The sequence below is a fragment of the Pseudomonas sp. FP2294 genome, from assembly GCF_030687625.1.
In the GTDB taxonomy this organism is placed as follows: domain Bacteria; phylum Pseudomonadota; class Gammaproteobacteria; order Pseudomonadales; family Pseudomonadaceae; genus Aquipseudomonas; species Aquipseudomonas shahriarae.
Genome location: NZ_CP117441.1, coordinates 1318167 through 1375837, shown reverse-complemented (window position 1 = coordinate 1375837; position 57671 = coordinate 1318167). Strand labels below are relative to the sequence as shown.

Below are 57671 nucleotides of genomic sequence, written 5' to 3'. Positions count from 1 at the left end.
CCACCGGCCAGTTGGGCGGCCTGCCAGCCCTGCCCGGCACCCAGTTGAACGCCACCATCATCGGCAAGACCCGTCTGCAAAGCGCCGAGCAGTTTGAAAAGATCCTGCTGCGCGTGAACAGCGATGGCTCCCAGGTGCGCCTGGGCGATGTCGCCCGTGTCGAGTTGGGTGGCCAGAACTACAGCATCAGTGCCCAGTTCAACGGCAAGCCGGCTTCCGGCATGGCGATCAAACTGGCCTCGGGCGCCAACGCCCTGGACACCGCCAAGGCCATCCGTGCCACGGTCGCGTCCCTGGAGCCGTTCTTCCCGCCAGGCATGAAAGCCGTGGTTCCGTATGACACCACCCCAGTGGTGACCGAGTCGATTTCCGGGGTAGTCGATACCCTGGTCGAGGCGATCATCCTGGTGTTCCTGGTGATGTACCTGTTCCTGCAAAACTTCCGCGCCACCATCATCACCACCATGACAGTACCGGTGGTATTGCTGGGTACGTTCGGCATCCTCGCGGCCTTCGGCTTCACTATCAACACCTTGACCATGTTCGGCATGATCCTGGCCATCGGCTTGCTGGTGGACGATGCGATCGTGGTAGTGGAAAACGTCGAGCGGGTGATGGCCGAGGAGCATCTGTCGCCTAAAGAGGCAACGGTCAAGTCCATGGACCAGATCCAGGGCGCCCTGGTAGGTATTGCCCTGGTACTCTCGGCGGTACTGCTGCCGATGGCGTTCTTTGGCGGCTCGACGGGGGTCATCTATAAACAGTTCTCCATCACCATTGTGTCGGCGATGGCACTTTCGGTACTGGTTGCACTGATCTTCACCCCGGCCCTGTGCGCCACCATGCTCAAGCCGGTCGACCCCGAGAAACACGGCCAACCCAAGCGTGGTTTCTTCGGCTGGTTCAACCGCACCTTCGACCGTGGCGTACTGAGCTACGAGCGCGGGGTGGGCAACATGATCAAGCACAAGGCGCCTTCGTTCCTGGTGTACCTGATCATCTTCGCCGGCATGATCTGGCTGTTCACCCGTATCCCAAGCGCGTTCCTGCCCGAGGAAGACCAGGGCGTGATCTTCGCCCAGGTACAGACGCCGGTTGGTTCTTCGGCCGAACGCACCCAGACCGTTATCGACGACATGCGTGCTTTCCTGTTGAACGACAAGGAAGGCGAGCCCGGTGAAGGCAAGGCCGTGCAATCGGTATTTACCGTAAACGGCTTCAACTTTGCCGGTCGTGGCCAAAGCTCGGGCCTGGCATTCGTCATGCTCAAGCCATGGGACCAGCGCGACGCATCCATGTCGGTGTTCGAAGTGGCCAAGCGTGCCCAGGGCTACTTCTTCCAGACCTTCAAGGACGCCATGGTGTTTGCCATCGTGCCCCCATCGGTACTGGAGTTGGGTAACGCCACCGGTTTCGACGTGTTCCTGCAGGACCAGGGCGGTGTGGGTCACGAAGCGTTGATGAACGCACGTAACCAGTTCCTCGGCATGGCCGCGCAGAGCAAGATCCTGGCCGGCGTACGTCCCAACGGCGTCAACGATGAGCCGCAGTACGAGCTGACCATCGACGACGAGAAAGCCAGTGCCCAGGGCATCAGCCTGTCGAGCATCAACCAGACCCTGGCGATTGCCTTGGGTGGCAGCTACGTCAATGACTTCATCGACCGCGGTCGAGTGAAGAAGGTCTACATCCAGGGTGAGGCCGCTGGCCGGATGACCCCTGAAGACCTGAACAAATGGTTCGTGCGAGCCAACGACGGAAAAATGGTGCCACTATCAGCAATTGCCTCTGGCAACTGGATCTTCGGTTCGCCGAAACTGTCGCGGTACAACGGTGTAGCGGCGATGGAAGTCCTCGGTACCCCGGCGCCTGGCTACAGCACCGGTGATGCGATGGCGGAAGTCGAACGCATCGCCAAGCAATTGCCGGCAGGTGTGGGCTATGCCTGGACCGGCCTGTCCTATGAAGAACGCTTGTCCGGCTCCCAGGCACCTGCGCTGTATGCCCTGTCGTTGCTGGTGGTGTTCCTTTGCCTGGCAGCGTTGTACGAAAGCTGGTCGATCCCGATTGCGGTAGTGCTGGTAGTACCGCTGGGCGTGATCGGTGCACTGATGGCCACCAGCCTGCGAGGACTGTCCAACGACGTGTTCTTCCAGGTGGGGTTGTTGGTCACCGTGGGCCTGGCCTCGAAGAACGCCATCCTGATCGTCGAGTTCGCCAAGGAGCTGCATGAACAGGGCAAGGGCATCGTCGAGGCGGCCATCGAGGCGTCCCGCATGCGTTTGCGTCCGATCATCATGACGTCCATGGCGTTCATCCTCGGCGTACTGCCGCTGGCGATCTCCTCGGGTGCAGGTTCGGGCAGCCAACACGCAATCGGTACCGGCGTAATTGGCGGTATGATCACCGCCACTGTTCTGGCTATCTTCTGGGTGCCACTGTTCTTCGTGACCGTGTCCGCCATTGGCAGCCGGAAAAAAACTGACAAGTCCGATACACCGAATACTCCTAAAGAGGCTGGCTAATGCGCAAGTCGCTACTCTCCCTGGCAGTCACGGCATTTGTGCTCAGTGGCTGCTCGCTGATCCCTGATTATCAGCAGCCTGAAGCGCCGGTGGCCGCCCAGTTCCCGCAGGGGCCGGCGTACTCGTCGGCCCAGGCACCGAGCCAGGCCGCGGCCGAGCAAGGCTGGAAGCAGTTTTTCCACGACCCTGCCCTGCAGCAACTGATTCAGGTCGCGTTGGTCAACAACCGTGACCTGCGCGTCGCCGCGCTGAACATCGACGCCTTTGCCGCGCAGTACCGCATCCAGCGTGCCGACCTGTTCCCGGCCGTCGGCGCCAATGGCAGCGGCAGCCGCCAGCGCGTTCCGGCACGGGCCTCGCAAACCGGCGAATCGAACATCACCAGCTCCTACTCGGCGACCCTCGGGATCAACGCCTACGAACTGGACCTGTTCGGCCGGGTGCGCAGCCTGAGCGAAGAAGCGTTGCAGAAGTACTTCGCCACTGAAGAAGCACGCCGCAGCACGCAGATCAGCCTGGTGGCCAGCGTGGCCAATGCCTACCTGACCTGGCAGGCCGACAAGGAACTGCTGAAGCTGACCCAGGACACCCTGGCCGCCTACGAGCAGAGCTTCAAGCTCACCTCGCGCAGCAACGAAGTCGGCGTGGCCTCGGCCCTGGACTTGAGCCAGGCGCGGACCTCGGTTGAAAGCGCCCGCGTGCAACTGGCCCGCTACACCCGCCAGGTGGCCCAGGATGAAAACAACCTGACCCTGCTGCTGGGCACCGGTCTGCCGGCGAATCTCGTCACTCAGCCGCTGTCCGACGACCTGTTGAGCGAAGTACCGGCCGGCCTGCCTTCAGACCTGCTGCAACGTCGCCCCGACATCCTCCAGGCCGAGCACAACCTCAAGGCTGCCAACGCCAATATCGGCGCGGCACGGGCTGCGTTCTTCCCGAGCATCAGCCTGACGGCCAATGCCGGGACCTTGAGCCCGGACCTCGGCGGCCTGTTCAAGGGCGGCTCGGGTACCTGGTCGTTCGCACCGCAGATCAACATCCCGATCTTCAACGCCGGTAGCCTGCGCGCAAGCCTGGACTACTCGAAGATCCAGAAAGAGATCAACGTCGCGACCTACGAGAAGTCGATCCAGACCGCGTTCCAGGAAGTCTCCGACGGCCTGGCGGCACGTGCGACCTACAACCAACAGTTGCAGGCCCAGCGTGACTTCGTCTCGGCCAACCAGGACTACTACCGTCTGGCCGAGCGTCGCTACCGCATCGGGGTTGATAGCAACCTGACCTTCCTCGACGCCCAGCGCCAGCTATTCGCTGCCCAGCAAACGCTGATCACCGACCGCCTGGCCCAACTGACCAGCGAAGTGACCTTGTACAAGGCCCTCGGTGGCGGTTGGAACGAACAGACGGCGCAGAATGAGCCGGTGAAAGAAGAAGCGCCGAAGCTCAAGTTGTTCTGATCGGCGTAGCAACACAGGAAGCCCACCTTTTGGTGGGCTTTTTCATGGGCGTACAGTTCCGTTCGATCACCGCCCAGAACCCGCCCTCCCCCAATTGAACCGCCCCGGCAACGCCCCGCACCATGGCCCGCACCTGAAAACCACCAATAACAACAGGTCCCACGCCATGAGCACCTTGCACCCTCGCCGGCTATTGCTGGCTACCGCTGTCGCCAGCCTTGCCCTCCCAGTCGTCGCCGAGGAACACGGCTTTCTGGAAGATGCCAGCGCCAACCTCAACCTGCGCAATTTCTTCTTCAACCGCAATTTCACCAACCCGACCAAGGCCCAGGGCGGCGCGCAGGAGTGGACGCAGAGTTTCATCCTCGACGCCAAGTCCGGTTTCACCCAGGGCACCGTGGGGTTCGGGGTGGATGTGCTGGGCATGTACGCGCAAAAGCTCGATGGCGGCGGCGGCTCCGGTGGCACCCAATTGCTGCCCCTGGATCACGATGGCAAACCGGCCGACAACTTCGGCCGCCTGGGGGTGGCGTTCAAGGCACGGATTTCCCAGACCGAATTGAAAGTCGGCGAGTGGATGCCGGTGCTGCCGATCCTGCGTTCGGACGATGGCCGCTCCCTGCCGCAAACCCTGCGCGGCGGGCAGATCACGTCCAAAGAGATCGCCGGCCTGACCCTGTATGGCGGCCAGTTCCGCGCCAACAGCCCGCGGGACGACAGCAGCATGACGGACATGTCGATGTTCGGTAAAACCGCGTTCACCTCCGATCGCTTCAACTTCCAGGGCGCCGAATATGCGTTCAACGACAAGCGCACCCAGGTCGGCGTGTGGAATGCCCAGCTCAAGGACATCTACCGCCAGCAATACCTCAACCTGACCCACAGCCAGCCCGTGGGCGACTGGACCCTGGGCGCCAACCTCGGCTTCTTCTATGGCCAGGACGACGGCAGCGCCCGTGCCGGCAACCTGGACAACCGGACCTGGTCCGGCCTGTTCTCGGCCAGGTACGGCGGCCACACCTTCTATGTCGGCCTGCAAAAACTCAATGGCAACAGCGCCTGGATGCGGGTCAATGGCACCAGCGGCGGCACCCTGGCCAACGACAGCTTCAATGCCAGCTATGACAACGCCGAAGAACGCTCCTGGCAGCTGCGCCACGACTACAACTTCGCCGCACTCGGCGTGCCGGGCCTGACCCTGATGAACCGCTACATCAGCGGCAGCAACGTGCACACCGCCACCGTCAGCGATGGCAAGGAATGGGGGCGGGAAAGCGAAGTGGGCTACACCGTGCAAAGCGGCAGCCTGAAAAGCCTGACCCTGCGCTGGCGCAATTCCAGCATCCGTCGCGACTACAACAACAATGAGTTTGATGAGAATCGGTTGATTGTCAGTTATCCCCTTAGCCTGCTGTAGGCTGCCTCGCACTGACTAGGGGTACCAGCACTGGATATCTGCGGTGGCCCCCCCTGGAGCAGGCCGGCGACAAACCTGCGCGAGATACGCCCAACGGCAAACTTCAGGCCGTCGGCCTGCCGACCGCTGCCGCCCCCCCTTCAGTGTCAGCGCTGAAGGGGCCACTTGCCGCGAGTAGCGCCCCGGCCCACCAGCGTTTAGCCTCAATGAAGAGATGGCCGGCCGTTGTAGTTCGTCAGCCAGATGATCACCCCGGTTATTCTTGCTGTATGGTGCCCGCCTGTTGCGGCCTCTCCTTAGGCGCAATCTGTGTCAGAGCCCGGCCCATACCATGAAATCCTTCGCCATCACCGCCGCCGTGTTCGCTTTGGCACTGAGCCTCAGCGCCTGCATCGGCGCGCCCGTGGCATTGACACCCCAGACCGAACAGCGCCTGCACGCCCAGGCCCCGATCCGTTTCCTGCTGACGTTCGATGACGGCCCCAGCGCCTCGGGCTACGCCAACCCTAGCCGTTTGGTCATCGAGAGCCTGGCCAACAACCCGGTGCAACCGGGGATCAAGGCGATCTTCTTTTTGCAGACCGAGGCCTGGCGCTCTGGCGGCAGCCCGCGCGGGCGCAAGACCATGGAGCGCGAGCACGCCGCCGGCCATATCCTGGCGTTTCACACCGCCACGCGCTGGCATAGCAATCATCGGCTGTTGAACGACGAAGAGCTGACGCAGACCTTGAGCCTGGGCGCCGCGACTATCGCCTCGATCACCGGCGCTGCGCCGAACCTGATACGCCCGCCCTTCTGGAATTACGACAAACGCACCTTCGCTGCCTACCAGCGCCACGGCATGCAGATTCTGCTGACCGACCTGAGCGCCAATGACGGCAAGATCTGGGGCTTCAATGCCAGCCCACGGCGTCGGGCCAACCTGCTGCGGCAGCTGTCGCTGGTGCGCGAACGCATTGCCCTGGGCGAACTGCCGACTGTAGAAGGGGTGATCCCGGTGGTGGTGACCTTTCACGACATCAATCGCTACACCGCCCGGCATCTGCAGGAGTACCTGCAGATCCTGATGGACAGCGCCCAGGCCAATGGCCTGAAGACCGCTGCCGAACCGTTCTACACCGACCGCTCGGCACTGGAGCGCGGGGCCCTGGCGCGCACGGTGAAGGATGCCAGCCAAGCCGTGCACTTACCGGGGATGTGGGACTGGGTGTGGGACGCCGCCCCCCAATGATCCAACCCGACCACAGAGCCGTGTTTCGTTAACCGACACCCCAGACGATTTAGCGACGTGTGCAGCGGGCGCGAGGAAATTTCATTACGCCAGGACACAAAGCATCGGCCGGTATGGCGGAACCCTTTTATTCCAATCATCAACCTACAGAGAGCCCCCTATCTCGAATAGAAAGGTTCTCTGATGAACACAATTGCGCCACTGAACCACAGTCTGCTCCTCCCTTCCCTTGAGCCTTCCACACACTCGGCACCCGCCCCCGCCAAGAGGGAGCGCCGTCAAGCGCCCTCCTTGGCGCAGGACACTGGAGAAAGCCCTGCTCCGCCTGCTAGACGCGTTCGCCCATCGCAAGAACAGGAAGCGATACTGGTCGATGACGGTAATCTGATTGCCCGGCATTCAATCCGCACCCGGCAATATGACCTGGATAAACCCACCCTGCTGGACGATAAGCTGACGCTTGAAACAGGTAATACCTCAGACACTATTCATGTCAGTAACCGCACCGACGGACGACTCAATGTAGAGGTCAATGGCAAGTCATACATCTTTGACGCAAGAGACGCGAAAGATGAAGTCCCCACAAAACTCGTGATTAAAAGTAACGGCGGCGACGACAAGATAAAGGTCGATGCCGATGTCATGCTTTACGTAACGATTGAAGCGGGGGATGGCAATGATCACGTAAGGGCGGGAGGTGGTCCAAGCCGCCTGCTGGGAGGCAGCGGCAACGACTTTCTCCAGTTGGGCAGCGGTGCAGGCTATGCCGAAGGCAATGAGGGTAGCGACATGATGATAGGCGGCTCCGGTAACGCCATTCTGTACGGCAATAACGGCAACGACTGGATGTATGCGGGGCCTGGGGCAGCCAGCAAAAAAAGCCACATGGACGGCGGCAGCGGCTCAGACACAATGTATGCCGGCAACGGCCACACGATTATGAATGGCGGTCGGGGTGACGATGTGATGCTGGGTCGCGATCGAACCACCTTTTACAGCGGCAAAGGTAACGACACGATCCGCTCCAACAATCGGGACGACCTTATCTACGCAAAACCCAGCGACAGGTTCCTGAACTCTGCGCACGCGAAGTTAAGGGCAGTCACACCCAGTGAAGCCGGTAAAAGAGGGTTTAACGTCCAAGGCACAGCAGAGTTCAAACAACGCGTCGAAGATGACCTGGAGCTTTTACGCAGCTCGCCGGCAGGCCAGAAAATGCTTGCCGAGATGGACGCCGCCGCTGACAGAAATGGAGTACCGGTAACCCTTCAGGATGGCGGAAAAAGAGACAGGACAGATTACGCGTTCAACCAGCAAGAGCCGAATCAGTTGGATCCTGAGGCCCCCGTAAAAGGCTATGTTCACAACGGGGTACAGGGCGCGTCAATCACCGATGGCGTCGTCCGCTACTCCCCTTCCAGTACGTTTGACGCCCCTGTATCAGGCGGTTTTCCGATAACAAATCTCTACCATGAAATGGTGCATGCCTATAACGGCGCCACGGGTTCCTTCCTCCCCGGAACGACCGAGGAACCGGTCGCGGGTGAACCTCCCGAAGACACACCCAATATTGAACGACAGGCTGTCGGTCTGCCGACGGGTGCCGAGCCATTCGACTTTGACCATGATCCGCTCACCCCGCCGACCGCCACCAATCCCGCCCCCTTCACGGAAAACTCTTTACGCAAAGAAATGGGACTTAATCTGCGCGATCGCTATACCTGACACTCCTTGTTTTAAAGCAGGCCAATGATACATAACCGTGCGCGACCGCGAAGTTCTACGCGTTCATGTGTGGTCCGAAAAAAACGGTATTGAAGTTCGGCGGAATCCTGTTCAGGCGGCCAACCACTCATCTCCAAACCCCCTATCGCGAGACGATGCAATGTCCATCTCAGCCCCTGCACAGTATCCAAACGTATTCTCCTCATCCGCACTCAGTCCAACACCGGCTGCTAACGCCCTGCAAAACCCCATTTCCATTGAAGTTCCCCTGCTACAAAACTCAAATGCGACTTTCACACCGAAATCAAAACTAACACCAGACCAACACTACGTAGAAAAATATCCAACCTATACAAACTCTGCTCCTTTATATAAGGACGACCATATCAAAATCACCCACAAAACCACTTGGGAGACGGTCAACGACAATGAACGCACAAACAGAAGCAACGTCATCAAAATCGAAACAGGTGAAAAGCCCGACGTTATAAAAGTCAATCAATCTTCGAACAATGAAGTCCAGCTGCAAGTCAACGACAGGCATTACACATTAAAAATCAACAATCACGAAAGTTACCCTGAAGAACTGCACATCAAGTCAAAAGGCGGCGATGATCACATTCGGGTTGATCCGCGCGTGACGATCCCCATTACGATCGAGGGCGGTAAAGGTCGAGACCGGATTGAAGCCCTTGGCAGTGGTGATACCCGTGTCTACGGAGGAGCGGGGAACGACAACATCACGCTGGGCAGCGGCAACGGCTACGCCGAAGGGAATGACGGCAATGACACAATGAAAGGCGGATCAGGAATAGCCGTCATGTATGGGAATAACGGCAACGACACTATGTCCTCCGGGACTGGCAGCGAAGGCACATTCAGCTATATGGATGGCGGCAACGGCAACGACACGATGGTCAGCGAAAGCCCGATGAATGTCATGCATGGCGGCCCCGGTGATGATTTGATGACAGGAAATGCACAGACCGTGTTCTATACAGGGCGTGGTCGGGATCGTGTCAACTCATACAATGCAAACGATACTATCTATGCCAAGAAATATGACCTCGTCACCAGTATCCCCGGCACCCGATATAAAAAAGTCAACATCAGCAATGCGGGTCATAAAGCGTTCAAGATCGAGGGCTCAAGCAAATTCAAACAACAAACCCAGGATGATCTTGAATTCTTCAGAAACTCACCAACGGCACAAAAAATGCTGAGTGAACTGGACCGGGCCGCCGAGCGCAACGGTTCCCCCGTAACAATCCGAGAGACTACCGTTCGCCCCAACTACACATTCACCAACAACTTCACCAGAGAACACGACAAACAATTAAAAGAATATGACGAGCTCGCAGAATCGCCCCAATTGGGATTCATACACGGCAACACCAAAGGCTCAGTCGCCACGGGGGCAAAGATACACAACAATCCCGGCCTGATCTTCCGCGAGCCTCCGGTCATCAGCCTCTACCATGAAATGGCCCACGCCTATAACGGCGCCAATGGCACCTTTTTACCCGGCAAAACCGCAGATGAACCGAATCCGGAGCGCCAAGCCGTCGGGGTAGAGACAAATGCCCCCGCCTTTGATTTTGACAACGACCCGTCGACGCCCCCGACGACTACCAACCCCAACCCCTTTAATGAAAACGCACTGCGTGAAGAAACGGGTACTGCGCGGCGGGATGCTTACTTTCCGCCTGACGAGGGGTGAGCGGCTCCAGGCGGGGGTAAATCGCCGTCAATCCCGCGACTCAACCCCCAACTCATCCCACACCGACTCGGCCAGGTGAAACGTCGCATTGGCCGCCGGGATCCCGCAGTAGATCGCGCTCTGCATCAGTACTTCCTTGATCTCGGCACGGGTCACGCCATTGCTGGCGGCGGCGCGCAGGTGCAGTTTGAGCTCTTCGTTGCGGTTCATACCGATCAGCATGGCAATGGTGATCAGGCTGCGGGTGTGCCGGGGCAAGCCCGGGCGGGTCCAGATATCGCCCCAGGCATGGCGGGTGATCATTTCCTGGAACTCGCTGTTGAACTCGGTCAAGGCATTGAGGCTGCGATCGACATGGGCATCGCCCAGCACTTCACGCCGCACCTTGAGCCCATCGGCGTAACGTTGTTTCTCGTCCACAAAACCTCCTAAAACCAACCATTAATGACTGTGCCACAACAAGCGCTACTCGCCTGGACCATCAGCCCGCCAACAAGAACGCCAGTACCCGCTCGCTGAACGCAGCCCCGGCCTGTACGTTGGACAAGTGCGCCGCATAAAACTCGGCATACTCGGCGCCCGCGACACGCTCTTGAATAAAGTGCCCGCCAGCCGGCGGTGTGACGGCATCCTCAGTACCGGCAATCACCAGCGTCGGCACCTTGATAGACGCCAGTTGCTCACGCAGATCCGCATCGCGCACCGCGCCACAGTTGGCGGCATAGCCTTGGGGCGATGTGGCCGCGAGCATGTCGGTAATGCGCTTGGCCTGAGCGGGATGAGCCTGGGCAAAATCGGCAGTAAACCAACGCGCAACCGACGCATCACGCAAGCCGACCATTGCCGCCTGGCCCTCGCGCAGGACCATTTCGATCCGCGGGTTCCAGATGTCCGCAGTGCCGATCTTGGCTGCCGTGTTGCACAGCACCAGCTTGAGCAAGCGCTCACCGGCGTTGATGCCCAGCCACTGGCCAATCAACCCGCCCATGGACAAACCGCAGAAATGCGCACGCTGGATATCCAGCGCATCCAGCAACGCCAGCACGTCACGCCCCAGTTGCTCAATGCTGTAGGGGCCCTCGGTGACCAGGGATTTGCCGTGGCCACGGGTGTCCAGGCGCAGCACCCGAAAATGCTCGGTGAAGGCCGGCATCTGGGTATCCCACATATGCAGGTCGGTGCCCAGTGAATTGGACAACACCAGTACCGGCGCGCCTTCAGGGCCTTCCAGTTGGTAATTCAGTTCGCCATCGGCGAGTCGTACAAATCCCACAGCAGCCTCCTCAGGCAGAAAAAGCAAAGTGCTCAGCCACGGCGCGGCTGACCCAGGTCTGTGCCTGGCCCAGGTAATGCGCCGGGTCCAGCAGGCGATCCAATTCCACCGCCGACAGCTCGGCGGTGACTTGCGGCTCATCGGCCAATACCGCGCGCAAATGGCGCTGCTCGGCGACCGCGCGTTTGCAACACTGTTCCAGCAGGTGATGGGCGGTTTCACGGCCCAGGCGCTGGGCCAATGTGCTACTGACGGCCTCGGCCAGCACCAGGCCCTGGGTCAGGTCGAGGTTGTGGCCCATGCGTTGTGCATCGACTTCCAGGCCTTCACTCACCAGCAATGCCTGATGCAAGGCACCGGACACCAGGCGGCAGATTTCGGGCAGGGTTTCCCATTCGGCATGCCACAGGCCCAGGCTGCGCTCGTGCTCCTGGGGCATGGCGCTGAACATCGTCGCCACCAAGCCCGGCACCCGCGTAGCAGCGCTGATCAACACCGCCGCGCCAACCGGGTTGCGCTTGTGCGGCATGGTCGAGGAGCCGCCCTTGCCTGGGGCTGACGGCTCGAACACTTCCGCCGCTTCGGTCTGCATCAGCAGGCTGATATCCCGCCCGAGCTTGCCCAGGCTGCCGGCGATCAGGCCCAGCACGCTGGCGAACTCCACCAGACGGTCACGCTGGGTGTGCCAGGGTTGTTCGGGCAGCGTCAGTTGCAACTCCGCTGCCAGGGCTTGCGCCACCGGCATGGCGTGTTCACCCAGTGCCGCCAAGGTGCCGGACGCGCCGCCGAACTGCAGGACCAGCAGGCGCGGCTGCAGCTCCACCAACCGTTGGCGATTGCGCGTCACCGCCCCCAGCCAACCGGCGATTTTCATCCCCAGGGTGACCGGCGTTGCGTGCTGCAACCAGGTACGCCCGGCCAATGGCACGTCGGCATAGCGCTGCGCCTGGGCCGCGAGAACCGCACCCAGCCGGGCCAGGTCCGTGTCGATCAGTTCCAGCGCCCGCCGCAGTTGCAGCACCAGGCCGGTGTCCATCACATCCTGGCTGGTGGCGCCCAGATGCACATAGCGCTCGGCGCCGGCGTCCTCGCTGGCAATCAGTTTGCCCAGGGCCTTGACCAGCGGGATCGCCGAATTGCCCGCCGTGGCAATCGCCGCGCCGAGGGCATCCACGTCGTACAACGAGGCCAGGCATGCCTGGGCAATCGGCGCGACGGCGGCCTGGGGAATCAACCCGACCCGCGCCTGCGCCCGGGCCAGTGCGGCTTCGACATCCAGCATGCCCTGCAAGCGTCCCTGGTCACAGAACACTTCGGCCATGCTGTCGGCGGTGAAGTAAGCATCGAACAGTTGGTTGCTCGTGCGCAGTGTCATAAGTCATCCCTTACAGGTCGTGGTGCAAGTACTCAGCCTGTTTCGGCAGGCGCAGGCTGAACAGGAACGCAATCGCCATCATGCCGGTCACGTACCAGTAGAAGGTGTTTTCCAGGCCAATGGATTTCAGGCCCAGGGCCACGTATTCCGCCGAACCACCGAAGATCGCGTTGGCCACCGCATAGGCCAGGCCCACACCGAGGGCGCGCACTTGTGGCGGGAACATTTCGGCTTTTACCAGGCCACTGATGGAGGTGTAGAAACTCACAATCGCCAGCGCCAGGGTAATCAATACAAAGGCCAGGAACGGATTGGTCACGGTTTTCAGGGTCAGCAGGATCGGGACTGTGCACAAGGTCCCGAGCGCGCCAAACCAGAGCATCGAGTTACGGCGGCCGATCTTGTCCGAGAGCATGCCGAACAGCGGCTGCATGCACATATAGAGGAACAGCGCGCCGGTCATGATGTAGCTGGCGGTCTTGGCGTGCATGCCGGCGGTGTTCACCAGGTACTTCTGCATGTAAGTGGTAAAGGTGTAGAAGATCAGCGAGCCGCCGGCGGTGTAGCCGAGCACGGTGATAAACGCGGCCTTGTGATCGCGGAACAACGCGGCAATACTGCCGGCGTCCTTGTTTTCCCGCATTTCCTTGCTGGTGGTTTCTTTCAGGGAGCGGCGCAGCAACAGCGAAATCACCGCCGCCACGGCCCCGATCACAAACGGAATGCGCCAGCCCCAGGCCCGCAGCTCGTCCTCGGTGAGCAGTTGTTGCAGGATCACCACCACCGACACCGCCAGCAGTTGCCCGCCAATCAGGGTCACGTACTGGAACGAGGCGAAGAAGCCGCGCTGGCCCTTGAGCGCGACTTCACTCATGTAGGTCGCCGTGGTGCCGTACTCGCCACCCACCGACAGGCCCTGGAACAGCCGCGCCATCAGCAGCAGGGCCGGAGCCCAGGCGCCGATGTCTTTGTAGGTCGGTAGAAAGGCGATGACCAAGGAACCGGCGCACATCATCAGCACCGAAATCATCATCGAATTCTTGCGCCCGTGCTTGTCGGCGACCCGGCCAAACAGCCACCCGCCGATGGGGCGCATCAAGAAGCCTGCGGCGAACACGCCAGCGGTGTTGAGCAGCTGCACCGTGGGGTCGTCGGAGGGGAAAAACGCCGGAGCGAAATAGATCGCGCAGAAGGCATAGACGTAGAAGTCGAACCATTCGACCAGGTTGCCGGAAGAGGCCCCGACAATCGCAAAAATCCGTTTGCTGCGTTCTTCTCCGGTGTAGTGACTGGTACACGTTGTCATGTTGTTTTCACTCGTAGGGAACGGGTTAGAGTCTAGACACACTTTGCAACAACCTCGTTCCGCAAGCAGACCTTTGAATGGCAGGCAGGCCCGCTCCCACAGGTGATCGCATTCCACTGTGAGAGCGGGCTTGCCCGCGACAGCACCCTGACAGGCAACTCAATAATCGAAAAACACCGTCTCTTCATCGGTGCCCTGAAGCACCACATTCCACTGATACACCCCCGACGCATCCGCCTTGGCAACCAACGTGCCGCGCCGCTCTGCCGGCACACACGCCAGCAACGGGTCATCGCCATTGGCCGCTTCGCCGTCGAAATAAATCCGCGTCAGCAAGTGCTTCACCAAACCACGGGCAAACACCAGCACCACCAAATGCGGCGCCTGGGTCGTGCCCTTCAGGCCCGGCACGCTACCGGGCTTGATGGTGCTGAAACGGAAACGCCCTTGCGCATCCACCGGCACCCGGCCAAAGCCTGCGAAATTGGGGTCCAGGGCTTTGTCCTGGTCGTCCTCGGGGTGGTCATATTTACCGGCGGCGTTGGCCTGCCAGACTTCCAGCATGGCATCGTTGACCACCTCGCCGTTGCCATCCACCACCTGCCCGGTGATGGCCACACGCTCGCCAAGGGTGCCCGCATTCGCCAGGTCTTCGCAGTTCAACCAGGTCAGGCCGATGTGGTAGTACGGCCCGACGGTGTGGGACGTGGTTGCGTTGAGGGTCATGTCATTTCTCCATCGGCGTGGCGTCGCGGCCGCGCAGGACGATGTCCCAGCGATAGCCGAGGGCATAGTGCGGCACGGTCTTTTCCAGGTCGAAACGGGCGATCAGGCGTTCCTTGGCCGAGGTGTCCGGCACGCAGTTGTAGATCGGGTCATAGGCCAGCAGCGGGTCGCCGGGGAAGTACATCTGGGTCACCAGACGCGTCAGCACACTGGGGCCGAACAGCGAGAAGTGGATATGCGCCGGGCGCCAGGCGTTGTGGTGATTGCCCCACGGATAGGCGCCGGGCTTGATGGTCTGGAACTGGTACCAGCCATCGGCATCGGTGACGGTGCGACCGGTGCCGGTGAAGTTCGGGTCCAGGGGCGCGTCGTGCTGGTCGCGCTTGTGGTTGTAGCGACCGGCGGCGTTGGCCTGCCAGATCTCCACCAGGATGCCCGGCACAGGCAGGCCGTTTTCATCCAGGACCCGGCCGTGAATGATGATGCGCTCGCCTTGGGGCTCGCCCTCGTGCTGGGCGGTCAGGTCGTTGTCGTGCTCGGCAATGCGTTCGGCGCCGATGGTCGGGCCGGTGATTTCCGATAGCGAATGGGGCAAAAACACCAGCGGCTTGGACGGCGAACGCAGGTTCGTCGACTGGTACGCCGGGTGCAGGTAATCAGGCTGAGTACCCGCTTGCGGGCGCCGGTATCCGGGCTTGTCACTCATGGAGCATTCCTCTTTTTCTTGTAGGTCTCAAACGCGTTCGATGGCCAACGCCAAGCCTTGGCCAACGCCGACACACAGGGTCGCCAGGCCTTTGCTGCCGCCGGTTTTTTCCAGTTGATGCAGGGCCGTCAAGACCAGGCGCGCACCGCTCATGCCCAGGGGATGACCCAAGGCAATCGCGCCGCCGTTGGGATTGACCTGGGGTGCGTCGTCCGCCAGGCCCAACTCACGCAGCACCGCCAAACCCTGGCTGGCGAAGGCTTCGTTGAGTTCGATCACATCAAAGTCGCTGACCGCCAGGCCCAGGCGCTCTACCAACTTGCGCACCGCTGGCACCGGGCCGATGCCCATCACCCGGGGTTCGACCCCGGCACTGGCCATGCCCAACACCCGGGCGCGGGCGGTCAGGCCGTGCTTTTTCACCGCGTCCGCGCTGGCCAGAATCAACGCGGCGGCGCCGTCGTTGACCCCGGAAGCGTTGCCGGCGGTGACGGTCTTGTCCGGGCCGTTGACCGGCTTGAGCTTGGTCAGGGCTTCGAGGGTGGTGTCGGCACGCGGGTGTTCGTCGTGCTCCACCAGGGTCTCGCCTTTTTTATGGGCGACCCGTACCGGGACGATTTCTTCAGCGAAAAACCCCGCGGCCTGGGCCACGGCTGTGCGTTGCTGGCTACGCAAGGCGAAGGCGTCCTGGTCGGCGCGCGAGACGTTGTAGTCATCTGCCACGTTATCAGCGGTCTGCGGCATGGCATCCACGCCGTACTGGGCCTTCATCAACGGGTTGATAAAGCGCCAGCCGATGGTGGTGTCTTCCAGCTTCATGTTGCGCGAGAACGCGGCGTCCGCCTTGCCCATCACGAACGGTGCACGGGACATCGACTCGACACCACCGGCAATCGCCAGCTCCATTTCGCCACTGGCAATGGCGCGGAACGCGGTGCCGATGGCGTCCATGCCCGAGGCGCACAAGCGGTTGACCGTCACTCCGGGAATGCTCGGCGGCAGGCCGGCCAGCAGCGCGGCCATGCGCGCCACGTTACGGTTGTCTTCGCCGGACTGGTTGGCGCAGCCGAGGAACACTTCGTCGACCGCGCTCCAGTCTACCGACGGGTTGCGCGCCATCAGGGCCTTGATCGGCAGGGCCGCCAGGTCATCGGCGCGCACCGTGGACAGGCCACCGCCGAAACGGCCGATGGGGGTGCGGATCGCATCACAGATAAACACGTCGCGCATCAGGCTTCTCCTGGGGTTTGGCCATGGGCCGCGGCGGTACGGGCTTCAAGATCGCGCAAGGCGTTCAGTTCGACTGGCGTGGGTTCGGCGCTGGTGCTGACCTGCTCGGCAAAGCGGATCGCCCAGCCGGTGGCGGCAATCACTTGCTCGCGGGTCACGCCGGGATGCAAGGCGGTAACCACAAATTCGTGGGTGCCCTCCTCCGGCTCCATGATGCACAGGTCGGTAATAATCCCGACCGGGCCTGCGCCTGGCAGGCCGAGGCGCTTGCGCGAGTCGCCGCCTTCGCCATGGCCGACCGAGGTGATGAAATCCAGTTTGTCGACAAACGAACGGGACGACTGTTTGAGGATGATCAACACGCTCTTGGCGGAGCCGGCAATCTCCGGCGCACCACCGGCACCCGGCAGGCGCACCTTGGGTTGGTGGTAATCACCGACCACCGTGGTGTTGATATTGCCGAAGCGGTCGACCTGGGCTGCGCCGAGAAAACCGACGTCAATGCGCCCGCCTTGCAGCCAGTAGCGAAAAATCTCACCCGTGGGCACGACACTGTCGGCGGTTTCCGCCAACTCGCCGTCGCCAATGGACAGCGGCAGGACCGAGGGCTTGGCGCCAATCGGGCCGGACTCGTAGATCAACACCACATCCGGCGACGACGTCAGGCGGGCCAGGTTGGCGGCCTTGGACGGCAGGCCGATGCCGACGAAGCACACGGCACCGTTCTTCAGGCGGCGCGCGGCGGCGACGGTCATCATTTCATTGGTCGAGTAAGTCATTACTTGGCCTCCTGCGCGGCAGCCAGTTTGGCCTGGAATTGACTGAAGTCAGCGGTGCCATGGATGTATTCATTGATCCATGCGGTAAACGTCCCACGGTCCCGAGCGATCGGATCCCAGGCTTGATAAAAGCGATTGTCACGCTCGGTGTAACCGTGGGCGTAGGAAGGGTGCGCGCCCCCTGGTACATGGCACACGGCGGTCAGGGCCCAGGTCGGCAGCACGCAGGCGTTCATGGGGGCGTTGAGGTCGTCGACGATTTCTTCGACAGTGACGATGCAACGCTTGGCCGCCAATGCCGCCTCTTTCTGCACCCCGAGAATCCCCCACAACAGCACGTTGCCCTTGCGGTCGGCCTTTTGCGCATGGATCACGGTGATGTCCGGGCGCACCGACGGCACCGCCGCCAGCACTTCGCCGGTGAAGGGACAGGTCACGGTCTTGATCAGCGGGTTGACCTTGGGCAGGTCAGAACCGGCATACGCCCGCAGCACCGCGAACGGCAGGCCGGAGGCGCCGGCCACGTAGGCGTTGGCCAGGTCCGCATGGCTGTGTTCTTCGATCTCCAACGGTTGCGGCCATTGCTTTTCCACCGCATCCCGCAGGCGATGCAGGGAACCTACGCCCGGGTTGCCGCCCCAGGAAAAAATCAACTTGCGCGCACAGCCGGCCCCGATCAGTTGGTCGTAGATCAGGTCGGGCGTCATGCGCACCAGCGTCAGGTCTTTCTTGCCCTGACGGATGATTTCATGACCTGCCGCTGTAGGGATCAGGTGGGTAAAGCCTTCGAGCGCGACGGTATCGCCGTCATTGACGAACTGCTTTACCGCATCAGCCAGCGAAAGGATTTCAGCCATGGGGTTGGGCTCCCGGTGTAGGTCGAAAAAGGCGCTGGAGGCAGCGCCGAAGTGCTTGAAGAGTAAGCCGGGGTCAGGGGTCAAACAATCCGATAATCGACTAACCGTTCGATAATCGAACAGATTGTTGCCTGGCTAACAGTCGTCCAAACACCTCTGCTTTCCTTGCGAACAGCGTCCCTGTGGGAGCGGGCTTGCTCGCGAAGGCGGTGTGTCAGTCAACACACTTTTGTCCTGAGCCACCGCCTTCGCGAGCAAGCCCGCTCCCACATTTTTCAACCGTGCCTGCATTAAGTCTCAGGTGGCGTCGGCGTGGCTGACCAAGCCCTTGATCAATACCGCAGTGGTGGCCAATGCAGCCGGAATCACCAGTGCCGTCAGCACTTGCTCGAAGTTCCAACCCAGCCCCAACAGCGTGGCTCCCATCCACGCACCGAGGATCGCGCCAAAACGGCCAATCCCCAGCATCCAGGACACCCCGGTCGCCCGGCCCTGGGTCGGGTAAAACCGCGCCGCCAACGAAGGCATGGCCGATTGCGCACCGTTGACGCACATCCCGGCGATCAACACCAGGGTGGCCAGGAGGGTGATATTGCCCAGGCTCTGGCCCACGGCGTAGGCAAAGACCCCAGCCAGCAGGTAGAAAGTGCCGATGACCTTGTGCGGATTGAACCGGTCCATGGCCCAGCCCACGCCCACGGCGCTGAGTACTCCACCAAACTGGAACAACGCGCCGATAAAAGCCGCCTGCTCCATGCTGGCGCCGCTGTCACGCATCAGGGTCGGCAACCAACTGGTCAGCAGGTACACAATCACCAGGCCCATAAAGTAGGTGAGCCACAGCAACAGGGTGCCGGCGCTGTAGGTGCCAGAGAAGATCACCGCGAACACATTGCGCGCCTTGACGGTTTTCTGTTCCGGGACGCTGAAGCTGGAAGCCTGGGCGACGGTGGCCGGGTCGATGGGTGACAAGGCCTTGCGCACCTTGTCTGTGCCGCGATTGCGCACCACCAGGTAGCGTGCCGACTCCGGCAGCCACAGCACCAGCACGCCCACCAGGATCAAGGGCAGGATGCCGCCGATCAGCAGCAGGCTGTGCCAGCCGAACATCGGGATCAGCTTGGCCGAGATAAACCCGCCACCGGCCATGCCCAGGTTGAAACCGCAGAACATGCTGGTCACCAGCAACGACTTGTGGCGCTCCGGGGTGTATTCGGACAGCAACGTCGTGGCGTTCGGCATGCCAGCGCCCAGGCCCAGGCCGGTCAGGAAGCGCAATACCAGCAACTGATCAACGTTGCTGCTATAGGCCGAGGCCAGGCTGAACGCACCGAACACCAGCACAGCGCCGACCAACACCACCTTGCGTCCGAAACGGTCGGCCAACGGGCCTGAACCCAGGGCGCCAAACACCATGCCGATCAACGCGGCACTCATCACCGGGCCGAGGCTGGCACGGTCGATCCCCCAATCCTGGGACAGTGCCGGCGCAATAAAGCCCATGGCCGCGGTATCCAGGCCATCGAGAAAGACAATCAGGAAGCACAGGATCACCACCCGCCATTGATAGCGGGACAGCGGTTGCGCATTGATAAAGGACTGCACGTCCAGACATGTACCAACAGAAGGCGAAGGCTGATTCATTATTTTTATTTCCACACCGATGGCGGGCGGACGACGGCGAGTCGTCATTATTATTGGGGCGAAACCGAAACCGCGGCGGTAGAGGCTGTCGCGGTCAATCACGCTGCCGCGACATTAATGAGCCAGGGGAAACACCGTCAATTCGTCAAACCGGGATCTGTGCGGTCACCGAACAGCTTAAGCAAACAACTGGGCACTCAGCTCCTGGCTGGCGCAGAGCATGCTCGGCAGGAAACGTTGTTCCAGCTCACTGCGGCTGACCCGCCCGGCGTGGGTGCTGACATTCAGCGCAGCCAATACCTGGCCGGACGCGTCATACACCGGCACGGCGATGGAGCGCAGACCCTGCTCCAGTTCCTGGTCGACAATGCACCAGCCCTGTTGCCGCACTTGTTGCAGGCATTCAAGCAAGGCTTGCGGCGTGGTCAGGGTGCGGCTGGTCTTGGTTTGCAGGTCGGCATGGTCCAGGTAGTCCTGCAGCGACGCGTCATCCAGGGCCGCCAGGAGGATTCGGCCCATGGAGGTGCAATAAGCTGGCAGTCGGCCACCGACCGAAAGATCCACCGAAATCAGGCGTTGGGTGGTGGCGGATCGGGCGATATAGAGGATGTCGTCGCCCTCCAGGGTCGCCATGTTGCAGGCTTCATGAAGCTGCTCACTCATGCGGTCCAGGTAAGGCTGGGCAGAAACCGCCAGGGGCGTGGACGACAGATAGGCATGGCCGAGGGTCAGGACCTTGGGCAGCAGGGAGTACGTGCGCCCGTCGGTGGTGGCGTAGCCGAGTTTGATCAAGGTATGCAGGCAACGCCTGACGGCAGCGCGGGGGATTTCCGTGCGATGGCTGATCTGGGCGATGGTCAGGTGCCGCTTGCGCTCCTGGAACGCCTGTACCACGGCCAGCCCGCGGGCCAGGGAGGTCATGAAATCCGGGTCGCCGGTAAACGCCTGGATGCGCTTGGCCGGTGACGCAACGATCGGCGGCGCCACTGAGGCAAAGGAGTTGCGCAATTGATCGTTCATTTCAGGTCCTTTCTCTTATTTTCAAGCGCCATTACAAGCCGGCAGGCAACGGATGTACAAGGCAAGGGCGCCAACATTGGGCGATTATCGGACGGTCATTCGATAATCGCAATTTACGCCGCTGGGCGCTGCCAGGCCCCGCACTGAATTTGTTGCACTCACTTAACCGACGGCGTTCGGCCTGGCAATGTTGACTTAATTAACGACCGTGCAACTGTCACATACAGAGTGTTAGGCAAGTACGGCGTCAAGTTCCCGACATGAGGTGAATAGCAATACAGCTACGCCAAGTTGACGTTTTTTAACTTGTTGACGATAGTCTTATGCAAATGCGCCGCTATAATGCACCCTGTGACAAGGTCGAGTTGGCCTCAAGGGCATGCCTGCCCCCACCAAGCCTCAGCTTTTCCTTGTCCTGGCCTGGGTTGCAGATACCGGGTACTCAGCTCCACAGCCTGCCCATATTTGTGATGTAAAAAGAAAACTGTTGCTACGACAGCTGTTCTTCCCCGGTGCCGTGGCCGCGTGCAATAACTGAAGTGGTTGATCGTGTAATACGCCCATCACTTGCGTCATCGCGCATCACCGGAATCAAACTCAACTCAATTAGGTAACAAAGTGACGAAAGACGAACTGCGCGCGGAACTTGAGCGCCAGGAACAACGTTACAAGGATGTTTACGGCGGGGAAGTCACCACCTACGCCGCCCAACCTGAGCCGGAGCGCAAACCATGGCGCAAACGAGCCAGTCTGCTCGACCAGGCATTTGCCCAGGAAATCCAAAAGATCGAAAAGGACCTCAAGGCCGAAGAGCCATAAGCCTCTCGGACTGAGCCTTCCTGGCAAGTCATTGCCCTGCCAGCCCCCCTGGCAGGGGCGCCCGGGTTTTGCCCTGCAATCGTCAGTTTCGCCGCTCTGACGAAATTTCATACACCTGTTTCAGACCCTTCATCTTAATTGTCGCACCCTGCCACGGCCCCTCTATTCTTTATAAATCAATGAGTTGCCAAACCACCGAAATATCTGGTAGTCGCACCCCTCCTCCAAATTAATTCGTTGAAGAATGTTACCGGCGAGCAGCTAGTGCATAGATTACTGAGGTTTTCTGGCATAATCGCGCCCCCTTACGACCGGGTCATAAAACCTTCATGATCGATTTATTCAGCGGACTGGATGCTTGGGTTCTTGTGAGCCTGTTGCTCGCCCTCGCCTTTGTCCTCGCCTTCGAGTTCATCAATGGCTTTCATGACACCGCTAACGCGGTGGCCACAGTCATCTATACCAAAGCGATGCCGCCGCACCTGGCCGTATTCTTTTCCGGGGTGTTCAACTTCCTCGGCGTGTTGCTCGGCGGGGTGGGCGTTGCCTATGCCATCGTGCACCTGCTGCCGGTGGAGTTGCTGATCAATGTAAACACCGGCCATGGTCTGGCCATGGTGTTTTCATTATTAGCAGCGGCCATCACCTGGAATCTCGGCACCTGGTATTTCGGGATCCCGGCATCCAGCTCCCACACCCTGATCGGTTCGATCCTCGGTGTCGGCCTGGCCAATGCCTTGATCAACGATATTCCGCTGGCAGACGGGGTCAACTGGCAGAAGGCCATTGATATCGGCGCCTCGCTGGTGTTCTCGCCCATGGCCGGCTTCCTGGTCGCAGCCCTGGTGTTGATTGGCCTTAAATGGTGGCGTCCGCTGTCCAAGATGCACAAGACACCGGACCAGCGCCGCAAGCTCGACGACAAGAAACACCCGCCGTTCTGGAACCGCCTGGTACTGGTGATTTCCGCGATGGCCGTGAGTTTCGTGCATGGCTCCAACGACGGCCAGAAAGGTATTGGCCTGATCATGCTGGTGCTGATCGGTATCGTGCCCGCGCAGTTCGTACTCGATCTGGGCAGCACCACTTACCAGATCGAGCGAACCCGCGACGCCACCCTGCACCTCAACCAGTTCTACCAGCGCAACCACGAAACCCTCGGCGAATTCCTTGCCCTGGGCAAAAGTGTCAGAGACGACCTGCCAGGCAAGTTCCGTTGCAACCCGCAACAGACCGAGCCGACCATCAACGCCCTCCTCGGCACATTGAAGGGTGTCTCTGACTACCATTCCTTGACCTCCGACCAGCGCATTGAAGTCCGTCGCTACCTGCTGTGCCTGGACGACACCGCGAAGAAAGTCGGCAAGCTGCCTGGCCTTGATTCCCGCGAGAAGTCGGACCTGGAAAAACTGCGCAAAGACCTGACCGCCACCACCGAATACGCACCGTTCTGGGTAATCCTCGCCGTGGCCCTGGCCCTTGGCCTGGGCACCATGGTGGGCTGGAAGCGCGTGGTACTGACGATTGGCGAGAAGATCGGCAAGCAGGGCATGACCTATGCCCAGGGCATGTCAGCGCAAATCACCACCGCCACCATGATTGGCTTTGCCAATATCTTCGCCCTGCCGGTGTCCACCACCCACGTGCTGTCTTCGGGCGTGGCCGGGACCATGGTCGCGAACAAGAGCGGGCTGCAAGGCGGCACCGTGAAGACCATCCTGATGGCCTGGATCCTGACCCTGCCAGCCACAGTGAGCCTGTCGGCCGGGTTGTTCTGGCTGGCGTCCAAGGCGTTGGGCAGTTAACCGACAACGCAATTAAAAAGGCGTGACCTGCGAGGGTCACGCCTTTTTTTGTGCCTTTGTGGCTAGAGAGCTAAATATCGGGCAAAAAAAAGGGCGACCGAAGTCGCCCAAAATGCCTTGCGTGCTCATGTAACCCGGAAAAACCTATGGTTTTTTACGCTTGTTCGCGTCTTTCCAGATAAAAAATCCAAACCCTACAAAAAACAGCACCATGAGGCCGACAGTCAGCACCCCGGCAAAAACCACATTATCGAAAAACATGACCGGCCTCCTGCTCTTGCCTTGTTGCGATGGGGCTAAGTTAACCAAGAAGTCGGAGGCAGAAATTGACGGGGATCAATGTCGCCCGCAACGGGGCGTAAAGAAGGGAGATAACTGACCTGAATCAATAGATTCAGGGCATTTCAGCGCTTTTTCGGTTTGTTTTTCGACTTTTTCTTCGCCTTGCCCAGCGGCATGGCCTGCTCGAACGCCTGGCGCACGTCATTCAGGCGCTTGTCATTGAGATCGTGGACCCGTTTGGCGCGTTCGGCAGTCAGGTCGATCAGCTTGTCGTCACTCATGGCATGGCTTACGTGGTGGCTGGATTGACTCAATAATGCGTCCTGGCCCGCCCAGGGGTCAAACCTCGACGTCCACCCACAACCCCTGGCGGGGTGCATCCTCGATCAGCGGCGCGACCGGCACGGTGTTATCGGCATTCAGTTCGTCACCAGGAATAGCCAGGTGCTGCTCGGGATCTTCGTCGGCCTCGCGCCGGCGTTTTTGCTGTTCCTGCTGGCGTCGTTGTTCCTCGCGCAGCATCAGGGTCGATTGCTCCGCGTCGCGGTTCTTGAGGTCAATGGTGCTTTCGCTGGAACTCGCCTGCGCAGGCACCACCGGCGGGATATCGGGTTTGGGGCGCACGGGGTCGAGTTGTGACGTGACCGGCACAACACTCAAGGGCAAGATCGGTGGCAGCATAATTATTGGTCTCCTGTCAGCAGGCTGTCGGCTGCTGTACCAGCGACTTGAGCCTGGGGCCGCCAACTTGTGACCCAGTCGTCAGTCGCCAGTGCCCTGCCACCCGTCGAATCGTCCTCTTTCACTCCGGCAAGCGGAGTAGTTTTTGTCAGAGTCCTTTGGCTGGGGGCCTTGTTCCGTTAGAATAGTCGGCTTTTTCACGGCGGGAGTCAGGCAGCATGGCGCAGCAGTATCAACCGGGGCAACGCTGGATTAGTGACAGCGAAGCAGAGCTGGGGTTAGGCACCGTTCTGGCACAGGACGGCCGCTTGTTGACCGTGCTCTATCCGGCCACTGGCGACACCCGCCAGTATGCGCTACGGAATGCGCCCCTCACTCGCGTGAGGTTCTCGCCGGGTGACACCATCACCCACTTCGAAGGTTGGAAGATGACCGTGCGCGAGGTCGACGATGTCGACGGCCTGCTGGTCTACCACGGCCTCAATGGGCAGAACGAGCAGGTCACCCTGCCGGAAACCCAACTGTCGAACTTCATCCAGTTCCGCCTCGCCAGCGACCGTCTGTTCGCCGGCCAGATCGACCCGCTGGCCTGGTTCTCCCTGCGCTACCACACCCTGGAACACACCAGCCGCCAGTTGCAGTCCTCGCTCTGGGGCCTGGGCGGCGTGCGTGCGCAGCCGATTGCGCACCAACTGCACATCGCCCGTGAAGTGGCTGACCGGATCGCGCCACGGGTGCTGCTGGCCGACGAAGTGGGCCTGGGCAAGACCATCGAAGCCGGCCTGGTGATCCATCGCCAACTGCTGTCCGGGCGCGCCAATCGCGTACTGATCCTGGTCCCGGAAAACCTCCAGCACCAATGGCTGGTGGAAATGCGCCGGCGTTTCAACCTGCAGGTCGCGCTGTTCGACGAAGAACGTTTTATCGAAAGCGATGCCAGCAACCCGTTCGAAGACACCCAACTCGCGCTGGTGGCCCTGGAATGGCTGGTGGACGACGAAAAAGCCCAGGACGCACTGTTTGCCGCCGGCTGGGACTTGATGGTGGTCGACGAAGCCCACCACCTGGTCTGGCACGAAGAAAAGGCCAGCGCTGAATACCAACTGGTCGAGCAACTGGCCGAGACCATTCCAGGCGTGCTGCTGCTGACCGCAACCCCGGAACAACTGGGCCAGGACAGCCACTTCGCCCGTCTGCGCCTGCTGGACCCGAACCGTTTCCATGACGTCAAAGCCTTCCGCGCCGAGAGCGAGAACTATCGCCCGGTCGCCGAAGCCGTCCAGGAACTGATGGACAAGGGTCGCCTCTCGCCGGCCGCGCACAAGACTATCCAGGGCTTCCTCGGCAACGAAGGCGAAGCACTGCTGGCTGCCGTCAACGATGGCGACACCGAAGCCAGTGCGCGCCTGGTGCGTGAGCTGCTGGACCGCCACGGCACCGGCCGCGTGCTGTTCCGTAACACCCGCGCCGCCGTACAAGGCTTCCCCGAGCGCAAGCTGCACGCCTACCCGCTGCCGTGCCCGGACGAATACCTGGAGCTGCCGCTGGGCGAGCATGCCGAGCTGTACCCGGAAGTCAGCTTCCAGTCGCAACCGGATATAGAAGAAGAAAACCGCTGGTGGCGCTTCGACCCGCGCGTCGAGTGGCTGATCGACCAGCTGAAAATGCTCAAGCGCACCAAAGTCCTGGTGATCTGCGCCCACGCCGAAACCGCCATGGACCTGGAAGACGCCCTGCGCGTGCGTTCCGGCATCCCGGCCACGGTGTTCCACGAGGGCATGAACATCCTCGAACGGGACCGTGCCGCCGCCTACTTCGCGGATGAAGAGTTCGGCGCCCAGGTGCTGATCTGTTCGGAAATCGGCAGTGAAGGCCGCAACTTCCAGTTCGCCCACAATCTGGTGCTGTTCGACCTGCCATCGCACCCGGACTTGCTGGAGCAGCGCATCGGGCGTCTGGACCGGATCGGCCAGAAGCATGTGATCGAGCTCCACGTGCCATACCTGGAAACCAGCCCGCAAGAGCGGCTGTTCCAGTGGTACCACGAAGCCTTGAATGCCTTCCTTAACACCTGCCCGACCGGCAACGCCTTGCAGCACCAGTTCGGCCCGCGCCTGCTGCCGCTGCTGGAAAATGCCGACGACGGCGAATGGCAAGCCCTGATCGACGAAGCCCGCACCGAGCGCGAGCGCCTTGAAGCCGAGCTGCACACCGGCCGCGACCGTTTGCTGGAGCTCAACTCCGGCGGCGCTGGCGAAGGTGATGCGCTGGTCGAGGACATCCTGGAGCAAGACGATCAGTTCACCCTGCCGATCTACATGGAAACCCTGTTCGACGCGTTCGGCATCGACAGCGAAGACCATTCGGAAAACGCGCTGATCCTCAAGCCCAGCGAAAAAATGCTCGACGCCAGCTTCCCCCTCGGCGATGACGAAGGCGTGACCATCACTTACGACCGCAACCAGGCGCTGTCTCGCGAAGACATGCAGTTCATTACCTGGGAGCACCCGATGGTCCAGGGCGGCATGGACCTGGTGCTGTCCGGTTCCATGGGCAACACCGCAGTGGCGCTGATCAAGAACAAGGCGCTGAAGCCAGGCACTGTGTTGCTGGAACTGCTCTATGTCAGTGAAGTGGTGGCACCGCGTTCGCTGCAACTGGGTCGCTACCTGCCCCCGGCGGCCCTGCGCTGCCTGCTGGATGCCAATGGCAATGACTTGTCGGGCCGGGTGTCCTTCACCACCCTCAACGACCAGCTGGAAAGCGTGCCACGGGCCAGCGCCAACAAGTTCGTGCAGGCCCAGCGCGATCAGCTGACGCCACGGATCAACGCCGGCGAAGAGAAAATCGCCCCGCGCCACGCCGAACGTGTGGCCGAGGCGCAACGTCGCCTGGCGGCAGACACCGACGAAGAGCTGGCGCGCCTGACCGCCCTGCAAGCCGTCAACCCGACCGTACGCGACAGCGAACTGGTTGCCCTGCGCCAACAGCGCGAGCAAGGCCTGGCTATGCTCGACAAGGCGGCGCTGCGGTTGGAGGCGATTCGGGTGTTGGTCGCCGGTTGATCCGCGCCCTGCCCTGATGAACAAAAAGGCCCGCGCAATGCGGGCCTTTTTTATGGGGGGTGTCCTGCCGGTTTACCCCCCAAATCAATATCGGATGACGGCCAGCGTGGTTTAACGGGGCGCCTCAGATCAAGATCAAAAGCAAAGCGAGGCGGCCTGACCTTCGAGGCGTGCGCGTCCTTCTGTGGGAGATTCTATGGTTTTGGGGAAGCCCCCAAAACCGCTTTTGACTGGTATTCGCTCAGGTTTTTCATGAGCGAAAAGGCGATGCGCGCCAGCTTGCGGCCAATGATGACCAGGGCTTGAGTCGTTTTCAGGCCCCTGGCTAGATAACCCTCGTATAAAGGTTTCCAGGCTTCTGACCTGATACCTGCTGACGCCGCGTTATGCAGCAATCTGCGTATCTCTGAATCTCCCTTCTTGCTCAATGAGCGGCGTCCGCTCATTTGCCCGGAATCGGATACTCTCAAGTCCATTCCCAAGAACGCGATGTAAGCGTCAGCACTTTCAAATTCTCCTCGCTGAAACGCCATTACCAGGGCAACCGCTGTCAGAAAACCAATGCCCTCGACGGCTTGGCAGCGCTTGACCTGATGCAAAAGCCCCGCCTCAGTAACAGCATCTAATATCCTTTTCTCAATGAGCCCCTCATGCCTATCAAGACACGCTGAAATGCTCTTGGACGAGGCCTTGAGTGATGGCTCGCCCGCCCAGCTCTGATTCAGTGCAACACGCATTTTCACCAGCGCTGCGCGTCGACGCAGCAAGCTTTGAAGCTTGGTATAAATCTTCGGCGGCGGATTCCAGGCGCGTAAATCAGCCTGTTCATTCTTCAAGTAGCGAGCCAGCAACTGCGCATCACTGAAGTCTGTTTTAGCGCGACCACCTGTGCCTTTGCGGTAATGGCTAAGGCGATATCCATCAATCACGTAAACGATATGGCCCATCGAATGAGCCAAGTTGACGGTATCCACGTGATAGATATTGGTGGCTTCAATTGCGATGGCGCTGCCCGCAGGCAAAGACTTCAGCCATGCCTTCAGCTCGCTTTTCTTGTTCGATACGATCTTTGTTTCAGCAGTTTCACTTTGATAAACAACTACTTCGGCTTTAGCGACATCCACTCCAATGATTGATTGCGAGACAGTCATTGCCATGAGAAAAGCTCCGGGTTAGGGTTTACGGGCTTGTCGGGGCTTCACCGTTGCGCTGGCTTGCTTCTATCGTCGGTCATGGCCGATGCATTCCTTATCGGCGCTTTGGTGAAGGGGTGGGGCGAAGTCTCCCACGGTCTGTACTGGCTAGAGTCAGATGCTGGCTTTTAGTCCCACCACCCCTACAAGTCTAACCATACAAGCTGGCTTGCCTGCGATGGCGGCAGGTCAGCCAATAGATTTATCGACTGATACACCGTCATCGCGGGCAAGCCCGCTCCCACAGGGGAATGCAGCTTCACGCTCTTGCTTTGCTGTTGCTCTGCTTTTGATCTTGATCTGAGGCGCCCCGTTAAACCACGATGGCCGCAGGCAGGCATTGCGCAGTGGGCACCCCGGCATGGATGCCGGGGTAGCCGCGACACGGCCATGGATGGCCGATCGCGGCGGGCCCGCGGAGCAATGCCTGACTGCGGGCATGCCGAGCCTAGGCGAGGCACCGAGTGGTGGGGAAAAAGCGCTTTGGTTACTTTCGCGCTCTTCGAAAGTGACCCGCCGTAAGGGCGGAACCAATAGCCGCCGTGACCGCAGTAACGGATATGTACACAAACCCAATAAGCACTAGATAAAAGAGTTGTGTAGATACCTATGCTGCGCTGGCGTCACCTCGGTTTCAAGCAGTAGCCGCCGCCGGCACCTCAACCCTCCCCAACCCATCCTTCATCCGCTTGGCATCGCGCACAAAACACCGCGAAGCCTGGAACAGAAACAGCATGGTCAGGAACAACGCCACCGGAATCAGGTACATGGCGTCATGCAGCCCCACCGCCTTGAACGCCTCGGTCATTTGCTCGGCACCCGCCGCGTACATTGCCGCATGGGCAAAGTGATCAGACAGCGCGCCCACCACCACCGGCCCCATGCCACCCCCCAGCAGATACAGGCCGGCGAAAAACAGCGCCATGGCCGTGGCCCGCAGACGCGGCTCCACCACATCCTGGATCGCCGTGTACACGCAGGTGTAGAAGTTATAGGCAAACAACCAGCCCACACTGAACACCGCGACAAACACCCCGATCTCGATGCGCCCCGCATGCAGGGCCCAGGCAGTGCATACCGTGGAGATAATCAGGCTGAAGGCGGCAAACAGTAAGCGGCCATTGGCAATGCGCTGGTGAATCTTGTCCGCCACCAGGCCGCCCAAGGTCAGGCCGAACAGACCGGTCACGCCGACAATCACCCCGGTCGCCACGGCCGCTTCCTGCAAAGGCATCAGGAAGTAACGCTGCAGCATCGGCACCAGGAACGAGTTACAGGCATAGGTCGCAAAGTTAAAGCACAGCCCCGCCAGCACCAGCCACAGAAAGGTCGGCACCGCCAGCACGCGCCGGATCGGCCGGTCGACTTTCTCCTGGGAGACTTGCACGGTTTCGGCGGCGCCGCGCTTGGGCTCCTTGATGTAGAACATGAACACCGCAAGGATCAGCCCAGGGACGGCCGCAATAAAGAACGGCGCACGCCAGCTGTCGAACGCCTCGACCATCGCACCGATGGTGAAGAACGCCAGCAACAGGCCCAGGGGCAGGCCAAGCATGAAAATCCCCATGGCCCGGGCGCGACGGTGGGCCGGGAACAGGTCGCCGATCAACGAGTTGGCGGCCGGCGCGTAACTGGCTTCACCAATGCCGATGCCCATGCGCACCAGCAGAAAGGTCCAGAAGCTGCCAACCATGCCGTTGACCGCCGTCAGCGCGCTCCAACTCGCCAGGCCCCAGCCCATCAGCTTGCTGCGCGAGCCGGTATCGGCCAGGCGCCCCAGGGGCAAGCCGGCAATCGCATAGACGATGGTGAATGCGGTGCCGATGATGCCGAGCTGGAAGTCACTGAGGTGCCATTCCATGCGGATCGGCTCGATGATGATCGCCGGGATCGTGCGATCAAAGAAGTTGAACAGGTTGGCCAGGAACAGCAGGAACAGAATGCGCCAGGCATTCGCCGCTTGGGTCGAGTTCTGCATGGGTCCGTCTCTTTTATTGTTATAGAGGCTCGATGCCGACGCATCCTGCCCGGAACCTGCAATCTAGTCAGGCGCGGCGCGGTTGTCTGTAATGATTCGTAAAGCTGATAGGGCGTAATTTCATCCAGGACAGCCGGATTTTCCCGCTAAAAAAATAAGCATGCGCCCCCCTTCCCAAGCGCCTTGGCAGGCATAGAATAGCGAGCCTTCCGCAGTTCCCCCTTACCTCTTATTGATGACGTGCCATGTCCGATGCCAGTCCGTGTCTGAATTGCGGTGCCTGCTGTTCACACTTTCGCGTGTCTTTCTTTTGGGGCGAATGCGCCTCATCAGGCGGCACCGTACCCGATGACCGCGTGGTACAGATCAACCCCACGCGGGTGGCGATGATCGGCACCGACCAGAAACCGGCACGCTGCTGCAGCCTGGAAGGCGAAGTGGGCAGCACCACCCGTTGTTCGATCTACGAGCAGCGTTCCAGCGTGTGCCGGGAGTTCGAGGCCTCATGGAGCCAGGGTGAAGTGAACGTCGATTGCGACGCCGCCCGCGCCGCATTCGGCTTGGCGCCGCTGGAGCAACCGCCTTACGAGTTCGAGCTGCCCATCAGTGCTTAGCACCATTGGCTATGGGGAGCATGCCAAAATCAAAGCAATCAAAATGCCATTACGGCTTGCGATTCCGTTGAGCCTTCTATACTCGATTCCATAGGTCATCGCCACGCGCAGTGACACGAGATGACTCTGCAACGGGACGTGCTATGGAATGGCTGGGTCTGCATTTTTTTACCCCGCTTCCCGAGAGCGGGTATTTATTACTTAATTGCACCCATAACCCCTTCCTGGTGCTACTGGCGTACCTGGTTGCCTGCGCCGCGAGCTTTGGCACCCTGGACATGGCGGAGCGTGTCGGCCACGTTGATAACCTGACGGCAAAACGCCATTGGCGCTGGATCGGTGCCGGTTGCCTGGCCGGCGGGATCTGGTCGACGCACTTCATCAGCATGCTGGCGCTCCAGGCGCCCATCACTATCCATTACGAATGGTTCCTGACGCTGGCTTCATTGGCGATCGCATTGATCGCTTCGTTGTTCGCCATGCAAACCCTCAGTCATGCCCGAATGCGTTTTCATCAGTACCTGACGGCGGCCACCTGCATGGGCCTGGGCATCGCCCTGATGCACTACGTGGGCATGGCCGCCATGCGCTCCGAGGCCCAGGTGTATTTTTCCAGCGGGCTGTTTGGGTTGTCGGTGGCCATTGCCATTGGCGCCAGCCTGGCCGCCTTGCTGTTGTCCCGCTACCTGCGCAATGGCAATGGAATGTTCCACCAACTGCTCAAGTACGCTGCCAGCCTGGTGCTCGGTGCCGGCATTATCAGCATGCACTTCACCGGTATGGCTGCCATGCAATTGCTGCTGCCCACCGGGGCCTTGCCGGCATTGCCCATCGACAACAACCCGACGCAACTGGGCCTGTCGGTGGCCGTCATCACGTTGTTGGTCATCGGCAGCAGCATCAGCGCGGCCCTCGCCGACAAAAAACTGCAGCACAAGGAACGCGACCTGCGTCGGGTCAATGCCCTGCTGACCGAGCTGGACCAGGCGCGCGCATCCCTGCAGCAAGTGGCCCACTACGACGCCCTGACCAGCCTGCTCAATCGCCGGGGCTTCAACCAGATCTTCGCCGAAAGCCTCGCGCAGAAAGCCCAGGCCGAGGGCATGCTGGCGGTGATCTTCCTCGACATCGACCACTTCAAGCGGATCAACGACAGCCTCGGCCATGATGCCGGCGATGAGCTGCTGACAGTCCTGGCCGGCCATATCAAGAGTTCGATACGCAGTCACAATGATGTAGTGGCGCGCTTTGGCGGTGATGAATTCTGCATCCTGATCAACATCCGTCATCGCGACGAAGCGCGGCACATGGCCCAGCGCATCATGCAGAAAATGAAAGAGCCCATCGAGCTGGCTGGCCGGCGCATGGTGATGACCACCAGCATCGGTATCAGCGTGTTTCCCGAGGACGGGACCACCTGCGAGGAACTGCTGAAAACCGCCGACCTGGCGCTGTATCAATCCAAGGATGGCGGGCGCAACAGCTTGAACTTCTTCAGCTCCAACCTGAAAACCCGGGCCTTTCTCGAACTGCAGCTGGAAGAGGAATTGCGCAATGCATTGCGCAACCAAAAGGAACTGGTCCTGCACTACCAACCGATTCTGGACCTGCACAAAGGCAAGGTCACCCGCCTCGAAGCCCTGGTGCGCTGGCAACACCCGCAACATGGGCTGCTGGCGCCCGAACGGTTTATCGGCATCGCCGAAAACAACGGCCTGATCGCCGAGCTGGACAACTGGGTGCTGCGCCAGGCCTGTGCCGACCTGGGTTGGCTGACGGACCAGGGGCACCCGGACCTGGTCATGGCCGTGAATTGTTCGGCCCTGAACCTGGCCCGGGACGAACTGGCAGATGAAATCGAATACGCCTTGCGCAACAGCGGCATCGCCGCCAGCCGCCTGGAGCTGGAAGTGACCGAGAATGCCTTGATGGGCAACATCAGCAGCACCCTGATCCTGCTGCGGCAAATCCGTGCGCTGGGTGTGGCGCTGTCCATCGACGACTTCGGCACCGGCTACTCCTCCCTCTCCTACCTCAAGCGCCTGCCCCTCAACACGCTGAAGATCGACCGCTCCTTTATCCAGGACATTCCCAAGTCCACCTCCGATATGGAGATTGTCCAGGCAATCATCGGCATGGCCCACACCCTGCACCTACAGGTCATTACCGAAGGCGTGGAAACCCAGCAGCAACTGGAGCTGTTGATCAAACATGGCTGCGATTACGTGCAGGGTTACCTGCTCAGTGCAGCGGTGCCGGCCAGTGAAATCAGTGCCGTGATCACGGCACTTGACCAGCGCAACCCGCCGGGCCTGGCGGGCAGCAAGGACACGACCAGCGCCAAGGGTTCATCGACGGGTTCTTCGGTAGTCCGCCCTATTCGCTGAAACGCCAGCATCAGGGCAAATAGCCAGTATTTGATTAAAGAACGCCGACGAACGGCCGATTCATGAGAGTCCAACGTAGCTTTTCCCTAGAAAACCTAGGGTTAAACCCTATCGGGTAAAGTCGCGAACTCTCACTCGGTGATGGCTCTTTGATGTTTTCCGGCCATCCGTCCAGGCACATGGCGCACAATGACTTCTAAAAATAATCCTGTTACCGCGGTATCCGACGTGTTGCTGACAGCGCCTGCGGAAAAACCCTCAGGTTCAAAGTCATTGACCAGTCAACGTGCGCTGGGCACCCAGCAATACCTGTACTTCACCGAAACCAACACCGACCGCATCCTCGACAACCTCGATGGCCTGCGCGACATGGTGTTCCCGCGCCCGCCGCACCTTGACGGTGACAGCGAGCTGCACAGTGAGCAGGAGTTTCCCTCGGTCTGCCTGATCGGCCTGGGGCGCTGTGGTTCCAACATCGCCCTGGATGTGGCGGAACTGGTGTACAACGCCCGCAAGTTTTATCTGAACGAGTTCAGCACCGAAGACAAATCCTACGTTGAAAAAGGCTACAGCCCGGCCCAGTGGATCCGTAACAACCTGCGCCTGGGCGCCAGCAAGGCCAGCAAGCCGGTGTTTCTGGTAGAACCCCTGGTGATGCTCGGCGACCTGGACAAAGACATCGCCGGACGCATCCGTTTCTCGCGCAAGGGCGAGAAAAGCGGCTTTTTGCGCGACTACAGCAAAATGAAAATCATGGACCTGTCGGAAGTGCATGCCGGTGGCGCCGGTAACGCACCGATCCTCGGCCAGTACCTGGCCAAGATCATCCTCAACAAAGACACCCAGCGTTTTTCCAGCCCTGACTGGAAGATGATCCATTCGTACCTGATCGACTCCTGCGGGATCAAGGCCAACCAGTCGCGCCTGTACTTCTCGATCTTCAGCGCCGGCGGCGGCACCGGCTCGGGCATGGCCTCGGAGTTTGGCCTGGCCCAGCAACACTCGTACATGAACAAGACCTTCGACACCAAACCTGCCGACGAGCATGACAGCAAGAGCGGCCATGCCTTTGTGTTCGAGCCGATTTTCACCAGCGGGATCTGCGTGCTGCCGAACATCTCCGATCACCGCAGCGAAATGTCCGAGGCGCTGCACATCAACGCCGGTCGGCTGCTGTGCAAGTACCTGTCGGAGGAATGGGATTTCTCGTACAACTTCGACAATGAAGACAGCAGCGAGGCCAGTGTCAAAGGCCGTATCCGCCCGTGGAACGCGATGATGCTGATCTCCAACGACATCATGCGTTACGCCGAAGAAAGCGACGACGGCAACATCCAGAACATTGACGTCAATGCCATGGAAAAACACGCCAACCAGTACATCTCACAGCAGATCTTCAACATCCTGACGGCTCAGGCGGTGACGACCGACTATGACCAGAACTATTTCCGCCGCGCCGGCATCGACATCGGTGAAACCATTCGCCTGGACGCCAACGACCTGTTCATGAGCCTGGCCGGGCCGGTGGCAATTGCCTACGCCGAGTCGGTGGTCCCGGAAACCCCGGCGCCGAGCAACGACAAGTTCAAGGTGTTTGAAAAAGAGCCGCAGCGCCTGAACATCGACGATTTGTTCTTCCGCTCCATCGACCTGCCCCACTTCAATAAAGTCACCCAGGCCATCGAAGGCATCAGCCTGTTGCCGATCGAATCCAAGCGCTACAAGGCCTCCCTGGAGCAGTACAAGAACTCCGGCTATGACGCAGCGGCCCTGCATGACCTGCACTTCTTCAAGAACTGCTCGTCGGTGGTGTCCATCGTCTCCCTGCCCAAGGACTACAAACTGTCCTATATGGACCTGAACCGGCTCAAGACCCACCTCAACAGCCTGTTCCCCAACACCACCCTCAAGCGCTACGCCCTGGTGATCGGTGCTTCGGCCAACCTGTCGTTGACCACCCTGATCGCCAAGAGCCCGTGCCTGTCGGATGACTTCCTGACGTTGATCGTGGCCTTTATCAAGCGCTGCTTTGCCCGCAACCCGTACCGTTTCGACGAGACCCTGGACAACTCGATCCTGGACTTCATCATCCATGAAGACTTCGACGAGGACCGTATCGACGAGTTGCTCAACGAATTCGAGAACCCGGCGAAGATCCTCGATACCAACTGGTACGCGATCAAGCCGATGTATGAGAAGAAGTACCGCGAGCTGATCAACGACAAAGAGAAGTTTGTCTCGATCAACGACATTCGCCTGTCGCGCGATTGCGTGAAGAAGGCGATCAAGTACCTGCGTGAGATTTATCGTCACCGGATTGGCAAGACCAAGGTGATCTCGCTGAACAACCATACGGGCAAGACCGCCTAGACCGAGGTGCGCCCATCGCGAGCAAGCCCGCTCCCACAGTTGTCCGAGTTCCACTCTTGGAATGCGGCTGGATGTGGGAGCTGGCTTGCCTGCGATAGCGGTCTAACCGGCAACAAATACCCCTAACCTTGCCACACCAAGAAACAATTCCCCAGGCCATCCGCGCCCCGCAAAACTGTTCCCCTGACGTTTACGTCACCCTCGCCTGTGACCTTTCTTCACGGCCAGTTGCCATCATGGGCAAAGCGGTTACTCCGCTACACACTTTTAATGGCGCGCAACTCGCACTATTTCGGTGCGCGCGTTTAGTTCGATGCCCTTTCCTGGATCAGAATCCACGGTGAAACCACCACCGCCCACAAGCTCGGATCACGCTCCACCAGGTCCAATGCCCGCGTCGCAGACACTTCGCCAAGGCTCCCGGAGGCCAGCCAGGCGGCCACTTTGTCACGGTTGTCCTCGGCCATTCCCTCGGCCGCTTCGATCAAATCCAGGCCAGCGTCGACCCACAATAGGGCACCCTTGGCAAAGAACGGTTCGAGCTCCTTCCAGGAAATTTCCGCGGTTTCGCCGAGCAGCTTGGCATAGAGGGTGCTAGGTTCTTGCGTCATGGGAACTCACCTGAGGAAAAAATCGGCGCAATCATACCGTCGAGGCTTCCCCAGAAAAACCCAGTTGCAATTGAGGCACCGATTGAAAGTGTCAGGAACGCCAAGGATTGCCCGAGACTCTGGCAAGCACCCGCCGCTATTCTGTCTTTTTCTTTCATTTAAGCGACATACCCGGCGTTTGCCCCCAGCAGCCAGCTTTTCAAGCGATCAACCGGCGCTCTACACTGTACCGGTACAGTTGCCAGGCCGCTGCCGGGGGATATCCGAGATATCTGATCCGGTTCTGTAGCCCACAAGGCCGCTAGAACTATAAAAAATACAACAGTAAGAGTGGAGCACTATGAATAAGGCTACTAAGCAGATTTCCAAACTGTTTGCCGCTATGGTCCTGGCTGGGGTTGCCGGCCATTCGTTCGCAGCTGACACCATCAAGATCGGTATTGCCGGCCCTAAAACCGGCCCTGTGACCCAATACGGCGATATGCAGTTCATGGGCGCCAAGCAAGCCATCAAGGACATCAACGCCAAGGGCGGTGTCGATGGCAAAATGCTTGAGGCCAAGGAATACGACGACGCTTGCGACCCTAAACAAGCCGTTGCCGTCGCCAACAAAGTGGTCAACGACGGCGTCAAGTTCGTGGTCGGCCACCTCTGCTCCAGCTCCACTCAACCTGCAACCGACATCTACGAAGACGAAGGCGTGATCATGATCACTCCGGCGGCTACCAGCCCGGAAATCACCTCCCGTGGCTACAAGCTGATCTTCCGTACCATCGGCCTGGACAGCGCCCAGGGCCCAGCGGCCGGCAACTACATCGCCGACCACGTCAAGCCGAAGGTCGTGGCAGTCCTGCACGACAAGCAACAATACGGTGAAGGCATCGCCACCGCCGTTAAGCAGACCCTCGAGAGCAAAGGCACCAAGGTTGCCGTGTTCGAAGGCCTGAACGCCGGCGACAAGGACTTCTCCTCGATTATCCAGAAGCTCAAGCAAGCCAACGTCGACTTCGTCTACTACGGCGGCTACCACCCAGAACTGGGTCTGATCCTGCGTCAATCCCAGGAAAAAGGCCTGAAAGCCAAGTTCATGGGCCCGGAAGGCGTGGGCAACGACTCCATCTCGCAAATCGCCCAGAAAGCCTCCGAAGGCCTGCTGGTCACCCTGCCGAAATCCTTCGACGCCGACCCTGCGAACAAGGCCATCGTCGACGCACTCAAGGCTGACGGCAAAGACCCAAGCGGTCCGTTCGTGTTCCCAGCCTACTCGGCGGTTGAAATCATCGCGGGCGGCATCGCAGCTGCCAAAAGCGAAGACACCACCAAAGTGGCAGAGGCCATCCACGCGGGCACCTTCAAGACCCCGACCGGCGACCTGAGCTTCGATAAGAACGGCGACCTGAAAGACTTCAAGTTCGTGGTCTACGAATGGCACTTCGGTCAACCAAAAACCGAAGTTTCCCCTCAGTAAGCCAGGCGTTACTGGATAACAAGCCCACTGTGCAAGCAGTGGGTTTTGTTTTACGAGGTTTATGGGCCACGCACCCGCGATCCGGGCGCTGGTTCACCTGAAAATCTTAAAACCGTCACCAGCGGTTCGCTGGCAAATGCTTTGTGCAAATGTGCTCACAGAACACAGCACCGAGCAGGAAGATGACTCCACCAGTGAAATGCGTATCGGGTTTTTAGGAGCGCTGTAATGCCTGAGATCTATCATTTTTTCCAACAGCTGGTTAATGGCCTGACCATTGGCAGCACCTATGCCTTGATAGCCATTGGCTACACAATGGTTTACGGCATCATTGGAATGATCAACTTCGCCCACGGCGAGGTGTACATGATTGGCTCCTACGTGGCGTTTATCGCCATTGCCGGGCTGGCCATGATGGGTATCCACTCCCTGCCGCTGTTAATGACTGCCGCGTTCCTTGCGTCAATCGTCGTAACCAGTGCCTACGGCTACAGTATCGAACGTGTTGCGTACCGCCCCTTGCGTGGCAGCAACCGCCTGATCCCGTTGATTTCTGCCATCGGCATGTCGATTTTCCTGCAGAACACCGTATTGCTGTCCCAGGACTCCAAGGACAAGTCCATTCCCAACCTGATCCCGGGGAGCTTTTCCTTCGGTCCAGGTGGTGCAGAAGAAGTGCTGATTTCCTACATGCAGATCCTGGTCTTCGTCGTCACCCTGGTGGCCATGCTGGGCCTGACCCTGTTCATCTCCCGCTCCCGTCTGGGGCGCGCCTGCCGGGCCTGCGCCGAAGACATCAAGATGGCCAACCTGCTGGGTATCAACACCAACAACATCATTGCCCTGACCTTCGTCATCGGCGCCGCACTGGCCGCCGTCGCTGCCGTGTTGCTGAGCATGCAGTATGGCGTGATCAACCCCAACGCCGGCTTCCTGGTGGGGCTCAAAGCCTTCACTGCGGCGGTCCTCGGCGGCATCGGCAGTATTCCGGGCGCGATGCTCGGCGGGCTGGTGCTGGGTGTGGCCGAAGCCTTTGGTGCCGATATCTTCGGCGACCAGTACAAGGACGTGGTGGCATTCGGTCTATTGGTTCTGGTGCTGTTATTCCGGCCGACCGGCATCCTGGGCCGTCCGGAGGTTGAGAAAGTATGAGCAGATATCTTAAATCGGCGTTTTTCAGCGCCTTGCTGGTATGGGCCGTGGCCTTTCCGGTACTCGGGCTCAAGCTGAGCATTGTCGGGATCAACCTTGAAGTACACGGCACCGGGCCAGTCACCCTGACCATCATTGCCCTGTGCTCGGTGCTGATGTTCCTGCGGGTGCTGTTCACCCAGCAGGTCGGTGCGCTGCTCAAGTCCAACCGTGGCCCGCTGGTCTCGCCCAAGGTCAGCCAGTTCCTGACCCTGCCGCGCACCCAGCGCTACATCATCATCGGCCTGATCGTGGCCGCGTTGATCTGGCCATTCTTCGGCTCCCGTGGTGCGGTGGATATCGCCACCCTGATCCTGATCTACGTGCTGCTGGGCCTGGGCCTGAACATCGTGGTGGGCCTCGCGGGCCTGCTCGACCTGGGTTATGTGGGCTTCTACGCAGTAGGTGCCTACACCTACGCGCTGCTCTCGCACTACCTGGGCTGGAGCTTCTGGATCTGCCTGCCTCTGGCCGGCATGGCGGCGGCCACCTTCGGCTTCCTGCTGGGCTTCCCGGTGTTGCGCCTGCGCGGTGACTACCTGGCCATCGTGACCCTGGGCTTCGGTGAAATCATCCGTCTGTTCCTGCGTAACCTCACCGATATCACCGGCGGCCCCAACGGCATCAGCAGCATTCCCAAGCCAACGTTCTTCGGCTTGTCGTTTGATCGCTCCGCTGCCGAAGGCATGCAGACCTTCCACGAGTACTTCGGGATTGCCTACAACCCGGTGAGCAAGGTGGTGTTCCTGTACCTGGTCGCCCTGTTGCTGGCCCTGGCCGCGCTGTTCGTGATCAACCGCCTGCTGCGCATGCCGATCGGGCGTGCCTGGGAAGCGCTGCGTGAAGACGAAATCGCCTGCCGCGCGCTGGGCCTGAACCCGACCGTCATCAAGCTCTCGGCCTTCACCCTGGGTGCCGCGTTCGCCGGTTTTGCCGGTAGCTTCTTTGCCGCTCGCCAAGGTTTGGTGACACCGGAATCGTTCACCTTCATCGAGTCGGCAATCATCCTCGCCATCGTGGTATTGGGTGGCATGGGCTCGCAGTTGGGCGTGATCCTTGCGGCCATCGTGATGATCCTGCTGCCGGAACTGATGCGTGAATTCAGCGAGTACCGCATGTTGATGTTCGGCGCCATGATGGTGCTGATGATGATCTGGCGCCCTCAAGGCCTGCTGCCCATGCAACGTCCACATATGGAGCTGCGCAAATGAGCCGCGAGATCCTGAAAGTCGAAAACCTGAGCATGCGCTTCGGCGGCTTGCTGGCGGTCAATGGCGTCGCCCTGACCGTCAAAGAGAAACAAGTGGTCGCGTTGATCGGCCCCAACGGCGCCGGCAAGACCACGGTGTTCAACTGCCTGACTGGTTTCTACAAACCGGCCGGTGGCAGCATCCTGCTGGACGGCCAGCCGATCCAGGGCCTGGCCGGTCACGAGATCGCCCGCAAGGGCGTGGTGCGGACCTTCCAGAACGTGCGGTTGTTCAAGGACATGACCGCCGTGGAAAACCTGCTGATCGCCCAGCACCGGCACCTGAACACCAATTTCTTCGCGGGCCTGTTCAAGACCCCGGCGTTCCGCAAGAGCGAGCGCGAGGCCATGGAGTACGCCGCGTACTGGCTGGACAAGGTCAACCTGACCGAGTTTGCCAACCGCCCGGCCGGCACCCTGGCCTACGGTCAGCAACGGCGCCTGGAAATCGCCCGCTGCATGATGACCCGCCCGCGGATCCTGATGCTCGACGAACCGGCTGCCGGCCTCAACCCCAAGGAAACCGAAGACCTCAAGGCGTTGATCGGTGTGCTGCGTGAAGAAAACAACGCCACCGTGCTGCTGATCGAACACGACATGAAACTGGTCATGAGCATTTCCGACCATATCGTCGTGATCAACCAGGGCGCGCCATTGGCCAACGGGACGCCGGAGCAGATCCGCGACAACCCGGAAGTGATCAAAGCCTATTTGGGGGAAGCGTAAATGCTGCAATTCGAAAACGTTTCCACTTTCTACGGCAAGATCCAGGCCCTGCACGACGTCAACGTGGAAGTGCGCCAGGGCGAGATCGTCACCCTGATCGGTGCCAACGGTGCCGGCAAATCCACCTTGCTGATGACCTTGTGCGGCTCGCCCCAGGCTCACAGCGGCAGCATCCGCTATATGGGTGAGGAACTGGTGGGCCAGCACTCTGCGGCGATCATGCGCAAGAGCATTGCCGTGGTCCCGGAAGGCCGTCGGGTGTTTGCCCGCCTGACCGTGGAAGAGAACCTGGCCATGGGCGGGTTCTTTACCGACAAGGGCGACTACCAGGAGCAGATGGACAAGGTGCTGCACCTGTTCCCTCGGCTCAAGGAGCGCTTCAGCCAGCGCGGCGGCACCATGTCCGGTGGCGAACAGCAAATGCTTGCCATCGGCCGTGCGCTGATGAGCAAGCCCAAGCTGCTGCTGTTGGATGAGCCGTCCCTGGGCCTGGCCCCGATCATCATCCAGCAGATCTTCGACATCATCGAGCAACTGCGCAAGGACGGTGTGACGGTGTTCCTGGTGGAACAGAACGCCAACCAGGCACTGAAAATTGCCGACCGCGCCTATGTGTTGGAAAACGGCCGGGTAGTGATGCAGGGCAGCGGCGAACAACTGCTGACCGACCCGAAAGTGCGCGAGGCTTACCTCGGCGGCTAGGGTCTGAATGTGGGAGCGGGCTTGCCCGCGAAGGCGGTGTGTCGGTGCCGGATGGTTTGGCTGACACACCTCTATCGCGAGCAAACCCGCTCCCACATTTGCTTTGTGTGAACCGTAGAATTTGCATTGTTTTAACTTTTATTCGAGCCGCCTGTAACGATCCCCTCCCCCCTTTCTCTAGTGGGGTATGCAAGCACAAACGCTTGCTTACCCACCTCACTGCTGGAGAAACATCATGACCACCCGTTCGCTGTCCGCCGCCACCCTCGTCCTCGCCCTGGGGTCGGCCTTGAGCCTGAGCACCCTGACCACTGTCGCCCATGCCGACGACGCGAAGATGGAAAAATGCTTCGGCGTCGCCCTCAAAGGCAAGAATGACTGCGCCGCAGGCCCCGGCACTACCTGTGCGGGCACCTCGAAAACCGACTACCAGGCCAACGCCTGGAACCTGGTCCCTGAAGGCACCTGCGTGAAGATGGAAAGCCAAACCTCGCCGACAGGTTTTGGCCAACTGGAAGCCTTCAAGGCCAAGTCCTGAATTACCCCTGCCTGAGTACTGACGATGACACTTTCATCCCTGCCTGATGTCGCCCAGGCTCAGGCACCCGGCCTTGCGTGCCGGGCCGGGCTGGGGCTCAAGAGCGAACACTGGCATACAGTGCTCGCCACCCTGCCCGATATTGGTTTTTTTGAAGTCCACGCCGAAAACTACATGGTGGCCGGCGGGCCTTTTCATCACTACCTGGGCCTGATCCGCGAGCAGTATCCGCTGTCACTGCATGGCGTCGGCCTGTCCATCGGCGGCGAAGGCCCGCTGAGCCAGGCCCACCTGGCGCGCCTGGCGGTACTGATCGAGCGCTATCAACCCCAGTCCTTTTCCGAACACCTGGCCTGGTCCAGCCACGGCCCGGTGTTTCTCAACGATCTGCTGCCCCTGGCCTATGACGACGCAACTCTCAAGCGAGTGTGCGAACACGTGGACCAGGTACAAACCACCCTCAAGCGGCCCATGCTGCTGGAGAACCCGTCGACCTACCTGCAGTTCCAACGCTCCACCCTGGATGAAACCGACTTTATCCGCGAGGTCATCCGGCGCACCGGCTGCGGTTTGTTGCTGGACGTGAACAATGTGTATGTGTCCTGCATCAATCATCAGCAGGATCCGTTGGCCTACCTCGATGCGTTGCCTTTGCACGCGGTGGGCGAGATTCATCTGGCAGGCTTTGCCGAAGACAGCGACAGCCTTGGTGATCGCCTGCTGATTGATGATCACGGCGCGCCCATCGACAACGCCGTCTGGCAGTTGTATCAGCAGGCCTTGCAACGCACCGGGCCGGTTGCGACGCTGATCGAGCGCGACAACGATGTACCGGCCTTCAGCGTATTGCACGCCGAAGCCCGGCAAGCCGAGCGCCACTTGCTAGCTGCGGCGGTGCGCCCATGAATGTGCTCGAACAGTTTGCAAAGGCCCTGTTGGCGCCGGGCCAGCCATGTCCGGAGGGTTTGTTCAGCCACAACGGCGCCGATCCCGCCAGCCGTTTTGCGGTGTATCGCAACAACGTCCACAGTTCGTTAATCAGCGCCCTGGCCGACAGTTACCCAGTAACCCGGCAACTGGTGGGCGATGGGTTTTTCCGCGCCATGGCCGGGTTGTATGTCCAGGCCTATCCACCCACCAGCCCGCTGCTCAACGAGTACGGCAGCGACCTCGCCGCCTTTATCCAGGGCTTCGCCCCCGCCGCCAGCGTGCCTTACCTGGCGGACGTCGCGCGACTGGAGCACTTGCGGATCAACGCCTATCACGCCGCCGACACACCCGTCGCCGAGCCCCAGGCCGTCATCGACCAACTGCAACAGTTGCCCAGCCTGGGCAACGTACGCCTGCACCTGCACCCCAGCGTCAGCACCCTGCAGTCGAACTATGCCGTGGTGGCGTTATGGGCCGCGCATCAAACCACCGACACCGTCGCCAGCCTCAACCCCTGGCAGGAGCAAAGCGCGTTGATCCTGCGCAACGGCCTGGAGGTCGAGGTATTCGGCATCGACAGCGGCTGCGTGACGTTTATCAACAGCCTGGCCAACGATTGGCCCCTGGAAATGGCGGTGGCGTACGCCCTCGACGCAGCGAGCGAATTTGACCTGCACCACTGCCTGGGACTGCTGATCAACCACCGCGCCATCACCCATATCAAGGTACAACCATGAACACTGCCGCTACGCGCCTGATTGCACGCGCCACCCAAACCTTCGGGAACATCCCCTACAGCCTGATCGCCCTTATTGCACGCTTTTCCATGGCGGCGGTGTTCTGGAAGTCCGGCCAGACCAAGGTCCAGGGCTTTGCCGTCGACCTTATAGACGGCACCTTCGAACTGGGTGTGCCGCAGTTGGCCAACTCCACCGTGCCGTTGTTTAAAAGTGAATACCACGTACCGTTTGTACCCGCAGAAGTGGCGGCGTACCTGGCTACGTTCGCCGAGCATTTTTTCCCGGTCCTGATTCTGCTGGGTCTGGCCACGCGCTTTTCGGCCCTGGCCTTGTTGGGTATGACCCTGGTGATCCAGTTGTTTGTCTACCCCGACGCCTACCCGACCCACGGCACCTGGATCGCCTTGCTGCTGCTGTTGATGGCCAAGGGGCCAGGACGGGTGTCCATGGATCACTGGATTGCCCGGCGCTGGCGCTAAAGCCGGTCCAGTGCCTCGCCATTGCGTTTGAACCAGCCCACCAGGTAATCGGCCAGTACTTGGGTACGGCGTGGCAACCCGCCCTGATAGGGGTGGACCAGGTACATCGGCTGGCTACGAGTCTGATAATCACGCAGGAGCCAACGCAGCCGGCCGTCAGCCAATTCCATCTGCAACAGATAGGAGGGCAGCCGTGCGATGCCGGCACCCACCAACGCAGCCTTTTTCAGCAGGTTGTAGTGGTTGGAGGCAAACGTGCCATCCACCCGGACCCGCAGCAATTCGTGTTGCTGGTGATACAGCCACTCTTCGCGACCACTGTAGTGGCTGTTGAGCAAGCAAAGGTGGCCGACCAGCTCCGCCGGTGTCAGCGGTTCCCCGTGTTGCTCCAGATAGGCCGGGCTGGCGCAGGTCATTTCATGCCAGGCCAACAGCGGCCTGGCGACCAGCCTTTCATCGGTGGCCACCGCCGAGCGTACTGCCAGATCAAAACCGTCCCGCGCCAGGTCACGATAATTGTTGTTCAGATCCAGCTCGATCTGTACTTGCGGGTACTGCCGGGAAAACTCCAGCAACAGACCATCGAAGAAGGTTTCACCCAGGGAAACCGGAACGGTCATACGCACCGGCCCTGCCACATCGTCCTTGAGCCGCGCCAATGCCTGACGCGCGCGGTCGACCTGGATTACCAATGCCTGGGCCTGGGGTAACAGCGCCGCGCCGGCGGCAGTGAGGCTTAATCGACGGGTGGTGCGATGCAGCAACACCACCGAAAACTGCGCCTCCAACTGGCTGATGCGCTTGGACAACTGGCCCTTGCTGCACCCCAGTTGCTGGGCGGCCAGGGTAAAACTGCCGGCTTCGATCAACACCGCAAACGCCGCCAGATCATCCATCTCGCTCATGGATTGTTTCCATTTGAAAACCAAAGGTTGCCTATTAGTGCGCTTATCCGCAGAAAAAACCACTCTAGACTCAAGGCTCACCTGAACCTCTAGAGGAACGACACATGAAAATCCTGTTGATTGGCGCCAGCGGCACGGTGGGCTCGGCGGTCAAGGCCGAACTGTCCCAGCGCCATGAAGTGATCAGCATTGGTCGCACGAGCGGCGACTTTCACGTCGATATCAGCGACAGCGCTTCGATCCGCCGACTGTTTGCACAAACCGGCAAGTTCGACGCCCTGGTGTGCGCCGCCGGCAGCGTCAACTTTGTGCCCCTGGGCGAAATGGACGCCAGCCACTTCGACCTCGGCCTGCAAGACAAACTGATGGGCCAGGTCAACCTGCTGCTGATCGGCCGCGAATTTGCCAACGACGGTGCGTCCTTCACCTTCACCAGCGGCATCCTCAACCGCGACCCGATCCGCACCGGCGCCTCGGCGGCGCTGGTCAATGGCGCCATTGATGCTTTCGTCAAAGCGGCGGCAATTGAACTGCCACGGGGCCTGCGGATCAACTCGGTCAGCCCCAACGTACTGCTGGAGGCCATGGGCAGCTATGCGCCTTATTTCCGGGGCTTCAAGCCGGTGCCTGCGGCAGATGTAGCTTTGGCCTACGCCAAGAGTGTGGAAGGCTTACAGACCGGGCAGACTTACATCGTCGGCTGATCACTTGATCAGCGACGGCATCATCTCCAACAACTGATCGCGGGGGATGGAGAACCTCAGGCCCGGACCGTCGAGCACACCCTGGACCGTCGCCGTATTGAGCTGCCGGCCATTGAGGTACAGGGCCATCTGTTTATGCATGGCCGCCTCGGACAGCGCCTTCGTGCGCTCCTGGGCCTGCGGTGTCAGCGTCACGTCAACCTCGATAAACTCGGGGTGGAGGGCTTGGGCTTTTTTCAGGGTCAAGGTGATATCGGTGAAGTCGGTCTGTGAGGTATAGAACAGCTTGGCCGGCACCTCGGCCCAGGCCAGGGGTGCCACGCAGGCCAGGGCGAGAAGGGTCCATCGAATGTTCATATGAATGCGCCTTTCGAAAAACTTAAACTTGGCATAAGGCTTCCGTAACATCCACGGAAAAAGGCTTAATTTCAGGCTCCGTTAAAATGCTGCAACCTAATCGCCCATCACCGACTTGTGATGCAGCGCCAGCCTGCGTAACGTGGCGGCACTTGTCAGGAGACCCGATAATGCGTGCCGCCCGTATCCTTGCTCTGTTTGCCCTACTGCCCCTGTTCGCCGCCTGCCAGGTGTTTGAGCGCGACCCGGCCAAGCCGTCCACGGCGGGCCTGACCCGCATGCAGGGCGAGTTGACCGCCATCGGCGATAAACTGCTGTTCCAGCCCTGCCATGACCAGCGCAACTACGTGGTCAACGATACCGGCGGCACCAGCATCCTCCAGGAAGCGGCGTCCCTGGCCGGCCAGCAAGGGGCCTTGTTTGCCGACTTGCGCGGCAAGTTCTCCGGGGTCGCCAGCGGCACCCAGGGCCAGGTGGAGCTGCAGCAGCTGTACCGCGTCGAACGCTCGACCTCGGCCTGTGACGACCCGGACTTCAAGCGCATGATCCTGCGCGCCAACGGCCACAAACCCGCGTGGGCGCTGAATGTCACCAACAAGGGCATGGTCCTGCAGCGCGAGGGCCAGCCACCGCTGCCGGTACCTTATGTGGAAGAGCAACTGGGCGATGGCCGTTTCAACCTCACCACCGAAGCCAACGGCCAGAAGATCGAACTGTGGGTCGCGCCCCAGCGCTGCATCGACAGCGTCAGCGGCAGCCTGCAGCACATGAGCGCCGAACTTCGGATCAACGGCCAAGTGCAGCGTGGCTGCGCGGCGTTTGGCGGCTCGCGAGACGACTGATTCGGCCCTGCGCTGTTTTAGCATGACGGGAAACCGCCGTTGGGGCTTATAATCGCCGGTTTGCAAAACCGCCGGCCCTACCAAACGCCGCATACCGGATCCTGTCATGCTACGAATCACCGAACTCAAGCTGCCCATCGACCATCCCGAAGAAGACCTGCGGCCTGCGATTGTGCAGCGCCTGGGCATCGCCAGTGATGATCTGCTCGATTTCACCCTGTTCAAACGCAGCTACGATGCACGCAAAAAATCATCGGAGCTGTGCTTCATCTACACCGTCGACCTTGAGGTCAAGGGCGAAGCCGCCCTGCTGCTCAAGTTCGCCGACGACCGCAATATCAACGCCGCACCGGATGTCAGCTACAAGGTAGTCGGCCAGGCGCCGGCCGACCTGAGCGAGCGACCGATTGTGGTCGGTTTCGGTCCTTGCGGGATTTTTGCCGGGCTGTTGCTGGCGCAGATGGGTTTCAAGCCGATCATCCTCGAGCGTGGCCGCGAAGTGCGCCAGCGCACCAAGGACACCTGGGGCCTGTGGCGCAAAAGCGTACTCAACCCCGAGTCCAACGTGCAGTTCGGCGAGGGCGGCGCCGGGACCTTTTCCGACGGCAAGCTCTACAGTCAGATCAAGGATCCGAAGTTCCACGGGCGCAAGGTGCTGCACGAGTTCGTCAAGGCCGGCGCGCCAGACGAAATCCTCTACGTCAGCAAACCGCATATCGGCACCTTCCGCCTGACCGGCGTGGTAGAAAACATGCGCCAGCAGATCATCGCCCTGGGCGGTGAGGTGCGTTTCGAACAGCGGGTCACCGACGTGCTGATCGAGGACGGCCAGTTAAATGGTGTGGTCGTCGATGGTGGCGAGCAGATCCTCTCCAGGCACGTGATCCTCGCCCTCGGCCACAGTGCCCGCGACACCTTCCGCATGCTCCACGGCCGTGGCGTATACATGGAAGCCAAGCCGTTTTCGGTGGGTTTCCGTATCGAACACCCGCAGTCGCTGATCGACGCCGCGCGCCTGGGCAAGTATGCCGGGCACCCAAAACTGGGGGCGGCCGACTACAAGCTGGTGCACCACGCCAAGAACGGCCGTTCGGTGTACAGCTTCTGCATGTGCCCAGGCGGTACGGTGGTGGCGGCCACTTCCGAGCCAAATCGGGTCGTGACCAACGGCATGAGCCAGTACTCGCGTAACGAGCGCAATGCCAACTCCGGGATCGTGGTCGGTATCACCCCGGAAGTGGACTATCCGGGCGGCCCGCTGGCCGGGATCGAGTTACAGGAGCGCCTGGAATCCCATGCGTTCATCCTCGGCGGCAGCAACTACGAAGCACCGGCGCAACTGGTGGGTGATTTCATCGCTGGCAAGCCGTCCACCGCTATTGGTAGCGTGGAACCTTCCTACAAGCCGGGCGTTGCCCTCGGCGACTTGGCCCTGGCCTTGCCAGACTTCGCCATCGAGGCCATCCGCGAAGCGTTGCCGGCCTTTGAGAAGCAGATCAAGGGCTACTCGCTGCATGACGCAGTCCTGACCGGGATCGAAACCCGCACTTCGTCGCCACTGCGGATCACCCGCGACGCGTCGATGCAGAGCTTGAATGTGAAAGGTCTGTTCCCGGCGGGTGAAGGCGCAGGTTATGCCGGTGGGATCCTGTCGGCAGGCGTTGACGGGATTCGGATTGCCGAAGCCGTGGCGCGCAACATCCTCGGGATCGAAGCCTGAGTAAACGCGCTCCATTGTGGGAGCGGGCAAGCCCGCCTCCCACAGTGATCGTCATGCGCCAGGCAGTTTAGATATTGGCGCGCAATACGCTGTCCGGCAACGGCTCGCCACGCTCGACACTGGCGGCAACCGCGTCGATCAACTCTTCCAGCGCATACCCCTGCCCAACCAGCCACGCATCGTCATAGTAGGTCGTGGCATAACGCTCGCCACCGTCACACAGAATCGCCACGATAGACCCCGACTCCCCCGCCGCCTGCATCTGCTGCGCAGCAATCAACGCGCCGATCAGGTTGGTGCCGCTGGATCCCCCGACCCGCCGTCCCAAGCGCTGCGCCAGGTAATGCATGGCGGCCAGCGACAAGGCATCCGGCACCTTGACCATTGCATCAATCACCTTGGGCAGGAACGACGCTTCCACCCGTGGCCGACCAATGCCTTCGATCCGTGAGCCGCAGTCCAGGCGCAAGCTGGCATCACCGCTCTGGTAATAATCGAAGAACACCGAACGCTCGGCGTCGGCACACAACACTCGGGTGCAATGCTGGCGGTAACGCACATAGCGCCCAAGAGTCGCCGTGGTACCGCCGGTACCCGGGCTGGAAATCAGCCAGCTCGGCTCTGGATGCCGTTCGAAGCGCAACTGCTGGAAGATCGACTCGGCAATATTGTTGTTCGCCCGCCAGTCGGTAGCCCGTTCGGCATAGGTGAACTGATCCATGAAGTGCCCACCGCTTTCCTGCGCCAGGCGCTCGGATTCGGCGTAGATCTGCGTGGGGTCCTGCACCAGGTGGCTCTTGCCGCCATAGAAGGCGATCTGGGCAATTTTTTCCTGGGACGTGGTGGCCGGCATCACCGCAATAAACGGCAGGCCCAGCAAGCGCGCGAAGTACGCTTCGGAAATCGCGGTGGAGCCACTGGAGGCCTCGATCACCGGCGCGCCGGGCTTGAGCCAGCCGTTGCACAAGGCATACAGGAACAAGGAGCGGGCCAAGCGGTGCTTAAGGCTACCGGTGGGGTGGCTGGACTCATCCTTGAAATACAATTCGATCCCCGGCAAGCCCGGCAATGCCAGTGGGATCAGGTGGGTGTCGGCGCTGCGCTGGAAATCAGCTTCAATAATGCGAATGGCCTCTCGGGCCCACGGACGGTGGTCACTCATGCTCAAGTTCCATTAAGTTTTCAGGCGTGATCTTAGGGTGTTTCCCAAACTGCACACAGATACAGTCATGACTTAATTCGATCCCTAATTGCTAGGCTTTGAGCCAATCCCTAGCACCGCACTTTTATATAACAAAAAAGAATATAACTTTTGTTTTAACAACTAACAGTACGGGTTAGGGTACGCCCCTATTGAACCTTGATTGGAGAGCGTCCCTTGCCTCTGCGTAGCACGTTTACCCGTTTCTTCCAGCTCGAAGCGGCCAGCGGTCTGTTACTGATCGCTGCAGCCGCCTTGGCCCTGATCATCAACAACTCGCCGCTGTCGTCGTTCTACAGCAGCTTTCTTGAAGTGCCCGTCGCCGTACAGATCGGCGCCCTGCAGATCGCGAAGCCATCGCTACTGTGGATCAACGACGGCCTGATGGCCCTGTTCTTCCTGCTGATCGGCCTGGAGGTCAAGCGCGAGCTGCTCGACGGCCATTTGTCCAAGCCTTCCCAGGTTGTGCTGCCAGGGGCTGCGGCCATCGGCGGCATGGTGGTGCCGGCGCTGATCTACTGGGCCTTGAACAAGGATAACCCGGCGGCACTCGGCGGCTGGGCCATCCCGATGGCCACCGATATCGCCTTTGCCCTGGGCGTGCTGGCACTGCTGGGCAAGCGTGTACCGGTGTCGCTGAAGCTGTTCCTGATGACCCTGGCGATCATTGATGACCTGGGAGCCATCATCGTCATTGCGATTTTCTACTCCGGCGAACTGTCCACTGCGTCGCTGGCGGGCGCCGGCGCCTGCCTTGTCGCGTTGATCACCATGAATCGCCTGGGCGTGGTCAAGCTCGGGCCGTACCTGATCATCGGCTTGATCCTGTGGGTCTGCGTGCTCAAGAGCGGTGTTCACGCCACCCTGGCCGGCGTCACCCTGGCGTTCTGCATTCCGCTGCGCACCAAGAACGCCGAGCCCTCGCCCCTGCTCGGCCTGGAACACGCCCTGCACCCGTGGGTGGCATACGGCATCCTGCCGCTGTTCGCATTTGCCAACGCTGGCGTGTCGCTGGCCGGGGTCAATCTGGAAAGCTTCACCCACCACGTACCGATGGGTATCGCGGCAGGTTTGCTGGTGGGCAAGACGGTCGGTGTGTTTGGCCTGACCTGGCTCGCCGTGAAAACCGGGCTGGCCGCCCTACCGACCGGCGCCAATTGGGGCCAGGTCATGGGTGTCGCCATCCTGTGTGGCATCGGCTTCACCATGAGCCTGTTTGTCGGCTCACTGGCGTTCTTGCCGGGCAGTAGCGAATACGCCGGGATGGACCGGATGGGCATTCTCACCGGCTCGATCCTCGCGGCATTGATTGGTTATGCCGTGACGGCGATGGCCAGTCGTAAGCAGGTGACAGTCAACGCTTAACGCGTCATGTGGGGGCAGGCCTGTCTTGCCCCCATGCACTGTTTCAGCCTCTTCCCCCCTCGCTCACAGCACCTTCCTACCTTCTTTCTCCTGCGCCTCCCCTAACGTCGCACACCCGTCTGCAAGAACGGATGTCACGGCCAGGAGGGCAGGATGGCCAACAACCAGGACAGCCCCCTGCTGTCGGGGGCGTGTTCGCCAAATCCTCTCTACGAAAATCCAAAAGAACAAAGAAGATTCGCACCATGAGATATCTGATTGCAGCCTTCGATAAGGCTACTGACCTTCAGGCGTTTGTAGTCGAGCAACATGGCTGGGAGGTCTACAACCTGCCCCCGCTCAACTAACGGCTATAGAAACCTTGGCCGGCAGAGTAATAAATGACTCTGCTCATCACTTCCAACTTACCTGCAACGTTTAACGCACCCGGTCGAAATCAAAAATCACATTAAGAAAATCCTTAGCCGAACCGAAAAAAACCCCGACCAGGCACCCGGTCGGGGTTTTTCTTTTACTGTATGACGCTTAGCGGGTAACGCGGCTGGTCCCATCTACAGTCATGATGCGCACACGGTCGCCGATGCGGAAGATTTCGTTTTCCTGCACCGCCTGGACGTAGGCGCGCATGCTGCCGTCGTCTTCGCGCACGGTGATTTCCACGCCCTGGGTACGGGTCAGGCCTTCTTCGGTGGCCGAGCCCAGCAGGCCGCCCGCCACTGCGCCGATAACGGCAGTCACGATGCTGCCGCGACCGCCACCGATGGCGCTACCGCCAACACCGCCGATGACCGCGCCTGCTGCGCCGCCGATTGGGGTCTTGGTGCCTTCGATCTTGACCGGACGCAGGGATTCGATGGTACCCATGCGCACGCTTTGCACACGACGGGCTTCGTCACGGGAGTACGAGTCGCCGGTCAGACTGGAGGCGCAGCCACCCAGCAGCAACGACATGGTGGTAAAGCAGGCAACCAGCAGAACAGACTTACGCATAGCATCAACTCCAAAGGACATATCTTTATTAGACTCCGCTGCTTGACGCCTGTCACGGCACGGCCCGGAGAAAATTGCTTTCATTCAGCCCCAGTACAGACAGGCTGTATCGCAAAAACCGACAAACGGTAGCACCTACACCCAGACAAGGAATTTCATGGACTACTTCATCATTGTAGCGACCACCGCCGCCGGCCTGTACTTCCACTGGTGGCTCTACCGGCGGATCAAGCGCTGGGTAGATCGCGACCTGGCGCTGTCCCTGGCTGGAGACGATCAGCGCAAGCGCAACTTTATGCTGCAACAGTTGGACCGCGCCAAGGCAGAGAAGGTCAAGCGTAAGGATTTACCACAATGGCTGCAGGACGCAGCCCGGCAATACACACCACAAGCCCCGGAGTAGAGACTTCGGCAGGAACACCTGACTCCAGGCCACAGCGCCCATATGGATTACAGGTGTTTAAAGGCGCACTCAGGGCGCCAGGCGCTCGCGGGTCCAGTCGGTACCCTGCAAGCGATAGTTCAAGCGGTCATGCAAGCGGCTCGCCCGGCCCTGCCAGAACTCGATGCGTTCCGGCAGCAGGCGATAACCCCCCCAGTGCTCCGGGCACGCCGGCTGGGTATCGCTGAAGCGCTGTTCGGTCAGCGTGAGCAAGTCCTGCAATTGCTGGCGATCACGGATCACCTGGCTTTGCGGGGAAGCCCAGGCACCGATGCGGCTGCCCAGGGGTCGCACCTGATAGTAGGCATCCGATTCCTCAGGCGTGACCTTGACCACCCGCCCCTCGATGCGCACCTGGCGCTCCAGGGTCGGCCAGAAGAAGGTCATGGCAGCAAACGGGCGGGCTGCCATTTGCTGACCCTTGGCGCTCTGGTAGTTGGTAAAGAAGGTAAAACCCTGGGCATCCAGGCCCTTGAGCAGCAGGACTCGGCAGTGAGGCCGGCCCTCCTGGTCCACGGTCGCCAGGGTCATCGCGTTGGCCTCCACCGGCGCTTGCTCGGTCTTGACCGCATCGCTGAACCACTGGTGGAACAAGGCAAACGGCTCGTCCGGGGCCTGGGCCTCGCTCAAACCGTCCCGCGTGTAGTCACGGCGCATATCCGCCAATGCCTGGTTCATGGGGCTTTATCCTTCTCGCTCAACTGCTCAGTTTTTCGCCTGGTCGTTTGCCGCTACTTTTTTCGCAGGTGCCGCTGCCTTGGCGGCCACCGGCTTTTTGGCTGCCGGCTTGGCGGCGGCTTTTTTCGCGGCTGGCTTGGCGGCGGTCTTCTTGGCCGGGGTTTTCTTCGCGGCCACGGCTTTCTTGGCCACCGGCGCAGGAGCAACGACGTCCTGTACCGCTACCAGTTCAGGCTTCGGCGGGTTTGGCGAGTTGTACTTGCTCAGCAGTGCCAGCATGGTGGTGCGCTGGGTGAACATGATTTCCATGCGACGGTTCAGGGCGCGGCCCTGGGTGCTGTCGTTGGCGGCGCGGGGCATCAGGTCGCCCATGCCACGCAACATCAGGCGGTCCTGCTTCAGGCCGCTGAGGCTGAAGATCGAAGCGATGGACTGGGCACGCTCCTTGGTCAGGGCCTGGTTCTGCACGGTGTCGATGTGGCCCAGGACCAGCACGGCAGTCTTCGGATCCTTTTCAACGGCCTTGGCGACACGGGTAAACGGACCCAGGGTCACCGGCAACAACATCGCCGGGCGCTTCGGGTTGTACGAACCATCGACCGGGGCAATCACCACCAGTACGTTGTCGCGACGTTCCAGTTGCAGGTTGCTGTCCTTGATCGCGGCGCGCAGGCGTGGCTCGTAGTCATCCAACCAGGCCTGGGTGATTTTCGGGTCTGGCATCGGGATGTTGGTCACATCGACTTTGTTCAGGGGTTTTGGCTTGCTTTCAAACGGCCACCACCATTTGGTGTCGCTTTCAGCCTTGGCCACTACCGGCGCCGCAGCGGGAGCAGGTGTTGCCGCCTTCAGATCGGCCTTGAGATCAGCCTTGGCGTCAGCCGCCTTGGCATCGGCCTTGGCGGTAACGTCCTTGGCCGCCGCCTTGTCGGACCCGAATGACCACCAATGCTCGCCAGACGCATCATTTTGTGGGTTTTGTGCACAGCCAGTAATAGTGAGGCAGAGCGCCAGAGCCAAGGACTTGTTCGATAACATGAGATATCCACAAAATGAGAAAACACAGGGGTCTGAATGACCCGTTAAACGGACGCTTCACGAAGTTTAAAGTAACAATACTTTTCCAGCGTCTTTTGTAGGTGCCTTTTTAACAAAAAAACGCCAGACAGCAAGCTATTTACAGACAACCGGCCAATATTCTTACCAACTTTTGCGCGCGCGGGTCCATAAGTACATACGGCCCCAGTGTATTGGTCACAAAACCAAATGCTACATCATGTTCCGGATCGGCAAAGCCCACGGAACCACCGGCCCCAGGATGCCCAAATGCACGTGGGCCAAGGCCGAACGTCGCGTTGGGCACGTCTGGCTGGTCCAACATGCAACCCAGGCCAAAGCGGGTTTGCGTCAATAAGGTTTTATCCGGCCCAACACTGTGCTCGCGGGTCAGTTGTTCAAGCATATCGGCTTCCAACAAACTTCCGTCCAACAAACCACTATAAAACCCGGCCAAACTGCGCGCATTGCCATGACCATTTGCCGCAGGCTGCTGCATGCGGCGCCATTCAGGCTTGTTAGTGCTGGTTAGTATAGAAGGCGGATTGGTAAACGCCCGGGTAGTCATTGCTTCGGGCTCACGCAGGGTGACCTGTAACAACCGTTGGGCTGCCGCATCCCCCATATTGCCTTTGCTCCGGGCAATGTGGGCGACACGATAAAATTCCTCGTCCGCCAACCCGACATGGAAGTCCAGGCCCAGTGGCCGGGCAACCCGCGCCACAATCGACTCCCCCGGCCCACGCCCATCGGCGCGGCGCAGCAGTTCACCGACCAGCCAGCCATAAGTGATGGCCGCATAGCCATGGCCTTCGCCGGGTGTCCACCAGGGGGTTTCGGCGGCCAGGGCGGTAGTCATCAAAGGCCAGTCATACAGGGCCTCGGCAGGCAATATGTCACGCAACGCGGGCAGCCCGGCCTTATGGCAAAGCAGTTGGCGCAGGGTGATGTTGTGTTTACCTGCCGCAGCGAACTCCGGCCAGTAGTTGGCAACCGGGGCGTCCAACTGCAATTTGCCCTCGGCTACCAGTTGCAGCGCGGTGACGGCGGTGAAGGTCTTGGTGCAGGAGAACAGGTTGGCGATGGTGTCGCTGTGCCAGGCCTCGGCACCGTCCTTGTCGGCAGTGCCGGCCCACAGATCGAGGACGGTTTGCCCGCCAATCTGTACACACAGCGCCGCACCACGCTCCTGAGGGTCGTCAAACAGCGCGGCGAAGGCTTCGCGCACTGCTTCGAATTGAAGCTCGTAATGACCCTGAATCTGCACCTGCATCCCCCTCGGAAAAGTCCTGCGTTAAATGGCGTTCATTGTTCCAGCCATTACTGGCTTTGGGAACCCGTGGCAGCCTGGGCGACCTTGGCTTTTTCAGCTTTGCGGCCCAATTGCTGGATCGCCGCCAGGTTGCTTTTACGCACACTGTCGACAAAACCCTGGAAGGGCACATCGGTGATCCCCACCAGGCCGAAATGGCCATTTTCACCGTCCAGCAATCGCCCGGTCACCGGCTGGTCGAGGTACTGGAACCAGTGCACGCCAACAATCGACGGCTCGGCCATGGCCTGCTTGAGGAACGTCGCGTAAGCCGGGCCACGCGCCTCCTCCCTGGCCAAGGGCGTCAAGCCGCCCCAGAACGGGCCACGGTCGGTCGAGCCGAAGTTGAACTCGCTGATCAGGACCGGCTTGTCCAGCCCGCGCAGGGCGGCGAAGTCATAACCGTCCTGGGGCTTGAGGGTGTACATATTGAAGCTCAGTACATCACAGTACTGGGCGCAGGACGCCACGGCTTCCGGGGTGCTGACCGCATAGCGCCCACCCAGCAGCAACTGGTTGGGCGCATGCCATTTCAGCGCATCGGAGATGGTCTTGAAGTAGGCATCAGCGAAGGTCTTCTGGAAGTACTGGAAATCAGCTTCGATTTCCGGGTGCTCGGGGTTGGGAACGGGCGGCTCGAAGCCTGGATCTTCCATCAACTCCCAGCCCGCCAATTGAATACCCCAGGCTTTGGACAGGCCATCTTCGTTACGGTATTTATCGCGCAGCTGCTTGAGGAACGCACGCTTGGCCGGCACATCGGTGGTCATGCGCAGGGTGCCGTAGGCCAGGGCATAGCGGGATTTCGCATCGTTGCCAGGACCGGCCCACGCCAGTTCGTTATCGGCAAAGAAGCCGATCAACCAGGGGTCGTCGCGATGGTCACGGGTGGCAATCGCGACCGCCCGCTCGGTGGCCATGGCAAAGCGCGGGTCGAAGGGATCGGGCATGCCGCCCCACCAGTCGATACCGGTGCTGATACTGGTGTAGTCGCCAATGATCGACAGCGGCAAGGTGTAAGGCACGCGATCCGCGCCAACCAGTTGCGGGGCGCTCCAGTTGCCGACGGTGTTGAAACCCCAGGCCTGCAGGCGGTCCAGGGTGTGGCTAACCCAGCGCGCCTGGTCAAACCCCTGGGCTGTGCAGGGCTGGGCCTGGGCTGCCGGGTCGCACGCCTGGCCATAGGTGCGTTGCAGGTTAGCGCCGTAGAAGTCATACCAGCGCCCCACATTGAAGCCACGCCCTACATCCGCGCCATTGCCGCCACGGTTGTCGCCACT

At 60.3% G+C, this 57671-nt stretch carries 51 protein-coding genes (2 of these 51 cut by a window edge); 26 read left to right on the top strand and 25 right to left on the bottom strand.

Going from position 1 to position 57671, the window contains the following annotated elements; translation table 11 throughout:
• From PSH73_RS06060 to PSH73_RS06035, 6 genes are all read left to right on the top strand, one after another.
• Nucleotides 1-2525, top strand: the 3' portion of a protein-coding gene (locus tag PSH73_RS06060; protein ID WP_057958748.1) for an efflux RND transporter permease subunit. The gene continues 643 nt to the left of window position 1, outside the view; the window shows 2525 of its 3168 coding nt (coding positions 644-3168); the start codon falls outside the window, past its left edge; the stop codon is at nt 2523-2525.
• Nucleotides 2525-3982 carry an AdeC/AdeK/OprM family multidrug efflux complex outer membrane factor gene (gene adeC, locus PSH73_RS06055; protein WP_057958747.1) on the top strand — a complete coding sequence of 486 codons (1458 nt, stop codon included), beginning with the start codon at nt 2525-2527 and terminating at the stop codon, nt 3980-3982. The genes PSH73_RS06060 and adeC overlap by 1 nt, the downstream gene beginning before the upstream one ends.
• A gap of 166 nt (nt 3983-4148) precedes the next feature.
• Nucleotides 4149-5399, top strand: a complete 1251-nt coding sequence (locus PSH73_RS06050) for an OprD family porin (RefSeq protein ID WP_305462098.1) — start codon at nt 4149-4151, stop codon at nt 5397-5399.
• A 331-nt stretch (nt 5400-5730) separates the two neighbouring features.
• On the top strand, nt 5731-6630 hold the full coding sequence (locus PSH73_RS06045) for a polysaccharide deacetylase family protein (RefSeq protein WP_057958745.1): 900 nt from the start codon (nt 5731-5733) through the stop codon (nt 6628-6630).
• Nucleotides 6631-6813: 183 nt separating this feature from the next.
• Entirely contained in the window at nt 6814-8355 is a 1542-nt protein-coding gene (locus PSH73_RS06040) for a M91 family zinc metallopeptidase (RefSeq protein WP_057958744.1), read from the top strand.
• Between the two features lie 37 nt (nt 8356-8392).
• Nucleotides 8393-10075 (top strand): M91 family zinc metallopeptidase, encoded by a 1683-nt coding sequence (locus PSH73_RS06035; RefSeq protein ID WP_152987921.1) that lies wholly within the window; start codon nt 8393-8395, stop codon nt 10073-10075.
• Between the two features lie 27 nt (nt 10076-10102).
• On the opposite strand, the gene pcaC is transcribed toward PSH73_RS06035, so the two are convergent.
• From pcaC to pcaR, 11 genes are all read right to left on the bottom strand, one after another.
• Nucleotides 10103-10495 carry a 4-carboxymuconolactone decarboxylase gene (gene pcaC / locus PSH73_RS06030; RefSeq protein ID WP_057958742.1) on the bottom strand — a complete coding sequence of 131 codons (393 nt, stop codon included), beginning with the start codon at nt 10493-10495 and terminating at the stop codon, nt 10103-10105.
• 61 nt (nt 10496-10556) lie between these two features.
• Entirely contained in the window at nt 10557-11348 is a 792-nt protein-coding gene (gene pcaD / locus PSH73_RS06025) for a 3-oxoadipate enol-lactonase (protein ID WP_057958741.1), read from the bottom strand.
• A 10-nt stretch (nt 11349-11358) separates the two neighbouring features.
• Nucleotides 11359-12723, bottom strand: coding sequence for a 3-carboxy-cis,cis-muconate cycloisomerase (locus PSH73_RS06020; RefSeq protein ID WP_057439807.1), 1365 nt, complete (start codon nt 12721-12723; stop codon nt 11359-11361).
• Between the two features lie 10 nt (nt 12724-12733).
• Nucleotides 12734-14029 (bottom strand): MFS family transporter, encoded by a 1296-nt coding sequence (locus PSH73_RS06015; RefSeq protein WP_305462094.1) that lies wholly within the window; start codon nt 14027-14029, stop codon nt 12734-12736.
• A gap of 159 nt (nt 14030-14188) precedes the next feature.
• Complete coding sequence (gene pcaG, locus PSH73_RS06010; RefSeq protein ID WP_057439808.1) at nt 14189-14755, bottom strand: protocatechuate 3,4-dioxygenase subunit alpha; 567 nt, start codon at nt 14753-14755, stop codon at nt 14189-14191.
• A gap of 1 nt (nt 14756) precedes the next feature.
• Nucleotides 14757-15461: a protocatechuate 3,4-dioxygenase subunit beta gene (gene pcaH / locus PSH73_RS06005; RefSeq protein WP_057439810.1), complete on the bottom strand. Its 705-nt coding sequence runs from the start codon at nt 15459-15461 to the stop codon at nt 14757-14759.
• Between the two features lie 27 nt (nt 15462-15488).
• Nucleotides 15489-16694 (bottom strand): 3-oxoadipyl-CoA thiolase, encoded by a 1206-nt coding sequence (gene pcaF, locus PSH73_RS06000; protein WP_169960733.1) that lies wholly within the window; start codon nt 16692-16694, stop codon nt 15489-15491.
• Complete coding sequence (locus tag PSH73_RS05995) at nt 16691-17470, bottom strand: CoA-transferase subunit beta (protein WP_057439814.1); 780 nt, start codon at nt 17468-17470, stop codon at nt 16691-16693. The genes pcaF and PSH73_RS05995 overlap by 4 nt, the downstream gene beginning before the upstream one ends.
• Complete coding sequence (locus PSH73_RS05990; RefSeq protein ID WP_057439815.1) at nt 17470-18327, bottom strand: CoA transferase subunit A; 858 nt, start codon at nt 18325-18327, stop codon at nt 17470-17472. The genes PSH73_RS05995 and PSH73_RS05990 overlap by 1 nt, the downstream gene beginning before the upstream one ends.
• A gap of 297 nt (nt 18328-18624) precedes the next feature.
• Nucleotides 18625-19971 carry an MFS transporter gene (locus PSH73_RS05985; RefSeq protein ID WP_120731986.1) on the bottom strand — a complete coding sequence of 449 codons (1347 nt, stop codon included), beginning with the start codon at nt 19969-19971 and terminating at the stop codon, nt 18625-18627.
• A 177-nt stretch (nt 19972-20148) separates the two neighbouring features.
• On the bottom strand, nt 20149-20991 hold the full coding sequence (pcaR, locus tag PSH73_RS05980; protein WP_057439816.1) for a pca regulon transcriptional regulator PcaR: 843 nt from the start codon (nt 20989-20991) through the stop codon (nt 20149-20151).
• A 618-nt stretch (nt 20992-21609) separates the two neighbouring features.
• Between pcaR and PSH73_RS05975 the strand changes: the two genes are divergently transcribed.
• Complete coding sequence (locus PSH73_RS05975) at nt 21610-21810, top strand: hypothetical protein (protein WP_029297082.1); 201 nt, start codon at nt 21610-21612, stop codon at nt 21808-21810.
• 329 nt (nt 21811-22139) lie between these two features.
• Nucleotides 22140-23615: an inorganic phosphate transporter gene (locus PSH73_RS05970; protein ID WP_057439817.1), complete on the top strand. Its 1476-nt coding sequence runs from the start codon at nt 22140-22142 to the stop codon at nt 23613-23615.
• Nucleotides 23616-23759: 144 nt separating this feature from the next.
• Here PSH73_RS05970 and ccoM read toward each other — a convergent pair whose 3' ends face one another.
• The 3 genes from ccoM to PSH73_RS05955 form a co-directional block, all read right to left on the bottom strand.
• Nucleotides 23760-23876, bottom strand: coding sequence for a cytochrome c oxidase subunit CcoM (gene ccoM / locus PSH73_RS05965; protein ID WP_029297086.1), 117 nt, complete (start codon nt 23874-23876; stop codon nt 23760-23762).
• 143 nt (nt 23877-24019) lie between these two features.
• Nucleotides 24020-24211: a hypothetical protein gene (locus tag PSH73_RS05960; RefSeq protein ID WP_128593654.1), complete on the bottom strand. Its 192-nt coding sequence runs from the start codon at nt 24209-24211 to the stop codon at nt 24020-24022.
• Nucleotides 24212-24236: 25 nt separating this feature from the next.
• Nucleotides 24237-24578, bottom strand: a complete 342-nt coding sequence (locus PSH73_RS05955) for a hypothetical protein (RefSeq protein WP_057958736.1) — start codon at nt 24576-24578, stop codon at nt 24237-24239.
• A gap of 218 nt (nt 24579-24796) precedes the next feature.
• On the opposite strand from PSH73_RS05955, the gene rapA reads away from it, so the two are divergent.
• Nucleotides 24797-27643 (top strand): RNA polymerase-associated protein RapA, encoded by a 2847-nt coding sequence (gene rapA, locus PSH73_RS05950; RefSeq protein ID WP_305462092.1) that lies wholly within the window; start codon nt 24797-24799, stop codon nt 27641-27643.
• A 194-nt stretch (nt 27644-27837) separates the two neighbouring features.
• On the opposite strand, the gene PSH73_RS05945 is transcribed toward rapA, so the two are convergent.
• Complete coding sequence (locus PSH73_RS05945) at nt 27838-28800, bottom strand: IS110 family transposase (RefSeq protein ID WP_076965387.1); 963 nt, start codon at nt 28798-28800, stop codon at nt 27838-27840.
• Between the two features lie 670 nt (nt 28801-29470).
• Entirely contained in the window at nt 29471-30814 is a 1344-nt protein-coding gene (locus PSH73_RS05940) for an MFS transporter (protein WP_200660235.1), read from the bottom strand.
• A gap of 245 nt (nt 30815-31059) precedes the next feature.
• Between PSH73_RS05940 and PSH73_RS05935 the strand changes: the two genes are divergently transcribed.
• From PSH73_RS05935 to PSH73_RS05925, 3 genes are all read left to right on the top strand, one after another.
• Complete coding sequence (locus PSH73_RS05935) at nt 31060-31428, top strand: YkgJ family cysteine cluster protein (protein ID WP_057958734.1); 369 nt, start codon at nt 31060-31062, stop codon at nt 31426-31428.
• Between the two features lie 143 nt (nt 31429-31571).
• Nucleotides 31572-33815, top strand: a complete 2244-nt coding sequence (locus tag PSH73_RS05930) for a bifunctional diguanylate cyclase/phosphodiesterase (protein WP_057958733.1) — start codon at nt 31572-31574, stop codon at nt 33813-33815.
• Nucleotides 33816-34004: 189 nt separating this feature from the next.
• Nucleotides 34005-36185 (top strand): hypothetical protein, encoded by a 2181-nt coding sequence (locus PSH73_RS05925; protein ID WP_057958732.1) that lies wholly within the window; start codon nt 34005-34007, stop codon nt 36183-36185.
• A gap of 305 nt (nt 36186-36490) precedes the next feature.
• Here PSH73_RS05925 and PSH73_RS05920 read toward each other — a convergent pair whose 3' ends face one another.
• On the bottom strand, nt 36491-36796 hold the full coding sequence (locus PSH73_RS05920; protein ID WP_057958731.1) for a DUF2288 domain-containing protein: 306 nt from the start codon (nt 36794-36796) through the stop codon (nt 36491-36493).
• Nucleotides 36797-37136: 340 nt separating this feature from the next.
• On the opposite strand from PSH73_RS05920, the gene PSH73_RS05915 reads away from it, so the two are divergent.
• From PSH73_RS05915 to PSH73_RS05875, 9 genes are all read left to right on the top strand, one after another.
• On the top strand, nt 37137-38264 hold the full coding sequence (locus PSH73_RS05915; RefSeq protein WP_057958730.1) for a branched-chain amino acid ABC transporter substrate-binding protein: 1128 nt from the start codon (nt 37137-37139) through the stop codon (nt 38262-38264).
• A 228-nt stretch (nt 38265-38492) separates the two neighbouring features.
• Nucleotides 38493-39416, top strand: coding sequence for a high-affinity branched-chain amino acid ABC transporter permease LivH (gene livH, locus PSH73_RS05910; protein WP_057958729.1), 924 nt, complete (start codon nt 38493-38495; stop codon nt 39414-39416).
• Complete coding sequence (locus tag PSH73_RS05905) at nt 39413-40666, top strand: high-affinity branched-chain amino acid ABC transporter permease LivM (RefSeq protein ID WP_032858082.1); 1254 nt, start codon at nt 39413-39415, stop codon at nt 40664-40666. Before livH ends, PSH73_RS05905 begins: the two co-directional genes overlap by 4 nt.
• The gene (livG, locus tag PSH73_RS05900) at nt 40663-41430 is read left to right on the top strand and encodes a high-affinity branched-chain amino acid ABC transporter ATP-binding protein LivG (protein WP_057958728.1); all 768 of its coding nucleotides are present in this window, start codon (nt 40663-40665) and stop codon (nt 41428-41430) included. The genes PSH73_RS05905 and livG overlap by 4 nt, the downstream gene beginning before the upstream one ends.
• On the top strand, nt 41431-42132 hold the full coding sequence (locus tag PSH73_RS05895; RefSeq protein WP_029297115.1) for an ABC transporter ATP-binding protein: 702 nt from the start codon (nt 41431-41433) through the stop codon (nt 42130-42132). It begins immediately after the preceding gene.
• Nucleotides 42133-42367: 235 nt separating this feature from the next.
• Nucleotides 42368-42670: a DUF2282 domain-containing protein gene (locus PSH73_RS05890; protein WP_057439836.1), complete on the top strand. Its 303-nt coding sequence runs from the start codon at nt 42368-42370 to the stop codon at nt 42668-42670.
• A 24-nt stretch (nt 42671-42694) separates the two neighbouring features.
• Nucleotides 42695-43576, top strand: a complete 882-nt coding sequence (locus PSH73_RS05885) for a DUF692 domain-containing protein (protein ID WP_057958727.1) — start codon at nt 42695-42697, stop codon at nt 43574-43576.
• Nucleotides 43573-44337, top strand: a complete 765-nt coding sequence (locus PSH73_RS05880) for a DNA-binding domain-containing protein (RefSeq protein ID WP_057439838.1) — start codon at nt 43573-43575, stop codon at nt 44335-44337. The genes PSH73_RS05885 and PSH73_RS05880 overlap by 4 nt, the downstream gene beginning before the upstream one ends.
• Nucleotides 44334-44819, top strand: a complete 486-nt coding sequence (locus tag PSH73_RS05875) for a DoxX family protein (RefSeq protein WP_273865264.1) — start codon at nt 44334-44336, stop codon at nt 44817-44819. Before PSH73_RS05880 ends, PSH73_RS05875 begins: the two co-directional genes overlap by 4 nt.
• Here PSH73_RS05875 and PSH73_RS05870 read toward each other — a convergent pair.
• Nucleotides 44816-45724: a LysR family transcriptional regulator gene (locus tag PSH73_RS05870; RefSeq protein ID WP_305462090.1), complete on the bottom strand. Its 909-nt coding sequence runs from the start codon at nt 45722-45724 to the stop codon at nt 44816-44818. The two genes, PSH73_RS05875 and PSH73_RS05870, sit on opposite strands and share 4 nt — an antisense overlap.
• Nucleotides 45725-45828: 104 nt before the next feature.
• On the opposite strand from PSH73_RS05870, the gene PSH73_RS05865 reads away from it, so the two are divergent.
• Nucleotides 45829-46428, top strand: coding sequence for a short chain dehydrogenase (locus tag PSH73_RS05865; RefSeq protein WP_128593658.1), 600 nt, complete (start codon nt 45829-45831; stop codon nt 46426-46428).
• On the opposite strand, the gene PSH73_RS05860 is transcribed toward PSH73_RS05865, so the two are convergent.
• Entirely contained in the window at nt 46429-46785 is a 357-nt protein-coding gene (locus tag PSH73_RS05860) for a hypothetical protein (protein WP_169990179.1), read from the bottom strand.
• Between the two features lie 170 nt (nt 46786-46955).
• Here PSH73_RS05860 and PSH73_RS05855 point away from each other — a divergent pair, with 170 nt between their 5' ends.
• Together PSH73_RS05855 and PSH73_RS05850 are read left to right on the top strand one after the other, a co-directional pair.
• On the top strand, nt 46956-47627 hold the full coding sequence (locus PSH73_RS05855) for a COG3650 family protein (protein ID WP_057958722.1): 672 nt from the start codon (nt 46956-46958) through the stop codon (nt 47625-47627).
• Nucleotides 47628-47733: 106 nt separating this feature from the next.
• Nucleotides 47734-49347, top strand: coding sequence for an NAD(P)/FAD-dependent oxidoreductase (locus PSH73_RS05850; RefSeq protein ID WP_057958721.1), 1614 nt, complete (start codon nt 47734-47736; stop codon nt 49345-49347).
• Nucleotides 49348-49414: 67 nt separating this feature from the next.
• On the opposite strand, the gene PSH73_RS05845 is transcribed toward PSH73_RS05850, so the two are convergent.
• On the bottom strand, nt 49415-50509 hold the full coding sequence (locus PSH73_RS05845) for a PLP-dependent cysteine synthase family protein (RefSeq protein ID WP_216312164.1): 1095 nt from the start codon (nt 50507-50509) through the stop codon (nt 49415-49417).
• Nucleotides 50510-50725: 216 nt separating this feature from the next.
• Here PSH73_RS05845 and nhaA point away from each other — a divergent pair, with 216 nt between their 5' ends.
• Complete coding sequence (gene nhaA, locus PSH73_RS05840; RefSeq protein ID WP_057958719.1) at nt 50726-51913, top strand: Na+/H+ antiporter NhaA; 1188 nt, start codon at nt 50726-50728, stop codon at nt 51911-51913.
• Between the two features lie 525 nt (nt 51914-52438).
• Here nhaA and PSH73_RS05835 read toward each other — a convergent pair.
• Nucleotides 52439-52903, bottom strand: a complete 465-nt coding sequence (locus PSH73_RS05835) for a glycine zipper 2TM domain-containing protein (RefSeq protein ID WP_029297142.1) — start codon at nt 52901-52903, stop codon at nt 52439-52441.
• Between the two features lie 157 nt (nt 52904-53060).
• On the opposite strand from PSH73_RS05835, the gene PSH73_RS05830 reads away from it, so the two are divergent.
• On the top strand, nt 53061-53306 hold the full coding sequence (locus PSH73_RS05830) for a hypothetical protein (RefSeq protein WP_057439854.1): 246 nt from the start codon (nt 53061-53063) through the stop codon (nt 53304-53306).
• A gap of 69 nt (nt 53307-53375) precedes the next feature.
• On the opposite strand, the gene pdxH is transcribed toward PSH73_RS05830, so the two are convergent.
• The 4 genes from pdxH to PSH73_RS05810 form a co-directional block, all read right to left on the bottom strand.
• Nucleotides 53376-54023 (bottom strand): pyridoxamine 5'-phosphate oxidase, encoded by a 648-nt coding sequence (pdxH, locus tag PSH73_RS05825; protein ID WP_057958718.1) that lies wholly within the window; start codon nt 54021-54023, stop codon nt 53376-53378.
• A 27-nt stretch (nt 54024-54050) separates the two neighbouring features.
• A complete protein-coding gene (locus PSH73_RS05820) occupies nt 54051-55061 on the bottom strand; it encodes an OmpA family protein (protein WP_057958717.1) in 1011 nt (336 codons plus the stop codon).
• 139 nt (nt 55062-55200) lie between these two features.
• Nucleotides 55201-56346, bottom strand: a complete 1146-nt coding sequence (locus tag PSH73_RS05815; RefSeq protein ID WP_120734402.1) for a serine hydrolase domain-containing protein — start codon at nt 56344-56346, stop codon at nt 55201-55203.
• Nucleotides 56347-56399: 53 nt separating this feature from the next.
• Nucleotides 56400-57671, bottom strand: the 3' portion of a protein-coding gene (locus tag PSH73_RS05810; protein ID WP_115127547.1) for a beta-galactosidase. 993 nt of this gene lie beyond the right edge of the window; 1272 of the gene's 2265 nt are visible here — the last part of the coding sequence; the start codon falls outside the window, past its right edge; the stop codon is at nt 56400-56402.

Excerpts from the sequence above, each read along its gene's own strand:
- PSH73_RS05895 (WP_029297115.1), top strand. The coding sequence starts at position 41,431 with ATGCTGCAATTCGAAAACGTTTCCACTTTCTACGGCAAGATCCAGGCC.
- PSH73_RS06020 (WP_057439807.1), bottom strand. The coding sequence starts at position 12,723 with ATGACACTGCGCACGAGCAACCAACTGTTCGATGCTTACTTCACCGCC.
- PSH73_RS06040 (WP_057958744.1), top strand. The coding sequence starts at position 6,814 with ATGAACACAATTGCGCCACTGAACCACAGTCTGCTCCTCCCTTCCCTT.
- PSH73_RS05845 (WP_216312164.1), bottom strand. The coding sequence starts at position 50,509 with ATGAGTGACCACCGTCCGTGGGCCCGAGAGGCCATTCGCATTATTGAA.
- PSH73_RS05850 (WP_057958721.1), top strand. The coding sequence starts at position 47,734 with ATGCTACGAATCACCGAACTCAAGCTGCCCATCGACCATCCCGAAGAA.
- PSH73_RS05860 (WP_169990179.1), bottom strand. The coding sequence starts at position 46,785 with ATGAACATTCGATGGACCCTTCTCGCCCTGGCCTGCGTGGCACCCCTG.
- rapA (WP_305462092.1), top strand. The coding sequence starts at position 24,797 with ATGGCGCAGCAGTATCAACCGGGGCAACGCTGGATTAGTGACAGCGAA.
- PSH73_RS05940 (WP_200660235.1), bottom strand. The coding sequence starts at position 30,814 with ATGCAGAACTCGACCCAAGCGGCGAATGCCTGGCGCATTCTGTTCCTG.
- PSH73_RS05935 (WP_057958734.1), top strand. The coding sequence starts at position 31,060 with ATGTCCGATGCCAGTCCGTGTCTGAATTGCGGTGCCTGCTGTTCACAC.
- PSH73_RS05890 (WP_057439836.1), top strand. The coding sequence starts at position 42,368 with ATGACCACCCGTTCGCTGTCCGCCGCCACCCTCGTCCTCGCCCTGGGG.
- PSH73_RS05955 (WP_057958736.1), bottom strand. The coding sequence starts at position 24,578 with ATGCTGCCACCGATCTTGCCCTTGAGTGTTGTGCCGGTCACGTCACAA.
- PSH73_RS05915 (WP_057958730.1), top strand. The coding sequence starts at position 37,137 with ATGAATAAGGCTACTAAGCAGATTTCCAAACTGTTTGCCGCTATGGTC.
- PSH73_RS05835 (WP_029297142.1), bottom strand. The coding sequence starts at position 52,903 with ATGCGTAAGTCTGTTCTGCTGGTTGCCTGCTTTACCACCATGTCGTTG.
- PSH73_RS05970 (WP_057439817.1), top strand. The coding sequence starts at position 22,140 with ATGATCGATTTATTCAGCGGACTGGATGCTTGGGTTCTTGTGAGCCTG.
- PSH73_RS05880 (WP_057439838.1), top strand. The coding sequence starts at position 43,573 with ATGAATGTGCTCGAACAGTTTGCAAAGGCCCTGTTGGCGCCGGGCCAG.
- PSH73_RS05990 (WP_057439815.1), bottom strand. The coding sequence starts at position 18,327 with ATGGCTGAAATCCTTTCGCTGGCTGATGCGGTAAAGCAGTTCGTCAAT.
- PSH73_RS05870 (WP_305462090.1), bottom strand. The coding sequence starts at position 45,724 with ATGAGCGAGATGGATGATCTGGCGGCGTTTGCGGTGTTGATCGAAGCC.
- PSH73_RS06050 (WP_305462098.1), top strand. The coding sequence starts at position 4,149 with ATGAGCACCTTGCACCCTCGCCGGCTATTGCTGGCTACCGCTGTCGCC.
- PSH73_RS05920 (WP_057958731.1), bottom strand. The coding sequence starts at position 36,796 with ATGACGCAAGAACCTAGCACCCTCTATGCCAAGCTGCTCGGCGAAACC.
- pcaR (WP_057439816.1), bottom strand. The coding sequence starts at position 20,991 with ATGAACGATCAATTGCGCAACTCCTTTGCCTCAGTGGCGCCGCCGATC.
- pdxH (WP_057958718.1), bottom strand. The coding sequence starts at position 54,023 with ATGAACCAGGCATTGGCGGATATGCGCCGTGACTACACGCGGGACGGT.
- PSH73_RS05865 (WP_128593658.1), top strand. The coding sequence starts at position 45,829 with ATGAAAATCCTGTTGATTGGCGCCAGCGGCACGGTGGGCTCGGCGGTC.
- PSH73_RS05875 (WP_273865264.1), top strand. The coding sequence starts at position 44,334 with ATGAACACTGCCGCTACGCGCCTGATTGCACGCGCCACCCAAACCTTC.
- adeC (WP_057958747.1), top strand. The coding sequence starts at position 2,525 with ATGCGCAAGTCGCTACTCTCCCTGGCAGTCACGGCATTTGTGCTCAGT.
- livH (WP_057958729.1), top strand. The coding sequence starts at position 38,493 with ATGCCTGAGATCTATCATTTTTTCCAACAGCTGGTTAATGGCCTGACC.
- PSH73_RS05925 (WP_057958732.1), top strand. The coding sequence starts at position 34,005 with ATGACTTCTAAAAATAATCCTGTTACCGCGGTATCCGACGTGTTGCTG.
- PSH73_RS05820 (WP_057958717.1), bottom strand. The coding sequence starts at position 55,061 with ATGTTATCGAACAAGTCCTTGGCTCTGGCGCTCTGCCTCACTATTACT.
- ccoM (WP_029297086.1), bottom strand. The coding sequence starts at position 23,876 with ATGTTTTTCGATAATGTGGTTTTTGCCGGGGTGCTGACTGTCGGCCTC.
- PSH73_RS05930 (WP_057958733.1), top strand. The coding sequence starts at position 31,572 with ATGGAATGGCTGGGTCTGCATTTTTTTACCCCGCTTCCCGAGAGCGGG.
- PSH73_RS05885 (WP_057958727.1), top strand. The coding sequence starts at position 42,695 with ATGACACTTTCATCCCTGCCTGATGTCGCCCAGGCTCAGGCACCCGGC.
- PSH73_RS06015 (WP_305462094.1), bottom strand. The coding sequence starts at position 14,029 with ATGACAACGTGTACCAGTCACTACACCGGAGAAGAACGCAGCAAACGG.
- pcaG (WP_057439808.1), bottom strand. The coding sequence starts at position 14,755 with ATGACCCTCAACGCAACCACGTCCCACACCGTCGGGCCGTACTACCAC.
- pcaH (WP_057439810.1), bottom strand. The coding sequence starts at position 15,461 with ATGAGTGACAAGCCCGGATACCGGCGCCCGCAAGCGGGTACTCAGCCT.
- livG (WP_057958728.1), top strand. The coding sequence starts at position 40,663 with ATGAGCCGCGAGATCCTGAAAGTCGAAAACCTGAGCATGCGCTTCGGC.
- PSH73_RS05905 (WP_032858082.1), top strand. The coding sequence starts at position 39,413 with ATGAGCAGATATCTTAAATCGGCGTTTTTCAGCGCCTTGCTGGTATGG.
- PSH73_RS05995 (WP_057439814.1), bottom strand. The coding sequence starts at position 17,470 with ATGACTTACTCGACCAATGAAATGATGACCGTCGCCGCCGCGCGCCGC.
- PSH73_RS05830 (WP_057439854.1), top strand. The coding sequence starts at position 53,061 with ATGGACTACTTCATCATTGTAGCGACCACCGCCGCCGGCCTGTACTTC.
- PSH73_RS06045 (WP_057958745.1), top strand. The coding sequence starts at position 5,731 with ATGAAATCCTTCGCCATCACCGCCGCCGTGTTCGCTTTGGCACTGAGC.
- PSH73_RS05985 (WP_120731986.1), bottom strand. The coding sequence starts at position 19,971 with ATGAATCAGCCTTCGCCTTCTGTTGGTACATGTCTGGACGTGCAGTCC.
- PSH73_RS05855 (WP_057958722.1), top strand. The coding sequence starts at position 46,956 with ATGCGTGCCGCCCGTATCCTTGCTCTGTTTGCCCTACTGCCCCTGTTC.
- PSH73_RS05945 (WP_076965387.1), bottom strand. The coding sequence starts at position 28,800 with ATGGCAATGACTGTCTCGCAATCAATCATTGGAGTGGATGTCGCTAAA.